The sequence below is a fragment of the Methylosinus sp. H3A genome, from assembly GCF_015709455.1.
In the GTDB taxonomy this organism is placed as follows: Bacteria; Pseudomonadota; Alphaproteobacteria; order Rhizobiales; family Beijerinckiaceae; genus Methylosinus.
The window spans coordinates 2029394-2084442 of the sequence record NZ_JADNQW010000005.1 but is presented as its reverse complement, the minus strand read 5'-3'; the positions used below and the strand labels follow the sequence as shown (position 1 = coordinate 2084442).

Here is a 55049-nt window from a genome sequence, read left to right as displayed (position 1 = left end):
CGCGTCGATCGCCTCGAGTTGCTCCGTCGCGATCGGCATTTTTAGTCTCCACTCACTTTTTTTGCTTCGACTGTGATCGGAAGCGAAGTCTCCGCAGCCATTTCCGGCAGCTGAAGTATCCAACCATTGGCGAGGGTCACCGTGCCGCCCCACAATTGGGGGCTTTGCTGTTCGACGATCGGCTCTTCGAGATCCTTCTTCGGCACATAGGCCGAAAGAATGCCGTCGGAGCCTCTGCGGATCATGACTTTCACATTGCGCCTCGCTGTTAGGTTGACCCTTGTGGTTTAGCAATGTTCATACCGCGAGTCGTGTGAAAAATCGCCGCGTCAGACCGGCTCGATCTCCTCCTGAAGGCAACCGATCACCACCTTTTCGCCGAACTCCACGATATAGACCGGCGTATCACTCTCGACATGCTCGCCGATCTGAACGATCTCGCCCGGATCGCCAGCCTTGACGAGCAGCGCATCCGGTTCGTGCCCCGGATGCGAGCCGTCATTGAAGAGATCGACGGTCGCGCGCACCCGCATGCCCCAATCATATCGGATGCTCATCGCGCGGCCTCGTCGGTCACGGTCTCGACGGCCTCGAGCTCCTTTTTGCGCATGCCGACTTTATAGCCGGTATCCACGAATTCGACGCCATAGATGTAGAATTGCTGCAAAAATGTGCCGATGCTCGAGACGTAGCCGATCTCGCCCTTTTTGACGAGAACTTCGCCGACGTCCTTGCCGGCGAAGGTTCCGTCGTTTCGCACCACCTTTTTCGACTTGACCTTTTCGCCATAGTTGAAGACCGGCGGGTCGTTGAGCTCGACGGAGCCGTCGTCACGGTTGATGTTGCTCATATCCGTTCCTCGATGTGACTGTGGTTGCGCTCGAAAACCTTCTTGCCGGAAGGATCCGGCGTCTTGCCGAGCCGCGCTTCGGCAGTTTCCCGCACGATCGGATCCACGTCCGAGAGCAGCGGCTGTATGTCCCCGAGAGCGGCGCGGCGCGCCACTTCATAGCGGACACGCCAATCCGGATCGCCGATGAGATCGGGGAGCTGGGTCGCATCGAGCCTCTGCGCCGCCTCGAAGCGCACGCCAGCGTCGATGTCGGTCGTAATTCGCTTCAGCGCCTGAGGCGAGATGCGCTCCGCCACGACGCGCCGGACTTCGACGTCGTCGTCGTCGATCATCAGAACGAGAAGATCGGGCGATATGCGTCGCGCGACAACTTGGCGCACGTAATAATCGCGATCCTCGATCATCGGCAGAAGATCGACCGGATCGAGGCGATGCGCGACTCTTATCCTCACCTCGCGATGTGGATCATTGCGAAGCTTGAGAAGATAGCGGTCCGGCAGCCGCCGCGCCGCGCTCCAGCGAACCGCCTCCTCGGGGTCGTCGAGCAGCGCGGGCAGAAGAAATATCTCTGCCGCCTTTGCGGCGCAGGAGCGCACTTCAAAATAGGGATGTGCGAGATAGTGGCGCGCGATCTCGGGATTCCAGTCGAAGAACCGATCGATTCGGCGCGCATAGCGATCGAACAAGCAGGCTCGGAGCGGTATGCAGCGGCCCTCGGCCAGCAGCTCATTGTGCGGACATGCGCCGCAGTCGACGGGAGCGCCCAGCCAATCGATGGCTTCATCGATTTCGTCAGTCGACATCTTCGGCCTCCATTCCAGCGAGGACGGAGAGGAGAAGCGTCGCACCCACTTTGTCGGTCGGATCGAGCTCGAGAAGCTTTTGCGCCGCCTCGCGCCCTTCTTCATATTCGCCGAGGCGCAGCTGCAGATAGGCGTAGCCTTTGAGCACGAACATGAAAAAACGCGGCAGCACGGCCTCGTAATTCGCGAAGTCGGCGTCCCCCTTGCGCACCTCGCGCCAGTCGAGCGGCAAGGAATTGTCGATCGCGGCCCGGGTCAGGCAGGTCTTTGCGATCTCGAGCGTGTCCTCGAGACGATTCTTGTAGAAGTAAAACCGATAGAGGCTGATCAGCACCGCCACATGGGTCGGCGCCAGTCGACGCGCCTCGAACAGATGCTGTTCTGCGACATCGCTGAGCTGATAGGCGAGGCCCGCTTCGCGGAGATGGCGCTCGGCTTCCGCCGGCAACCCGGCCCCGAACACGGGAGAAGAGAGGATTTCGTCTCCCGTATCGAAGGCTTCGCTGCGAAGAGCGCCATCTCCGTTCAACATGAAGCGTTCCTATCCACTCACGCCACGGGGAGCTCCGGCAACTCGACGACGCTCTGCGTCGAAGAGCACCCGCAGGCTTTCGCTTTGGGATCGATGAAGGAGAAGCCAGTGGAGGTGGCCGTCTCCTTGAAGTCGATCGTCACGCCGTCGAGAAGCAAGCGGCTCTGCGCAGGCAGAAACAGCTTGAAGCTCGGGAAGTCGAACGCCTGCTCGCCTTCCCGCGGCGCCGGATGGACGGAGAATTCTGCGCTCATCCCCGAGCAACCGCCCGGAGAGACGAGAAGGCTCAAGCCATAGCCGGGGCCTCCGTCGAACATGACGAGGCGACGGATGAACTTTTCCGCGGCAGGAGTGAACTGGATATTCATGCCGCGCCCCCGGCCGCCTGATACCGCGGGAGAGAGTTGTCGATGACGCAAGTGTCATCGACAGGGCAAACCGCGACGCATTGAGGAACATCGAAATAGCCGATGCACTCGGTGCATTTCTTCGGATTGATGACGAAGGTTCCGTTCTTCTCGGAAATCGCCACATTGGGGCACTCTGCTTCGCACGCCGAGCAGGACGTGCATTGCGAAGCAACGATCTTATAGGTCATTTGCTTGCTCCTCCATCGAGCCGTCACTGAGTTCGAGAATTGTTGACCCTCGATAACTCGAATTCTCTGCTCATTCGGCGTTTCGACCGAAGCACGGGCCGCTGGGCGGCTCGTGCTTCGACGTTGGCGAATGTCTATCGCTTTGGTGTCAGGCCGTGATGAAGGCGCCCTGACGAAGGGTCGCGTCACCGCGCTCCTTATGCTCGATCTCGCCGCTTTTCACACGATCGAGATAGCGCTTGAAGTAGGTGATCGCCGACTGCTCGATGAACTCGAAAGCGAATTCATCGACCGGGTCGATGCCGGCCTTGAGCAGATCATTCTTCGGGCAACCGCCGATCTTGGCCACGAACACCGCCGTGCAATCATTGATCGCGCGGATGATCGTGTCGAGGCTGTCCTCTTCGCCATAACCGCCCTGGCAATACAGGTCGACGCGGCGATGACCGACGAACTTCGCGCCATTGGTGCTGAGCTCGTAGATCTGGAACTCCTTGGCGTGGCCAAAGTGCTCGTTGACGCGGCCGCTGCCCTTGGTCGCCACGGCGATCAGGATCTTGACGTCGACATTGTCTTCGCCGGCGAGCGTCGCCAGCTCAGCGTTCTTGGCCGCCGCGACCTTCAGGCGCTCTTCCTCGACCTTCGTCTGATAAGCCTTGCGGCTCTCGAGATCATAGGTCACTTCCATGGCCATGATCTTGTCGGTCGTGAATTCGGCGCTGCGATCCTCGCCGAGCAGCCCGACCGCGTCGGCGCGGCACTGGCGGCAATGGCGCATCATATTCATCTCGCCTTCACAGCTGTCCTGCAGCGCCTTCAGCTCTTGAGCCGTCGGGCCGCGCTGGCCGTTGAGGCCGAACACGGTGCCGTGCTCGGGGGACGAGATGAGCGGCATGATGTTGTGCAGGAACGCCCCGCGCGACTTCACGGCCCTGTTCACCTCGACGAGATGCTTGTCGTTGATGCCCGGGATCATGACCGAGTTGACCTTGCACAGAATGCCGCGCTCGGTCAGCATCTCGAGGCCGCGCATCTGGTGCTGCGTCAGGATCTCGGCGGCCTCGCGGCCATAGATGCGCTTATGCTCCCAGTAGATCCAGGGATAGATCTGCGCGCCGACGTCCGGATCGACCATGTTGATGGTGATCGTGACGTGATCGACATTATATTTGGCGATCGTGTCGACATGCTCGGGCAGAGCCAGACCATTCGTCGACAGGCAGAGCTTGATGTCGGGAGCGGTCGCGGCGATCAGCTCGAAGGTCTTGAAGGTCTTCTCTGGATTGGCGAGCGGGTCGCCCGGGCCGGCGATGCCGAGAACGGTCATCTGCGGGATCGTCGACGCGACGGCCAGAACCTTCTTGGAGGCCTGCTCGGGCGTCAGCTTCTCGGAGACGACGCCGGGGCGCGACTCGTTGGCGCAATCATATTTGCGATTGCAGTAGTTGCACTGGATATTGCAAGCCGGCGCGACGGCGACATGCATGCGCGCATAGTGGTGATGCGCTTCCTCGCTGTAGCAAGGATGGTTCTTGACCTTGTCCCAGATTTCTTGCGGCAGGTCGTTTTCGCCAGCCGCCGTGCCGCAGCTCGCTTTGCCGCTGCCGCCGGAGGTGCCGCAGCCCTTATGCTCGGCGACCTTCTGCATCACTTCGTCGATCGATTCAGCCCCGCCGACGTCGACGGTTTCAGTAGAAAGAGATTCCATGTTCGGTTCCTCACGAGTTGAAGAGTTTCAAACCCTTGCGGAACGCAGTCGCGACATATCCGTCTGCCATTGCACCGGCGCTGTCGCGGAAGCGGTGTCCGGGCACGAGGTTCGCAACAAGCATGCCATGCCGAAATAAACTTCTAAGAACTTGAAATTATGAGATAAGTTTCATTTGTTTGGAACCTGTCCAAATCCCGACACATGTCGGAAAGCAGCGGATTCGGCTGTCGCTAACGCGACACTTTGACGCGAAGCGCAGAGCCCCGCGGAGGAAGGCCCTTCCGCCTTCGAATATCCGCGGCGCGCGCGGGGTTTTCAGGGCCGATTACGCCTTTGGGCGTGGGGTCGCGGCGCGCTGGCGCGACAATTGCCTGCCGGCGCGGCATGAGCGACCTCACCCCTGAAAACGATCTCGTGGACTTCGGCGAGCTTTCGCCAGCCGTCAACGAACTGTTGCAAAAAGGCGTCCTGGCCTATCGGAGCGACCGCGCCCGCGCGGACGAATTGTTCCGGGAGGCGCTCGATCTGTCTCCCCATGAACTGCCAGCCTATTACTGCCTTTATAAGATTCATACTTATATGGGAAACTTGGAGGTCGCTTGGGCGGTCGCCAATCAGGGGCTCGCCGAGGCGACCCGCCAGGCCGGCTGGTCGCTCGATCCACGGCTCTGGCCGCCGAAAGAAACGGCGCCGGGCTCGGCTGAACGCTTCGCATTGTACACTTTGAAGGCGCTGAGCTTCATTCAGCTCAAACGCGGCAATAAAGCAGAGGCGATGCAGAATCTTGGGATTTTGGAGATTTTGGATCCCTGCGGATATGTCGGCTGGACAGTGATCTATGAGCTCGCGCAAGGCGTTGCCTGACGGGATCGGCGCGCGCGCGGGCGCCCCGCGGCCATCGGCATGTAGAATTTGTCACGGTAACGGCACGTTAGTTGCTAAACATTCCAGGGTGAACTATCGATTCCCGCGGAACGTCAGGCACGTCTATGGGATACGAAGCTGGAAGCAGCATGAACACGGCTCAGGCTCGCGCGTTCGACCCGAGCGAATCTGCTCTCGTCGGAATCTACGAAATCTCGAAGCTGTTGGCGTCGCCCAACCGGCTCGAAAAGACGCTGGCGGGGGTGTTGGCGCTTCTGTCGAGCTTTCTCGACATGCGGCACGGCCTCATCGCTCTGCTCGACACGCATGGCGACCCGGAAGTGGTCGTCGGCTCTGGTTGGAGCGAGGTGAACGCCAAAAAATTCTTCGAACATCTCCCGGAGCGGGCGGTCGGCCAGATCGTGGCCACGAAAATGCCGCTGGTGGTCGAGAACGTCGCCGCCTCTCCTTTGTTCGAGGGAACCGATCTCTCCGAATGGGGTCCGACCGATGGTCAGCCTTTCTCGCTGATCGGCGTGCCGATCAAGGAAGGTGACGCGGTCGTCGGCACTTTGACGGTCGATCGCGTTTATAGCGACCGATCCTCGGTTCGCTTCGATCATGATGTCCGATTCCTGACAATGATCGCCAATCTGGTGGGGCAGACTCTGCGCCTCCATAAGCTGATCGGTCGCGATCGCGATCGGCTGATGCAGGAGAAAGCCCGTCTCGAAAAGGGCGAGCGGCCCGCGCATATCGAGGCGAGGCTGGACGGCATCAAGGGAATCGTCGGCGAAAGTCCGGCGGTACGCGCTGTCGTCGACAAGATTCGCATCGTCGCCAAGGCGAAGTCGACCGTGCTGTTGCGCGGCGAGTCCGGCACCGGCAAGGAGCTGTTCGCGGCCGCGATCCACAATCTCTCGCCGCGGCAGAGCAAGCCTTTCGTCAAGCTGAACTGCGCCGCCCTGCCGGAGAGCGTGCTCGAATCCGAATTATTCGGCCATGAGCGCGGAGCCTTCACCGGCGCGGCCGCCTTACGCAAAGGGCGGTTCGAGCTGGCGGACGGAGGCACGCTGTTTCTGGACGAGATCGGCGACATCACGCCCGCTTTCCAGGCCAAGCTGCTGCGCGTGCTTCAGGAAGGCGAGTTCGAGCGCGTCGGCGGCACGCGGACGATGAAGGTCGACGTGCGTTTCGTCTGCGCCACTAACCGCAATCTGGAAGAGGCGGTGCAGAAGGGCGAGTTCCGCGCCGATCTCTACTATCGCATCAGCGTGGTGCCGATTTTTCTGCCGCCCCTGCGCGAGCGCAAAGGCGATCTTGCGCCGCTGGCCAATGAATTCCTGCGGCGCTTCAACAGCGAGCAGAATGTCCATCTGACCCTGTCCGACTCGGCGATGGAAGTGCTCAACGAATGCAACTTCCCGGGCAATATTCGCGAGCTCGAGAACTGCGTCTATCGCACCGCGACTCTGGCGCGCAACGAGGGGATCGTCGACAAGGACTTCTCCTGCCGCAATGACGGCTGCTTGTCCTCGGTTCTGTGGAACGGCTCGCGGGAATCGACGATCGGCGGACTCCATTCGGCGAGCTTCACGCCTTTGCCGATCGTTTCCAAGGCTCCGCCGCCGCCCCCGCCGCCGGCGCGGCCTCCGGTGGTTCGGCCGCCGGTCGAGGAACCTGCTCCGGTCGTCGCCGCGCAACCCGCCGCAGCCTGTCCGGGCGCCGAAAACTGCACGGTCATCGAGACCGATCACCGATCGGATCGCGACAAGCTCATCGAGGCGATGGAGCAGGCTGGATGGGTGAAGGCCAAAGCGGCCCGCCTGCTCGGCTTGACGCCCCGGCAGATCGGCTATGCGTTGCAAAAATACGATATCCCTGTAAAGAAGTTCTGATACGAGGAAAGAAGACGGCTCGCCAATGGCCGCAGAACCAGAAAGAATAAGCGACGATCCGCTGGACTGGCGTGGTCGCCCCATCCGCTGCAGGGAATGCTCCCATGTGGCGCTCAATCTCGAGGGGCTGTGCCGCAAGGGAACAGCCTGCGTGCGCGACCGGCGAGCCAAACGCGTCGATCTCTTCTTCCGCGGACATCCGCATCTCGCGGACGCCTATCTCGATCACGTCTATTTCGAAGTGCGCGCGCGCGCGGCGCGCTATGCTTCGGTCCTGCGGCTCCCGCCTTTGCTCGACGATCCAGAGCCCGAGGTGCGCGCCACAGCGGCCTCGCGCCTGCCGGCGTCGCGCATCGCCCGTCTCGCGCATGATCCAGAGCCGCGGGTTCGTATCGTCATCGCCAATCGGCTCGAGGGCGCGGCGCTGCTCGCAATGTATTCCGACCAGGATTATCTGGTCCGCATCCACGTCGTCCGCCGAATCTCGCCGGATTTGCTTCCGATCGCCGTCCATGACGAGGATCCGGAAGTGCGGCGTTGGGTGGCGCGTCGCATTCCTTTGGATAGGCTGCATCTTCTCGTCAAAGACCCGGAGCCGCTGGTGCGGCTCGTCGTCGCCGAGCGCCTTCCTGAGGATCGTCTCGACGCGATGAGCAAAGACGAGGATTTGCGCATTCGCTTCACCATCGCGGAACGATGCCCACGCGAGATGCTGCGCTCCTTCCTCGATGACGAGGACGAATTGGTGCGCGCCTGCGCGCAAACCCGACTGGAAAGCGACTGACCAGCCATGGTCGGATGGCTTCCGTCCCTGCCGGCCGGCTCTCTATAAAAAAAAGCAATCCAGAGCCGGAGCGCCCCTGGATTGCGTGGTCGAAAACGAGATTTTCGGGCCGCTTCAGACCGGCCGATTCTCGTTGCGATTGCGCACCGGGCCCATCACAGCCAGCCCCTGCTCATAGGTGATCTTCTCGAACGTCTGATCGAAGGCGATGCCGGCATTGGCGACGGCGTCGATCTTGCCGCCGATCGACAGCTTCTTCAGATCGTTCTTCTCGATGTAGAAGAGCTCGAGCAGCTCGTTATAGACCGTCGATTCGTCGATCGGCAGGACATAGAAATTAATGCCGTCGATCTCGACCTGATATTTGCTGAGCAAGTCGATGTTGTTGGCGAAGATGAAATATTTGCCGGTCGGGCTGAGCAGGCCCTTCAGCACTTCGGCGACATTCGCGAGATGCTCGAAGGAGAGAAGCCACTGCGCGAAGAAGTCGAAAGTCGGTTTGCCGGCGTCCGCCACCGCGATCACCTGATCGGAGCACAGTTCCGGCGGACGCGCCTCGTCGGCGAACTGCTGGGCGAATTTCAACGCCAGCTTGCCGCGGAAACCAAAACGCCCCGCCTTTTCGGTCGGGCCCTTATGGACCGGGCTGAGCAGCCGCTTCTGCTGGTCCAAAGTCGAAAACGCCGTATCAGTGATGCTTGTCATGTTGGTTACCCGGATCGTTACGTAGCCAATCCGCCAGTTTGGCGAAGTTCTGCTTCAATGTGTCTCGCACTCTCACATCATCGACCACCTCTTCGAGCGCGCCCGTCATGCAGGTCATCCACGCGTCGCGCTCGGCGGGTCCGATCGCGAAGCCCATGTGACGCATGCGCAGCCGGGGGTGTCCCCGCTGCTCCGAATAGCTCTTGGGTCCGCCCAGCCATTCGGCCAGATAGAGCTTCAGAACCGCCTTGGTGGGGCCGAGATCCACCGCATGCATCGCGCGAATGTCACGCGCCTGCGGCAGAACGTCCATATTGCGATAGAACGCCTCGACGAGGCGATCGACCGCTTCCTGGCCGCCGATGACGTCGAATGCGGTCTTTGTCGTTTGCACGGCGTCCATTGTCATGCCTCGCGAGCTAGCAATTCATATGCCGACGCCTGGGCCTAGCGCGCTGCACGCGATTGCGCAACGACGCCCCGCGGAATGGGCCGCCGGAATCGGCGCAGATGGAAGCGCCGCCCGAATCCTGCCGCGACATGAGAATAATAAGGCAGAGCAAGACACAATTTTATGCATTTACGGCTCGGGCGCCCGAATTCGGCGCTGCTCGCCCTTGACAGGGCGGGGCGCCGCTTCCTATTTCATCGCTAGCCTGTTGGCACTCGTCACCCCTGAGTGCTAATAGGCATTTTACGCAATCTTTCGCCCGTGCGCTCCGGCCGGGCTCTGCAACGCAAGGAAGACGACATGGCGTTCCGTCCCCTCCACGACCGGGTCGTGGTCAAGCGCCTCGAAGGCGAAGACAAGACCAAAGGCGGCATCATCATTCCCGACACCGCGAAAGAGAAGCCCGCCGAGGGCAAGATCATCGCCGTCGGCCCCGGCTCCCGCGACGAGAGCGGCAAGCTCGTCGCCCTCGACGTCAAGGAAGGCGACCGCGTGCTGTTCGGCAAATGGTCCGGCACCGAGGTCAAGATCGACGGGGAAGATCTCCTCATCATGAAAGAAAGCGACATTCTGGGCGTCATCGCCTGATCCGGCCGACCCTCGCCCAATCCTTCTTCCAACGGAGCTGAACGACAATGGCAGCCAAGGACATTCGCTTTTCCTCCGACGCGCGCGACCGTATTCTGCGCGGCGTCGACATCCTCGCCAATGCGGTGAAGGTCACGCTCGGCCCCAAGGGCCGCAACGTCGTCATCGAGAAGAGCTTCGGCGCTCCGCGCATCACCAAGGACGGCGTCACCGTCGCCAAGGAGATCGAGCTCGCCGACAAATTCGAGAATCTCGGCGCCCAGCTCGTTCGTGAGGTGGCCTCCAAGCAGAACGACACCGCCGGCGACGGCACCACGACGGCGACCGTCCTCGCCGCCGCCATCGCCCGTGAAGGCGCCAAGGCCGTCGCGGCCGGCCTCAACCCGCAGGATCTCAAGCGCGGCATCGACCTCGCGGTCGAGGCGGTGGTCGCCGATCTGAAGAAGAACTCCAAGAAGGTCACCTCCAACGACGAGATCGCCCAGGTCGGCACCATCTCGGCCAATGGCGACAGCTACATCGGCCAGGAGATCGCCAAGGCGGTGCAGAAGGTCGGCAATGAGGGCGTGATCACGGTGGAGGAGGCCAAGAGCCTCGACTCCGAGACGGTCATCGTCGAGGGCCTGCAGTTCGACCGCGGCTATCTCTCGCCTTACTTCATCACCAACGCCGAGCGTCTCGTCGCGGAGCTCGAGGATCCCTACATCCTCATCCACGAGAAGAAGCTGTCGACTCTGCAGCCGCTGCTGCCGATCCTCGAGGCCGTTGTGCAGACCGGCAAGCCGCTGCTCATCATCGCCGAGGACGTCGAGGGCGAGGCTCTGGCCACGCTCGTCGTCAACAAGCTGCGCGGCGGCCTGAAGATCGCGGCCGTGAAGGCCCCGGGCTTCGGCGATCGTCGCAAGGCTCAGCTCGAGGACATCGCCATTCTGACGGGCGGTCAGGTCGTCTCCGAGGATCTCGGCATCAAGCTCGAGAGCGTCACGCTGCCCCTGCTCGGCAAGGCCAAGCGCATTCGCATCGACAAAGAGAACACGACGATCATCGACGGCGCCGGCGAGAAGAAGGACATCGAGGCCCGCGTCGCCCAGATCAAGGCGCAGGTCGAGGAGACCACCTCGGACTATGACCGCGAGAAGATGCAGGAGCGTCTCGCCAAGCTCGCGGGCGGCGTCGCGGTGATCCGCGTCGGCGGCGCGACCGAGGTCGAGGTCAAGGAGAAGAAGGACCGCGTCGACGACGCGCTGAACGCCACCCGCGCCGCGGTGCAGGAAGGCATTTCGCCCGGCGGCGGCGTCGCGCTGCTGCGCGCTATCGCCGCTCTCGCCGATGTCAAGGTCGCCAATTCCGACCAGCAGACCGGCGTCGCGATCGTCCGCAAGGCGATCCAGGCTCCGGCCCGTCAGATCGTCGACAACGCCGGCGGAGACGGCGCGGTCGTGGTCGGCAAGCTGCTCGAGTCCACGGACTATAATTACGGCTATGACGCCCAGACCGGCGAATATGGCGATCTGGTGAAGCTCGGCATCATCGACCCGACCAAGGTCGTGCGCACGGCGCTGCAGGACGCGTCCTCGATCGCCGGCCTCATCGTCACCACCGAGGCGACGATCACCGAGCAGCCGAAGAAGGACAGCGGTCCGGCTCTGCCGCCCGGCGGCGGCATGGGCGGCATGGATTTCTGATTTTCCATCCCCGACCAGTCGAAGAAGGCCCCGGAGCAATCCGGGGCCTTTTTTGTCGCGTCCACGAGCATGTGCGTCGCCGCACGGCCAAGCGCGCCGAAACGCCCGAAAAGAGAGATGTTCCCGATCGAAGCGCCTCCGGGCGTCGAGATCGGGCGGCACAGAAAGCGGCGACATATCGCCGCCCTCGCTCACAAGGGTCTCACGAAAATGTTCAAGCGCTCGATTTTCGCACTCGGCCTCGTCGTCGCCGCCAGCGGCTCCGCCTCCGCCGTGATCTCGCCCAATGGCGTTTCTCTGAATGGCTTCTCGACGAACGGCCTGCACCTCAACGCCCTCACCTCGAATGCGTTGACCGAAAATGCGCTCACCGCCAACGGATTGCATGTGAACGCGCTCACGGCCAATGCGCTGACGTCGAACGCCCTGGTGGAGAATTCGCTCGTGCAGAACGCTCTGACCCAGAACGCTCTGGTCGACAATGGCGTGAAATTCAATGGCGTGGCCACCAGCCCGCTCTCCAATGACGGATTGCGCGTCATCGCGATCGAATTGCCGGCTCCCGCGCAGACCGACAAGTAATCTTTACAGGCGCAGGAGGGCCGGTCCGCGCCGGCTTTCCTGCGGCTCTTCGAAAGCGTCGCATCATGCAGAACAGACTCTTCGCCGCGCTATCGGTCGCCTTCGTGGCGGCGACGTCCCCCCTTGCGGCTGCGGAGCTCGAGCTTCTGGACGTGCAGGGAACGCAGTTCGAGGCGCGGCTCTCCGACGGGCGGGTGCTCCATTCGCCCGATCTCGTCGGCGCGACGCTCACTGTCGCCAAAGGCGCCGGAGCGATGAAGATTCGCATCGACGCCGTCGAACGTGATCCCGGCGACCTCCAGCGGGCCGTCCCGCCGTCGGAGGCGGTCATGCTGCACAGCCTCTCCTTCCAGGGACCGGACGGCGAATGGAAGAATCTCTGCGATCCCGGCCCGGACGGGCGCCGCCAGGGCTTTCCCATTCCCGGCCGCGCCAAGGGCGACGGGACCATAGGCGCCGCCGAGCCCGGCGTCTTCGAGCTCACCTGCACAGGCGGGGCTCAGGGAAAGTGCGTGCGCTTCGGCTATCGCCCCTGGGAGAAGCGCGAGGATGGAACCTCCATGCGCGACGTCTACAACGCCTGCGTCCGGCTGGTGCGCGCCGATTATTCCGGCGACGGCAAGGGCACGACGCGCAACGGCCAGCCGATCGACCTTTATGATTTTCTCGGCGTGCAGACGCCCGGCAATGATCCTGGGCATGATTTCGAGGCCGGCTTCTCGCCCGCTGGCGCCGTCTGCGTTCGCCATGTCCGCGTCAAGGAGAATACGAGCCTCGAGGCGCTCGAGGCGCAAACGCCGCGCCTGAAAGGCCGCACCGGAGACATATGCACAGAGGAATTCGCGCGCGCCAATGGCGCCGTCCTTTTCGTCCGCTCTCCGCCCTGAGACGTAGCGGGCGCGACAATTGCGACATTGCAGGATCGCGCCGCCTCGTCTAGCATTATTCAGCTTCGCCCCTCGACGGGCGGAGCCGCAACGCGAGAACACGAAGGGGAGAGGCATGGCCGACCATCATCACGAGACTTCGAGCGATATGGCGGAGCACCTCGCCACCTATCACGGCTTTCTGACGATGTTGAAAGTGGGAACCGCCGCCTCAGTCGTCAGCCTGCTGCTTATGTATTTCTTCCTCGCACGCTGACAGCTCGGCGCGCTGATCGATCGGCGCGCTGATCGACCGGTTTTTCTCTACAGTTTCTGACCGAATGCGAACCGCGCGGCCATCCGGCCGCGGGGAACCGAATCTCCTCCCAACGGAGTTTCGTCAATGCGCATTGCTGTTCAATCCGAGACTGACAAGAATGAGACGCGCGTCGCCGCGACGCCGGAAACTGTCAAGAAGTTCAAAAGCCTCGGCGCGGAAGTCGTGATCCAGTCGGGGGCCGGAGCCATATCCGGCTTTTCCGACGCCGATTACGCCGCCACCGGCGCGGCGATCGCGCCGAGCGCAGCGGCCGCCTCCGACAATGCCGAAGTGGTGCTGCGCGTGCGCCGACCGGCGCCGGGCGAGCTGTCCGGCATAGCGCGCGGCGCCGCCGTCGTCGCCATCGCCGATCCTTTCGGACATGAGAAAGAGCTGGCCGCGCTCGCGCAAACCGGCGCGACGCTCTTCGCCATGGAATTCATGCCGCGCATCACCCGCGCGCAGGTCATGGATGTTCTATCCTCCCAGGCGAATATCGCCGGCTATCGCGCCGTCATCGACGCCGCCGCCGAATATAGCCGCGCCATCCCAATGATGATGACCGCGGCGGGCACGGTCCCGGCCGCCAAAATTTTCATCATGGGCGTCGGCGTCGCCGGCCTGCAGGCGATCGCCACGGCGCGCCGGCTCGGCGGCATCGGCTCGGCGACCGATGTCCGGCCCGCCACCAAGGAGCAGGTGGAATCGCTCGGCGCGAAATTCATCGCGGTCGAGAATGACGAATTCCGCCAGGCAGAGACTTCCGGCGGCTACGCCAAGGAAATGTCGCCGGAATACCAAGCCGCGCAGGCGGAGCTGGTCGCGGCGCATATCGCCAAGCAAGACATTGTGATCACCACGGCGCTGATTCCCGGCCGGCCGGCTCCGCGTCTCATTTCGGCGGCGGCGGCGCGCTCCATGCGCGCGGGCTCGGTCATCATCGATCTCGCGGCCGAGCGTGGCGGCAATTGCGAGCTGACCAAGCCCGGCGAAACGATCATCGACAATGGCGTGAAGATCGTCGGCGCGGTCAATCTCGCCGGCCGCCTGCCGGCGACGGCCTCCAGCCTCTACGCAAAAAACCTGCTCGCCTTCGTCGAGACTCTCATCTCCAAAGAGACGAAGACTCTGGCCATCGATTGGAACGACGAATTGGTGAAGGCGACGGCCCTCACCCGCGACGGCGCCGTCATCGATTCGCGATTTGCGGCTTGATCACGCCGGCCCCGCGAGGGCCGCGCGAAGAAAGGGCGTTGGCACATGGCATCCGACACGACACAGCAAATGCTCGAAACGGCCCGCCGCGCAGCCGAAGCGACGCGGCAGCTGGCCGATCAGGCGCAATCCTATTCCGATCAGCTGGCGCAAGTGGCGGCGGCGGCCTCCTCCCACGGCCTGACGGGCGGCGTCGATCCGGTCGTCTTCCGCCTCGCGATTTTCGCGCTGGCGGTTTTCGTCGGCTATTACGTCGTCTGGTCGGTGACGCCGGCGCTGCACACGCCGCTGATGTCCGTCACCAACGCCATCTCTTCCGTCATCGTCGTCGGCGCGCTGCTCTCTGTCGGCGTCGACTCTTCCGTCGACACATCGGGCGGCTCCTCGGTCGCGCGCTGGCTCGGCTTCATCGCGCTCGCCCTCGTCAGCGTCAACATATTCGGCGGCTTCCTCGTCACCGAGCGAATGCTGTCCATGTATAAGAAGAAGGGCTGAGCCATGAGCGGCAATCTCGCGGTCCTTCTCTATCTCGCCGCCGGCATATTGTTCATTCTGGCGCTACGCGGCCTCTCCTCGCCGGCGACATCGCGGCGAGGCAATCTCTACGGCATGATCGGCATGGGCGTCGCCATCGGCACGACTCTGCTGCTGCGCCTGCCGCCTCTCGGCGCGCTGGTCCTGATATTGATCGGCGCGGGAGCGGGCGGCGGCGTCGGCACCTATGTGGCGAAGCATGTCGAAATGACGAAGATGCCGCAGCTCGTGGCCTTCTTCCATTCTCTCGTCGGCCTCGCCGCCGTGCTGGTCGCGGGCAGCGCCTTCTTCGCGCCGCAAGCTTTCGGCATTGGCGCGCCCGGCCATATAGAAGGCGGCAGCCTGTTCGAAATGTCGCTCGGCGCGGCGATCGGCGCCATCACCTTCACCGGCTCGGTGATCGCCTTTTTGAAGCTCGACGAGCGCATGAGCGGCAAGCCGATCCTGCTGCCCGAGCGTCACACGATCAATATTCTGCTCGGCCTCGCTCTGCTCGGCTTCATCGTCCTGTTCGCGACGACCGAGAGCGGCTTCTGGCTGTTTCTCATCATTCTCGTCTCGCTCGCGCTCGGCGTGACGCTCATCATCCCCATCGGCGGCGCCGATATGCCGGTCGTCGTGTCGATGCTCAATTCCTATTCTGGATGGGCGGCGGCGGGCATAGGCTTCACGCTCGGCAATCTCGCGCTCATCATCACCGGCGCGCTGGTCGGCTCCTCGGGCGCCATCCTCTCCTACATAATGTGCAAAGGCATGAACCGCTCCTTCGTCTCCGTCATTCTCGGCGGCTTCGGCGGCGAGACGGCGGCGGCGACAGGCGTGGTGGAGAAGCGCCCGGTCAAGCAGGGCTCGGCGGAGGACGCCGCTTACATCATGCAGAACGCCGGCAAGATCATCATCGTGCCGGGCTATGGCATGGCGGTGGCGCAGGCGCAGCACGCGCTGCGCGAGATGGCGGACCTTCTGAAAAAGGAAGGCGTCGAGGTGAAATACGCCATTCATCCCGTCGCCGGCCGCATGCCCGGCCATATGAATGTTCTGCTCGCCGAGGCCAATGTGCCCTATGACGAGGTCTTCGAGCTCGAGGACATAAATTCCGAATTCGCCCAGGCGGATGTCGCCTTCGTCATCGGCGCCAATGACGTGACCAATCCTTCCGCCAAGACCGATCCGCAATCGCCGATCTATGGCATGCCGATTCTCGACGTCGAGAAGGCGAAGACGGTTCTGTTCCTGAAGCGCGGCATGGGCTCCGGCTATGCCGGCGTCGAGAATGAGCTGTTCTTTCGGCCCAATACGATGATGCTGTTCGGCGACGCGAAGAAGACCGTGGAGCAGATCGTCAAAGCGCTCGCGCATTGATCGAAGGGTTGCCGCCTCTCACCTCCCCCGCGACGTCATGGCCGGGCTTGTCCCGGCCATCCACGCCAACGCGCCGAGGCGTCTCGGAAGTTTGGCGTGACGCCGATATTCCGGCGGGCGCCCACCATGGGAGGCAATCCGTCGATGGCGAGCGCTTTCCTTCGGTTTCTCAGCTGCTTGGCGTGGATGGCCGGGACAAGCCCGGCCATGACGGCCGCAGCGTCTCGGGATGGGTGAATCCGATAGCGCGAAGCGGGAAGGGTCGAGGGGGCGCTCAGCGCCGCGCAGCCTGACTCGCTATGCGCAACAGCGCGCGTCCCGCTTCCATCTCCGCCAGCGCGGCATTTGCGCGGGCGCGATGATTGGCGTCGCGCAAGGCCGGCAGCAGCGCCGCCACTTTCGCCACAGACCAGATGCGCAAATGCTGCTCGAGCTGCGGCCGCTGCGAAAAGCCGAAGCCGCTGCGCATCAAAATCGTGATGCCGAAATCCGGCCGCCCCTCGCGATCCACAGTGAGCCGCGCGCGATGCAGCGCCATGGCGTAGCGCAGCGCGCCATTCAAGAGCTGCCCGGCGTCGCCGCCGCCGGCGACTGCTCTGTCGAAGGCTTCGCCCGCGGCGTCGGCCTGCCCCGAGAAGGCGTCGAGCACCAGGCGATCGGAGGCGATATTGGAGGCGTGCGCGACAATATCCTCGACATCGCCGGCCTCGATCGCGCTCGCGCCATGCTTATAGAGCATCAGCTTGGCGAGCTCGGAACGGCTCATGCGGCGATCTTCGCCGAGCGCCGCCTGCAGCAGCAGCCGCGCTTCCGGCGTGACGGAAAAGCCCGCCTCGCGCAGGCTGTTGTCGATCAGCGCATGCAGATCCTGCTCATCGTCTGGATTGCATTCGACAGCGGCGGCGATCTTTGACGGCTCGATCAGCTTGCGCAGCGGCGCATCGCGCTTCAGCGCGCCGGCGGTGAGCACGACGGCGCAATCCACCGGCGGCGCGGCGAGCAATTGCTCGAGCGGCGAGAGAATGGATTTGCCGCCCGTCTCGACGATGATCGCACGCCTGCCGCCGAACAGCGGAATCGTATTGGCCTCGTCGAGTAGCGACAGCGGATCGGCCGCCACGGCGTCGCCGCTCATCTCCACGCATTGGAACGGATCATGCCGATCGTCGACGCGCTGCGCGACAATGGCGAGCGCACGTTCGCGCACGAGGCCGGCGTCGGCGCCGTGGAGCAGGAACAGGAAGACCGACGCGGGCGGCGCTTTCACGAAGCGCTCGGCGTCGCGGTTCTTGATTGCGACCATGTCTCGGCTAGCGCGTGGTGAGTAGTCAGTAGTGAGAAGTGGCTCCACTCACTACTCACTACTCACAATCTCACCCTCATTTCGCCAAGGCCGTCGCCACCCTCGTGCGGATCATATCCGCTATGACCTTGGCGTCGCGAATCTCGCCGTCGCGCGCGGCGCGCACATTGGCGAGACGATTGCTGAAACGGTCGTAGCTGGCGACGCCGAAAGCGACGCCTTTGGTGATCACAGTCTCGTCGGCGATGTTGATGAGCCTATATTCGGCGTCGACGATCACCGTCGCCGATGTCGCGCGGCCGGTGACGGTGTCGAGAATCGGCGTCTGCACGCGCTCCTTCAACGAGACCATGAGCCGATAGCGCGGCGGCACGTCCGAGCCCGTGCCGTTCAAGGCGAAGATCAGCTCGTTGCGCACATAATGGCCGACGCGGTCGGGAATGGGATCGACCGCGACCGCCTGCAGCTCCGCCGTCAGCGGCGCGTCGGTTCCGATGGGGCCATAGAGCGGCTGCACCGTGCAGGCCGAAAGCGCCAGAGCAGCGAAAACGCCAAAGGCAGCCGGGCCAACGCCGGAAAGGGCGTAGCTCACCCTCCCCTTCAGGGGGAGGGTCGGACCGCGAAGCGGTCCGGGGTGGGGTCGCTCCCGAGACTCGGGCGTCACCCCCTCCCGAGCGCCTGCGGCGCTCGACCTCCCCCCTCTAGGGGGAGGTGGAAGCGCCTCTTCACCCGAGGCCCCGGACAGGAGAGCGCGTCGCCGTTCAAACGACCACATTGACGATCCTCTTGGGAACGAGAATGAATTTCTTCAACGGCTTGCCTTCCATGACGCGCAGCACGGCCTCCTGCGTCAGCGCCTCCTCGCGGATCGTCGCCTCATCGGCGTCATGGGCCACGAGAATCTCCGCGCGCTTCTTGCCGTTCACCTGCACCGGCAAGCTTATCATGTCCTGCGCGACGAGAGTAGGATCGGCCTCCGGCCAGGGCGCCAGCGAAACGATCTCGGAATGGCCGAGATCGCTCCAGCACTCCTCCGCGACATGCGGCGTCATCGGCGCGATCAGCTGCACGAAAACGTCCGCCGCCTCGCGGAAGGCGAAGGCGAGATCGGCGGAGACCGGGACCGTCTCCACCTTGTCGAGCGCGGCGGTCAGCTCATTGGCGTATTCGCGAATGCGGGCGATCGCCGTGTTGAAGCGCAGACGCTCGATATTGTCGCCGACGGCGGCGATGGTGCGATGCGTCGCCTTGCGCACATCGAGCGCCGCCGCGCCGAACTCGGCGGGCGCGCTGGCGCCGACGGGCGCCGCGACATTGGCCAGCTCGCCGACCAGACGATAGACGCGCTGCACGAAGCGCCAAGCGCCCTGCACGCCCTCCTCCGTCCACACGACATCGCGGTCGGGCGGCGAATCGGAGAGCACGAAGAGCCGCGCCGTATCGGCGCCATAGCTGGCGATAATGTCGTCCGGGTCGACCGTATTGCGCTTCGACTTGGACATTTTCTCGATCGCGCCGATCGCGACCTCCTCGCCCCCCTCGATGAGGAAAGCGCGGCGGCCCTTGTCGCCGGTCTCGAAACGCAGCTCGCTGGGCGCGATCCATTTGCCGGAGGCGGCGCGATAGGTCTCATGCACCACCATGCCCTGGGTGAAGAGGCCGGCGAAGGGCTCGGCGACGCCGCCATGGCCGGTGTCGCGAATGGCGCGCGAGAAGAAGCGCGAATAGAGCAGATGCAGAATCGCGTGCTCGATCCCGCCTATGTACTGATCCACCGGCAGCCAGCGCGCGAGCTGCTCCGGCGCGGCGGGCGCCGACTCATTGTGCGGATCGGTGAAGCGCGCGTAATACCAGGACGAATCGACGAAAGTGTCCATCGTGTCGGTTTCGCGCCGCGCGGCGGCCCCGCATTTCGGACAGGCGACGTTCTTCCATGTCGGATGATGGTCGAGCGGATTGCCCGGCCTGTCGAAGGTCACGTCTTCCGGCAGCTTCACGGGAAGATCGGCGTCCGGCACGGGCACGACGCCGCAATCCGGGCAATGGATGATGGGGATCGGACAGCCCCAATAGCGCTGCCGCGAAATGCCCCAATCGCGCAGCTTGTAATTGACCTTGCGCTCGCCCTGCGGACGGCCGTGCAGCTGCGCGGCCTCGAGGCGCTTGGCGACCTCCTCCTTCGCTTCCGCGACGGTGAGCCCGTCGAGAAAGCGCGAATTGACGAGCCGTCCCTCGCCGTCGAAGGCGGTCTCACTGACGATGAGAGTCGCAGGATCGACGCCCTCCGGGCAGACGACCGGCGTCGCGCCGAGGCCATAAGCATTGGCGAAATCGAGATCGCGCTGGTCATGCGCCGGGCAGCCGAAGATCGCGCCCGTGCCGTAATCCATCAGAATGAAATTGGCGACATAGACGGGCAGCACCCAAGAGGGATCGAAGGGATGCACGACGCGCAGGCCCGTGTCATAGCCCTTCTTCTCGGCGGTCTCGATCGCCGCCACCGACGTGCCGATGTGGCGGCACTCTTCCGCAAAGGCGGCGAGCGCCGGGTCGCTCGAAGCCGCCGCGCGCGCGACCGGATGATCGGGCGCCAGAGCGACGAATTTCGCGCCGAACAAAGTGTCCGGCCGCGTGGTGAAGACCTCGATCTCGCCCGTCGGATCGCCGGCTATGGCGAAGCGCGCCAGCAGCCCTTCCGAGCGGCCGATCCAATTGCGCTGCATCAGCCGCACCTTCTCCGGCCAGCGGTCGAGCGTGTCCAGCGAGGTGAGAAGATCGTCGGCGTATTTGCCGATGCGCAGGAACCATTGCGTCAGCTCGCGCTGCTCCACCAGCGCGCCGGAGCGCCAGCCGCGGCCGTCGACGACCTGCTCATTGGCGAGCACCGTATGGTCCACCGGATCCCAATTCACCTTGGACTGCTTGCGATCGACGAGGCCGCCGGCCAAGAAATCCAGAAACAGCTTCTGCTGATGCTTGTAATAGGCGGGATCGCAGGTGGCGATCTCGCGCGACCAGTCGAGCGAGAGCCCCATGGATTTGAGCTGCGTCCGCATGCTGGCGATATTGGCATAGGTCCAGACCGCCGGGTGCGAGCCGCTCTGCTGGGCGGCGTTCTCCGCCGGCAGGCCGAAAGCGTCCCAGCCCATGGGATGCAGCACGTCGAAGCCCTTGGCGCGCTTATAGCGGGCGATGACGTCGCCCATGGAATAATTGCGCACATGGCCGACATGGATGCGCCCCGACGGATAGGGGAACATTTCGAGCACGTAATATTTCGGCTTCTTCGCGTCGCCGGAGGTGAAAACCTGCCGCTCGTCCCAAATCTTTCGCCATTTGGGCTCGGCCGCGGCGAAGTCGTAGCGTTCTGGTCTCATGGGTCCGAGCGGTCCTGATCGAATTGTAGAGTTTCGCCTGTAATGCCGGGCGGGGCGGGGCTTGTCAAAGGCGCCTCTCGCCGGGAAGCAGGGCGCGTGCTATATCCGGGCCATGTCGGCGCAAGTGCTCTTCAACCCCCTCGCCTATATCGATCGCCTCACCCGCGGCGGCTTCTCGCCCGAGCAGGCGCGCGCCTCCGCCGAGGCGTTGGAGACAGCGTTCTCCGAGAGCGTGGCCACAAAGGCGGACGTCGGCGAGGTTCGGCACGACATGGAATTGCTGAAGCGCGACCTCGCCGAAGTCGAGGGGCGGCTGAAGCGAGAGCTCATCGAGGTGGAAGGACGCCTGAAGCTGGAAGTCTCTCAATCCAAGACGGATATTCTCCGCTGGGTGTTCGGCTTCAATCTGGTTCTTATCGGCGCCATTTTCACTATTTTGAAATTCGTCCGCTGAGGCCGCATCTTCCATGACCGTCGTCGATCGGCTGAACGCCGCCAAGGACGCCATCTCCTCACGCGCCCGCGATTGCGGCCGCGATCCGGCCGAGATCACCCTCGTCTGCGTCACCAAGACCTTTCCGGCCGAGGCCGCGGTTCCGCTGCTCGAGGCCGGCCACCGCGTCTATGGTGAGAACAAAGTGCAGGAGGCGCGCGCCAAATGGGGCGAGCTGCGCCAGCGCTTCTCCGGCGTCGAGCTGCATCTCATCGGCCCGCTGCAATCCAACAAGACGCGCGAGGCGGTCGAGACCTTCGACGTCATAGAGAGCGTCGACCGGCCCAAGATCGCCGAGGCCCTCGCCGAGGAGATGCGCCGCCAGGGCAAGCGCCTGCGCCTGCTGGTGCAAGTCAACACCGGCGCCGAGCCGCAAAAGGCCGGCGTATTGCCGCAGGAGGCCGACGCCTTCCTCGCCGAGTGCCGCGAGAAGCACGGGCTCGAGATCGCCGGGTTGATGTGCGTGCCGCCGGTCGGCGAGCAGGCCTCGCCGCATTTCGCCCTGCTCGCCGAGATCGCCGCCCGCAACGGGCTGAAAGAACTCTCCATGGGCATGAGCTCGGATTACGAGCTCGCCATTCAGCTCGGCGCCACGCATGTCCGCATCGGCTCGGCCATTATGGGCGAGCGCGACTATTCGAAGCCTTAGCCGACCACCAAGCGCACGTCTTTCGCCAAACGCGGCAGCAGCCGCGCCATATCGCGCGCCCGCAACGCCACGCAGCCCGCCGTCGGACCCAGCGTCTCCGTCGCTATATGGAAGAAAATGGCGCTGCCGAGTCCCAGCACGCGCGGGCGGATGTTGTAGTCGAGCACGCCCACGACATCATAGAGCCGATCGGAGCGCCAGAGCCGCTCATGGCCGAGCGGCGTCTCGCCCCGCAGCGGCCGGTTATAGAGAAAGGACCGCGCATCGTCGCACCAGAGATCGTCCGGGCGGACGAAACGCGCCGCGACGGAGCGCGGCTTTTCCGCCCGGCCGCGCCGCAGATAGACATAGAGCAACTCATGGCTCCCCGCCGGCGTCGCGCCATCGCCCTCGCGCTTGCGACGCGTGATCCCCGAGCGGCCGAGCGCGCAGGGCAGCACGAGATCGCCCGCGGTCAGCCGGCCCTCATGCGCGCGCCCGCCGACCCGCCGAGCGACCCTCAGCACCGCGACCCCGCCACGATGGCGCGAAAAACCCTGACTCATCCGTCGCCTCTCTCCACCTCGCCCTGCGCCTTGAACGGCGCCCGCCCTTCGTCGATCATGGCGGTCATGACGCAACCGCATAAGCGCAACATATTGCTCCTCGCCGCGGCGGGATTGCGCGCCTCTCTCGCCGAGCAGCTCGCCCATTATCCCGAATTCGCGGTCTCGCCCGCCACCTCCGCCGAAGAGGCGACACGCCTGCTCGACAGGGGCGGCTGCGATATTCTGCTCGTCGACGCGACGATCGGCGAGGCCTTCGCCTGCCAGGCCCGCGAAGGCTTCCGCGGACCCGTCCTCCTCATCGGCGCGCCGAGCGACCCCATGGCGGCGCAGGCTCCCGAATATATCGCGCGGCCGTTTCGTTTCGCCCATCTTCTCGCGCGCTTGCGGGCGGGCGCCGAGGAGCCCGAGCGCCCGATCGTCGTCATCGGCGCCTATCGCTACCGGCCGGGCGCCTTCGAGCTCACCGACGCCGCCGATCGGCGCCGGTCGCTCACCGAGAAGGAAGCCGAAATCCTGACGCGGCTCGTGGCGGCGCGCGGCGCGGCAGTCACGAAAGACATGTTGCTGCGCGAGGTTTGGGGCTATCATCCCACCGTGACGACGCGCACGCTGGAGACTCACGTCAGCCGTCTGCGACGCAAGATCGAAACCGACCCGACCGAAGCCCGCCTTCTTCTCACCGAAAAGAACGGCTATCGGTTGGTCTTCTCCCCCGCGCGCTGACCGCCGGCCGGGAGACCGCCCCGAAGAGAAAGCATCCGAGACATGGCTCTCGACGACGACATCGCCAATCTCCGGAGCATTCCTCTGTTCGAGGATTTCGAGATCGAGGCGCTGCGCCTCCTGGCCTTCAGCGCCGAGACGAAATTGCTGCGCGCCGGCGACGCGCTGTTTCGCCGCGGCGAGGCCTCCGACGGCGGCTTCATTCTGACCAATGGCTCGATCGCTCTGGAGAAGCACGACGACGGACGCCCCGCCGAGAAAGTGCTGCGGCCCTTCGCGCTGATCGGCGAGACCGCTCTCATCACCGAGACGACGCGCCCGGTCACGGCCTTAGCGCGCGAGCCGGCGACGATCCTCAAAATCACCCGCGCGCTTTTCCTGCGCATATTGGAAGAGTTTCCGACGACGGCGACGCGCGTGCGCGCCCGCGTCGCCACCCGCCTGACGCAATTGGCGCAGGAGCTGAAATTCGAGGCCTGAACAGGCTCGGCGTCGCCAGCCGTCGGCTTTCTTTGGACTGCAATGGTCTCTTTTGCGTGTCGTCGTATGGAGGAGAAAATGGGTAATCCGTTCAAATCCGGCCTTTTCGCCGCGATCGGCGTGACAATCGCCTTCGCTTTGTCCCCGGCGGAGGCGCTCGCCGGCGTCACCAGCGTCGCGAGCAAATCGGTCGTCTCGCCGCCGACCGCGATCGAGCAGGCGCATTACAGCCGCTACCCGCATCGTCATTATGTGCGCTACACGAATCATCGTCGGCCGCTTCGCCGACATCATGCGCTGCGCTATTATCGCTATGGCTATGATCCCACGGCCGCGGTCGTCACCTCGGCGGCGACCGGCCTCATCGCCGCCGGAGCCTATGCGCCCTATTACGCCTATCCCTATGATTACGGATATGGCTATGGCTACGGCTATCCCTCTTACGGCTATGGATGGGGCGGCGGGCCGGTCGTCTATGGCGGAGGCTGGGGCTATCGCCCGCGTTTCGGCGGATGGGGCGGAGGCGTCCACCACGTCGGCGGGTGGGGCGGAGGCTTTCACCACGGCGGCGGGTGGGGCGGCGGCGTTCACCGGGTCGGCGGCTTCGGCGGTGGGTTCCATCACGGCGGATTCGGCGGTGGCGGCCACCATGGCGGCGGATTCGGCGGTGGGTTCCATGGCGGATTCCACGGCGGCGGATTCCATGGCGGCGGATTCCACCACGGGCGCTGACCGGCGCCGCTGACGGCGAGGCGGCGACGCCTCGCCTTTTCGTTCGTTTTGTCGCATTCCCGGAACAGCCTGCGTCGCTATTCTCACGGCGATTCGGCAGGACCAGAGCGCGCGCCCCGCGCGGGAGCGCAAAACGAGACGAATGAAATGGCATCTGACCAGGAGAGCGGAGCGCCGATCGTCGGACGCTTCGCCGAACACGAGGCGCGCGCCGCCGTTCTCGCCGAGCTGCACGCAAGGCCTTTCCTGCCGATCGCGCTGCCGCAGCGCGTCTATCATTTCGCCTTCGCGACCAATGAGGAGGAGGCGCGCGTCGACCGCGCGGCGCTCGCCGATCTCTGCCGAGCCAATATGCTGGTTCCCCGACCCGGAGACGCCAAATTCCAGCGCCTCTCGATCGGCGACTGGAGGCTGCGCTGGGAGCAGCATACGGAATTCACCACCTACACCTGGTCGACGGAAAAGGACGCCGACGCGCCCTTCACCCATCCCGATCCGATCGGGACCGGCGAGATCGCCTTTCGCCCTCCGGGCCGGCTGATCGTCGCCACGCATCTCTGCGCGATCGAGAGCGGCCATTCGCACGAGCCCTTCGTCAATTTGTTCAATTCGCAAAGCCTTTGCATCATCCGCGCGGCCAAGGGCGCGGCGCATGTGATGACCGATTTCGCACCCGACGCCTTCGGCTTCACGCGCCTGCTGGTCAAGGCCAACGCCGTCGGCGCGCTCGAGGTCGGGCGGCTCATTCAGCGCGTGCTGGAGATCGAGACCTATCGCACAATGGCGCTGCTCGGCCTGCCGGAGGCGCGCGGCTCCGGGCCCGAGCTACGCGCCATGGAGCGCGAAATCTCCGACATCACCCAGGCGTTGAGCCAGACGCAGGACATGCGCACCAGTCGCGACTTGCTGAAGCGCCTCAGCGATCTTTTGGCGCAGAGCGAGGCGCTGTCGACGCGCACCGCCTTTCGCTTCGGCGCGAGCCGCGCCTATCACGCCATAGTGAAGAACCGGCTGACGCTCATCCAGGAGGCGAAGGAGAGCCAATATACGACGATCTCGGCCTTCTTCAGCGCGCGGCTCGATCCGGCGATCGAGACCTGCAACGCCTTCGAGACGCGGCAGGGACGGCTCGCCCGTCAGGTGGAGCGCGCCACTGACCTCATGCGAACCGGCATAACCTTCGAGATGGAGCAGCAAAATCGCGATCTGCTCGACGATATGAACCGCAGAGCGCGCCTGCAGATGCGCCTGCAAAAACTCGTCGGCGGCCTCTCCATCGCGGCGCTCAGCTATTATGTCGCCGGCCTCTCGCTCTATTTTTTCAAGGGCATGAAGGACGCCGGCGCCCTGCCCTTCGGCTTCACCGGCGAGGAGGCGGCCGCTGCGGCCATGCCCTTCGTCATCTTCGGCGCCTGGGCCTTCTGGCAGCGCGTGAAGCGCCTCTCCGCCAAGGCTCAAGAGGAGGAGAAGGTGAGCTGAGTCACGGCGCCGCGCTCAGAGCGAGCGCGTGAAGCGCAGCACGCCGCCCTTGGGGCCTTTGAGGATCAGATCCGAGCCCTGCGTGTCCCAGAAGGGGCCGGAGAGCATCACCTGCCAGAAGTCGCGCTCGATCGCCTGAAGGGCGGGATCGCATTTGGCGTCGGCGACGGCGGGCATGGCCTTGGGGCCGAGGCGATTGCCGCCGACGACGAAGACGCCGGACCAGGATTTGCAGCCCGAGAAACCCGTGCCGCGCATCGTCGAATCGATGCGGATCCAAATGTCGGCGGTCGGGGACTTGCCGTTTATGTCCTTGAGATTAAAAATATAATTGTGCGGGAAGGGCTTATAGTTCGGCGGCGGCTCCTGCGCCGTCGCCTCCTGCTGGTCCTTCTCCTTTTGCGCCGGTTTCCCCTTGGCCAGCACGGGGCCGCAGGCGGCGAGGCCGACCAGGAGCGCCGTCAAAATTCGGAGCGCGGTCAGAATTCGTCTCATCCTTCGATCCTTTTAGCGAACGATCCATTTGCGAATCGCTTTTCGGAGAATTGCGCGCGCCTTGTGGTTTTTTTCCGAACGGACACGCGCGCGAGCGCCGGTCGCGCGCGCAATGGGCGCGCGCGAACCATGGCGAGGACGCGCCGCTACAACATGCTGGGCAGAACGCGATCAGGCGGGCGGTGCCCGTCCATGAAAGTCTTGATGTTGATGATGACTTTCTCGCCCATGTCGACGCGGCCCTCATTGGTGGCCGAGCCCATATGCGGCAGCAGCGTGACCTTGCCGGCCTTGGCGAGCTTGATCAGCTTGGGCGAGACGGCCGGCTCATGCTCGAAGACGTCGAGGCCGGCGCCGGAAATCTCATCGGACTCGAGCATGCGGATCAGCGCATTCTCGTCGACGATCTCGCCGCGGGCGGTGTTCACGATGATGGCGTGCGGGCGCAGCTGCTTCAGCCTGCGGGCCGAGAGCAGATGATAGGTCGCCGGCGTATGCGGGCAGTGGACCGACAAAATATCGATGCGGGCGAGCATCTGGTCGAGCGATTCCCAATAGGTCGCCTCGAGCTGGTCCTCGATCTCCGCCGGCAGGCGGCGGCGGTTGTGATAGTGGATGGAGAGGCCGAAGGCGCTGGCGCGGCGCGCGAGCGCCTGGCCGATGCGGCCCATGCCGACAATGCCGAGACGCTTGCCGGTGATACGATGGCCGAGCATCCAAGTGGGCGACCAGCCGCCCCAGGCGCCGTCCGGAATGGTGCGCGCGCCCTCGACGAGGCGGCGCGCCACGGCCAGGATCAGGCCCATTGTGAGATCGGCCGTGTCCTCGGTGAGGACACCCGGCGTATTGGTGACGGTGATCGAGCGGCGCAGCGCCGAGGCGACGTCTATGTGGTCGACGCCATTGCCGAAATTGGCGATCAGCTTCAACTGGTCGCCGGCCTGGCCGATGAGGCCGGAATCGATGCGGTCGGTGATCGTCGGCACCAGAACATCCGCGGTGCGGACAGCCTCGACGAGCTCCTCATGGGTCGCCGGCCGGTCGCTCACATTGAGGCGCGTGTCGAAAAGCTCGCACATGCGGGTTTCGATCACCTCGGGGAGCCGACGTGTCACCACGACGAGCGGCTTCTTTTTCGCCATCTTCCCCTTCGTCCTCCCGCCTCGCTCGACTAAGCTCTCCGGCCGCCCGAGGGCGAGTCGTTCCGCCGATCGAGCCTCGGGGGCGCTTCGGTCTCTTCAACCAGGTCTTAACGACGATGGATGAAAAGAGCGTTTCGCCGCCCGCGCCCCTTTCCCATCGAACTTCCTAGCAGATGGCGGGACAAAGACAAGACGAGGCGTCGTTCGCGACTGCGAGGGCCGTCTCAGGGAGAAGTGTAGAAATGGACGAATCGCCCTTTCCGAGCCGAAGACGCGCGACCGCAGCACTCCGTTTCGCCGTCGCCGTTCTCCTCGCCGCCGCGCTCCTGGCCGCCGCGCCGATGCGCGCCGGCGCGCAGCAGCAGACCGGCTCGGCCTCGGGACTGCCCCTGCCGCGTTATGTCAGCCTCAAATCGGACCGCGTCAATCTGCACGAGGGGCCGAGCAAGGAGCATCCGACGCTCTGGGTGTTCGAGCGGGCCGGCCTTCCGGTGGAAATCACGGCCGAATTCGAGACCTGGCGGAAAATCCGCGATTCCGAGGGAACGGAAGGCTGGGTGCTGCATTCGCTGCTGTCGGGGCGTCGCACGGCCCTCGTCGCGCCCTGGAAGAAGGAGCCGATTCTCGCCTTCGCCAGCGATAGAGCGACGCCGGTGGCGAAACTCTCGCCCGGCGTGGTCGCCAGCCTGCGCCGCTGCGACGGCTCCTGGTGCCGCGTCTCCGGCGAGGGCTTCGACGCCTATGTGAAACAGGAAGGCCTTTGGGGCGTCTATCCGGGGGAAAAGATCGAGTGAGGGCCAGGACGGCTCGCGAGCGCCGCTCAGCCCTCGTCCTTGCAGAGGCGCACCACCACATCGACGCGGGCGATCTTCATGCCGGGCGGCGGCGGCGGCAGATTGGCGACGTCGACGTGAGCGCCGGGAATGTCGACCAGCCCCTCGCTGTCCACCAGAAAATGGTGATGCTCCGAGACATTGGTGTCGAAATAGACGCGCGCGCCATCCACAGCGATCTCGCGCAGCAGGCCGACGTCGGTGAATTGATGCAAAGTGTTGTAGACGGTGGCGAGCGACACCAGCAGATCGGCGGCCAGCGCCTCCTCGAACAGCTTTTCGGCCGTCACATGGCGATCGCCCTTGCCGAACAGCAGCCCGCCGAGCGCGACGCGCTGGCGGGTCGGCCGCATTCCGGCGGCCATCAGCCGGCCGCGCAGCCGCCGAATGGCGTCGACCGGTGCGCGTTCCTTAAATTCGACCGTGACTTGCTCAGCCGTCATCGGCGTATGCCGCCCCTCTTTCCGTCTCTTTGGCTAGAATAGGGAAGCTCGCGCAGCGAGACAACTTTTTCCTCATTGGCCCGCTGTGGGCGGCTCGCCCCCTTTGACCCGGCCGGCGCCTATGTTAACGAATGCGGCTTCCGGCCGGCGGCGCGACCGGAAATCGTCACGTCTAAGACGCAAAAAGGAACATCATGAGCGAACGGCGCTCGTCTTTCGGATATGAGGATCTGCTCGCCTGCGCGCGGGAGGAGCTTTTCGGCCCGGGCAACGCCCAGCTTCCGCTGCCGCCCATGCTCATGTTCGACCGAATCACCGAGATTTTCGAGGAGGGCGGCGAGCACGGCAAAGGCTATGTGCGCGCCGAGCTCGACATCAACCCGAGCCTCTGGTTCTTCGATTGCCATTTCAAAGGCAATCCGGTCATGCCGGGCTGCCTGGGCGTCGATTCGCTGTGGCAGCTCACGGGGTTTTTCCTCGGATGGCTGGATTTGCCGGGCCGCGGCATGGCGCTCGGCGTCGGCGAGGTGAAGTTCAGCGGCCAGGTGCGGCCGCACAACAAGCTCGTCCGCTACGGCGTCGATTTCAAGCGCGTGTTCAAGTCCAAGCTGGTGCTCGGCATCGCCGACGGCTGGGTGGAAGTGGACGGGCAGCGCATTTATGAAGCAAAAGACCTGAAGGTCGGACTCGCCAAGCCCGAAGCCACCTCTTGACGGCCTGACGGGACGCCAATCGGGCGCGCGCGAGACGCCGCCAAATCCAGAGACGGGACGACAGAGCCCGCCGGCGCGAGGGAGCTTAGACATGAGACGAGTGGTCGTGACCGGCATGGGCATCGTGTCGTCCATCGGCAATAATACACAGGAAGTGGTCTCCTCGCTGCATGAGGCGAAGTCCGGCGTCGTCAAGGCGGACAAATACGCCGAGCTCGGCTTCCGCTGCCAGGTGCATGGCGCGCCGACGCTCGACCCCTCGACGCTCGTCGACCGCAGAGCCATGCGCTTCCACGCCATGGGCACGGCTTGGAATCATGTCGCCATGGATCAGGCGATCCTCGACTCCGGCCTCGCGCCGGATGAAATCTCCAATGAGCGCACCGGCATCATCATGGGCTCGGGCGGCCCGTCGACCAAGGTCGTCGTCGAATCGGCCGATATCGCCCGCACCAAAGGGCCCAAGCGCGTCGGCCCCTTCGCCGTGCCCAAGGCCATGTCCTCCACCGCCTCCGCGACGCTGGCCACCTGGTTCAAGATCAAGGGCGTGAACTATTCGATCTCCTCGGCCTGCGCGACCTCCAATCATTGCATCGGCGCAGCCTATGAGCAGATTCAATGGGGCAAGCAGGATGTGATGTTCGCCGGCGGCTGCGAGGAGCTCGAATGGGAGCTCTCCGTGCTGTTCGACGCCATGGGCGCCATGTCCTCCTCCTATAACGACCGGCCGACGACCGCCTCGCGCGCCTATGACAAGAACCGCGACGGCTTCGTCATCGGCGGCGGCGCCGGCGTGCTGGTGCTGGAGGAATATGAGCGGGCCAAGGCGCGCGGCGCGAAAATCTACGCCGAGCTCGCCGGCTATGGCGCGACCTCGGACGGCTACGACATGGTGCAGCCCTCCGGCGAGGGCGCCATTCGTTGCATGCGCCAGGCGCTCGCCGGCGTGAAGGCGCCGATCGACTATATCAATCCGCACGCCACCTCGACTCCGGTCGGCGATCTCAAGGAGATCGAGGCGATTCGCGAAGTGTTCGGCCGCGGCGACAAATGCCCGCCGATCTCGGCGACGAAATCGCTCACCGGCCATTCGCTCGGCGCGACCGGCGTGCAGGAGGCGATCTATTCGCTGCTCATGATGCAGAACGGCTTCATCTGCGAGAGCGCGAACATAGAAGAGCTGGATCCGGAATTCGCCGATATGCCGATCCTGCGCCAGCGGCGCGACAATGTCGCTCTGCGCGCCGTGCTCTCCAATTCCTTCGGTTTCGGCGGCACCAATGCGTCGCTGGTGTTCAAGCACCCCGACGCCTGACGAGATAGGACCATCACGACATGACGGTTTCAACGGGCCTCATGCAGGGCAAACGCGGCCTTGTCATGGGAGTCGCGAATGATCATTCCATCGCCTATGGCATAGCCAGAACGCTGGCGCAGCACGGCGCCTCGCTCGCCTTCACCTATCAGGGCGAGGCGCTCGGCAAACGAGTCCGGCCGATCGCCCAGGAGCTCGGCTCCGATCTGGTGATTCCCTGCGACGTGGAAGACATCGCTTCCGTCGACGCCGTCTTCGCGCGCCTCGCCGAGCAATGGGGCGAGCTCGATTTTGTCGTCCATTCCGTCGGCTATTCGGACAAGAGCGAACTCAAGGGGCTCTACGCCGACACCTCGCGCGAGAATTTCATCCGCACGCTCGTCATCTCCTGCTTCTCCTTCACCGAGGTGGCCAAGCGCGCCGCGGCGCTGATGAAGAACGGCGGGACGATGCTCACCGTCTCCTTCGGCGGCGGCACGCATGTGATGCCGAACTATAATGTGATGGGCGTGGCCAAAGCGGCGCTCGATTCCTCAGTGCGCTATCTGGCGGCCGATTATGGCGCACGCGGCATTCGCGTGAACGCCATCTCGCCCGGGCCCGTTCGCACCATGGCCGGCGCCGGCATCACCGGCGCGCGGGCGATGGGCGCATTCCAAAAGGCGCATGCGCCTTTGCGCCGCATGATCACTCTGGACGAGATCGGCGGCTCGGCGCTCTATTTCCTGTCGGAGCTGTCGGGCGGCGTGACTGGCGAGATTCATCTCGTCGACGCCGGCTACAACATCATGCTGCAGCCGCGCCCCGAAGATTTGAACGGCGGCGCCGCAGCGGCGGATTAGGCTCGCGCGTCACCTCGCCCGCCTTGGCGCTGGCGGCGATCACCGAGAGCCGCGCCAGCTCGACCAGCGTGCCGATATTGGCCTTGGCCATGATATTGGCGCGATGCAGCTCCACGGCGCGCAATTCGAGGCCGAGCCCTTGCGCGATATCGCGGCTCGGGCGGCCCTTGGCGACGCCCGCCAGCACGCGCCTCTCCTCTTCGCTCAGCGCGCCGAAACGCGCGAGGATGGCGTGCGTTTCGGCGTCGATCTCCGCCTCGCCGCGCCGTGCGGCGAGCGCGCGCCGCACGGAAGCGAGCAGCGCCTCGTCGTCGAAAGGCTTTTCCAGAAGATCACTGGCGCCGGCCGCCATCGCCTCCACTGCGAGAGTGGCGCCCGCGGAAGCGGTGATGATCACCACGGGCGGCGTCGCCCCCGAGGCGCGCAGGCGCCGCGTGAGCTCGACGCCGGTCATGTCCGGCAGCCGCATGTCGGCGACGACGCATCCCGTCGTGTCCGGCCCGGCCTCGGCGAGACAATCCTCCGCCGCGCGATAGGCGCGCGGACGAAAGCCGCGCGAGCGGAACATCAGAGTCAGGGCGTCGCGAATCGCCGGATCATCGTCGACGAGATGCACGAACGGCGCTGGTCTCATAGAATGGCCCTTTCCGCGAGAGGGAGTGTGAAGCTGAAGATCGCGCCGCCTTGCGGATTGGGCTCGGCCCATATGCGTCCGCCATGCGCTTCGACGATCGAGCGCGAGATCGACAGGCCTATGCCCATTCCCGTCGCCTTGGTGCTGCGGAAGGGCTCGAACAACGCGCCCGCGCCGTCCTTCAGCCCATGGCCGGTGTCGGCGACATCGAGACGCGCATAGCCGTCGGCGGAGGAGGTGGAGAGCGAGAGCTCCCGCCGCGTCGCGCCATCCATGGCCTCGACGGCGTTGCGCATCAGATTGACGATGACCTGCTGAATCTGCACGCGATCGGCGAGGACGTGGTCGTTCTCGCCCCGGGCCGCGACAACGACCCGCGCGCCCACTTGACGCGCGCCGGCCACGCCGAGCGATTGCGCCTCTTCGACGAGCGTCGCGAGGCTCTGCACCGTCTTCACCGATTCGCCGCGGGTGACGAATTCGCGCAAGCGGCGGACAATGTCGCCGGCCCGCATCGCCTGCGCGCCGGCTTTGGCGAGAATATCCTCGACCTCGGCGCTCTGCTTGGGCTTGCGCTGCAACAGCCAGCGCGCGGTGCGAACATAGGTGGCGATGGCCGAGAAGGGCTGGTTGATCTCATGCGCCAGCGCCCCGGCCAGCTCTCCCATGGCGGCGAGCCGCCCCGCATAGGCGAGTTCCGAGCGCAATTCGCAGAGCAGCGCCTCGGCGGCGCGCTCCTCGGTGAGATCGCGAATGACGGCGATGCGCAGGCGGGCGCCGCGCGTCTCGGTGACCGTCAGCGCGGCCGGAAATGTCGAGTCGTCGGGACGCCGCGCGAGACCGTTTTGCCGCCGCTCCCCGGCCGCGAGGCGGCACTCCGGTAGCAGCAGCGCGGCCCCGACGCCGAGCAGCGCCTCGCTCGCGCAGCGGAACAACGTTCCCGCCGCCGCATTGGCGGCGACCACGACGCCCTTTTCGTCGATCGACAAGATTGCGTCGGTGACGCACTCGAGAATCGCCTCGAGCCGCGCCTCGGCGAGACGCGCCGCATCCTCGGCCGCCATCGCCGTCCGCCGCGATGGCCGTATCGACGCGGGAGCCCGGAGCTCGGCGCGCGAATCGCTCGACGATTGGTCCATCGGCGAGTTCCCTCGAAACCTATGCGCTCTCGAAAAAGCCGGCTGGCCGTCAAACCATCGCCACGGTCGCCGCCTCGGAGTATTCTCCGTTGCTGGCGGGTTTCAATTCGCAATCACGCGCAATGCACAGAATTCGGATGTGAATTGCTCCGCTTCTGCTTTCTTTTCTCCCGCCGAGGAAGAAATGACGCCGCGCAACGTTTTTTCCATTGCCCCCGGCGCCTCCTTTCTGGGCGCCTTCACACGATCTCTGCTGGACGGCGCGATCATTCCGGGCCTTTCCCGCGACAGCGGACCGCTCGCCCTCGCCGCGACGACGATCTATGTGCCGACGCAGCGCGCCGCGCGGGCGTTGGCTGCGCAATTTTCCACGGCGATCGAGGCGCCGGCGGCGCTGCTGCCGCGCATATTGCCGCTGGGCGATCTCGACGAGCAGGAGGCCTCGGCGCTGTTCCACGCCGATCTCGACTCCGGCGACGAAGCTCTGGCTCCGGCGATCGAGGAGCTCGACCGACGGCTGATCCTGGCCGAGCTGGTGCTGCAATGGGCGCGCGCGCTGCGCCATGCGATCGTCGCCATCGATCCGACCGGCGCCGTCGAGCACGACCCGCGCGAGATGCTGCTGATCGCCCCCTCGCCCGCCAGCGCCTATGCGCTCTCCGGCGAGCTGGCGCGGCTCATCGACGAATTCGCGATCGAGAAGCTGGGCGCCGGCGCGCTCGCCGGCCTCGCGGAGGAGGCCTATGATCGATTTTTCGCGATCACCGCCAATTTCCTGCGCATCGCCCTCGACGACTGGCCGAATATTCTCGGCGCCCGCGGCCTCATCGACCGCGCGGCGCGGCAGACCGCGCTGATCGAGGCGCAGATCGCGCATCTCGAGCGCGGCGGCGCGCGCGGCCCGGTGATCGCGCTCGGCTCCACCGGCGCGCATCCGGCGACGGCGCGCCTGCTGGCGGCAATCGCGCGAATGGAGCGCGGCGCGGTGATCCTGCCCGGCCTCGACGCGGCGCTCGACGAGGACGCCTGGCGCAGGGTCGGCGATGATGGCGACGGCGAGCGCGAGGAGCCGAGCTTCACCCATCCGCAGAGTTTGTTGAAGCGTCTCCTTTCCACCCTCGGGGTCACGCGCGAGGAGGTGCGCCCGATCGGCTCGGCGCCCCCCGCGCTGCGGGCGCGGACGCTGCTGCTCGCCGAGGCGCTGCGCCCCGCCGATTGCACCGACCATTGGCGCGACTTCCGCGCCGCCGAGGCGGCTGGTTTTCCGGCCGCGCTCGCCGGCGTCTCCTTCGTCGAGGCGGCGGACGAGCGCGAGGAGGCGCTGGCCCTCGCCCTTTCCATGCGCGAGGCGCTGGAAACGCCGGGCCGCACAGCGGCGCTCATCACGCCGGATCGCGACATCGCCCGACGCGTCTGCGCCGAGCTCGCGCGCTGGGGGATAGAGGTCGACGATTCGGCCGGCCGCCCGCTGGGCGCGACGCCGATCGGCGCTCTGGCGCGGCTCGTCGCCGCCACGGCGGAGGACGGCGCCTCGGCGATCGACGCCGCGGCGCTGCTCGCGCATCCGCTGACGCGCTTCGGCCTCGAGCGCGCCGAGATCGGCCGCCTCGCCCCGCTCGTCGAGATCGCCGTGCTGCGCAATGTCGAGAGCGGCGGCTCCTTCGCCGCAATGGCCGCGCCCGCGCGCCGCCTCGCCGAGGAAACACACGCCCATCCGGCGCTGAAACGGATTTCGCGAGAGGATTGGGACGCCATCGACGATCTCCTCGCCCGGCTCGACGCCGCCCTTTCGCCCCTCGCCACGCTTTCGCCCGAGGCGCGCCTCGGCGAGCGCACGCGCGCCCATGCGCAGGCGCTGGAGAGAATCGCCGGCGAAGAGCCGGCGGGCGACGGAGTCGAGCAGCTTCTCCAGCTCTTCGACGCTCTGGAGGCCTCCGGCAGCGCGCTCGTCTTCGACGCCGCCGGCTACGCTTCTTTCTTCGATCGCCTCACCTTCGAGGCGAGCGCGCCCAGCCCGCGCCGCGCGCATCCGCGTCTCAAAATTCTCGGCCTGCTCGAAGCGCGCCTGCTCGACGCCGATCTCGTGCTGCTCGCCGGGCTCGACGAGACGATCTGGCCGCCTCAGGCCGAATCCGGCGCTTTTCTCAATCGCGCCATGCGCCGGCAATTGGGCCTCTCGCCGCCGGAGCGCCGCATCGGCCAGACCGCGCATGATTTCGCCATGGCCTTCGGCGCGGCGGAGGTGGTGGTGAGCCGCGCGAAAAAACGCGATGGCGCGCCGACCGTGGTCTCGCGCCTCATCGCGCGATTGGCCGCGCTCGCCGGCGACGCCTTCGACGCCTGCAAGGCGCGCGGCGATGAAAAATGCGCGCTCGCGACCGCGCTGGATCGCCCGCAGGAGATTCGCGCCATATCGCGCCCGCTGCCGCGCCCGCCCGTGGAGCTGCGGCCGGCGCGGCTCAGCGTCACGCGCGTCGAAAAATTGCGCCGCGATCCTTACGCCGTCTTCGCCGAGCATATTCTTCGCTTGCCGCCTCTGCCGGCGCTCGGCGCGCCTAAGGGCGCGCGCGAGATCGGCGTCGCCGTTCATGCGGCGCTGGCGAAATTCCAGGAGGCGCATCCGAAAGGTGCGCTGCCCGAGGATGCGCGCGCGCTGCTCCTCGATATCGCGCGCGAGGAGCTCGGCGAATTTTTGGACGATCCCTCCTTCCTCGCCTTCGACTGGCCGCGCATAGAGGCCGGGCTCGATCATGCGCTCGCCTTCGAGCGCGAGCGCCGCGCGGAAGCCCGCGACATCTTCGTCGAGAAAGGCGCCGCCTGGCGTCTGACGCTCGCCGACGGCAGCGTGTTCACCCTCTCCTGCGTCGCCGACCGCATAGAAGTGGACGCCTCCGGCGCGGCTCATGTCTTCGATTACAAGACCGGCAATCCGCCGACGGCGTCGCAGGTCGGCGCGGGCTTCTCGCCGCAGCTCACCTTGGAGGCGGCGATGATCGAGGCCGGCGCTTTCAGCGAGATCGGCGCGCCGCGCGTCGACGGCGCCGCCTATGTGCGCCTGGGCGGCAAGACCGGCGGCGAGACGCTATGGCTGAAATTCAAGGACAAGAGCTTCGCCGAAGTCGTCGCCGAGCATCGCGCCAATCTCTTCGTGCTGCTGAATCAGTTTCGTGATCCGCAAACGCCCTATCCCTCGCGGCCCTGGGTGGAATTCGCCTCGCGCTATGGGGATTACGACCATCTCGCGCGGGTGAAGGAATGGTCCCGCGACGGCGGCGGCGGGGAGGAGTGACGCTTCGCCATGAAGTTACGAAGCGTTCACCAAATTTCTCGAGGCTTCGGCAAGGAATCGGCCGCCGATTTTCGGCGCTCCCGATTCGGACGGTGTTTGTGCGCCTCTCGTGCCAGAATTCCACTTTCGGGACGGCGCGAAGAGGCCGGCCGTTCACCCCTCGCTAAGCCTATGAAGGCGGTGACGCGCCGAGCCGCGAAGACACGGCGTTTACGAAGCGTTCACCATGATGATTGACGCTTCGGCAAGGAATCGACGGCCCATTTTCGGCGCCCCCGATTCGGACGGGGTTTGTGCGCGTCTCGTGCCAGAATTCCACTTTCGGGACGGCGCGAAGAGGCCGGTCATTCACCCCTCGCTAAGCCTATGAAGGCGGTGACGCGCCGAGCCGCGAAGACACGGCGTTTACGAAGCGTTCACCATGATGATTGACGCTTCGGCAAGGAATCGACGGCCCATTTTCGGCGCTCCCGATTCGGACGGGGTTTGTGCGCGTCTCGTGCCAAAATTCCACTTTCGGGACGGCGCGAAGAGGGCGACGGTTCACAATTCGCTAAGCCTATGAAGGCGGTGACGAGCCGAGCCCCGAAAACACGGCGTTTACGTAGCGTTCACCATGATGATTGACGCTTCGGCAAGGAATCGACGGCCCATTTTCATCGCTCCCGATTCGGACGCTGTTTGTCCACATCTCGTACCGCCGCTCCCACTTCGGGACGGCGGAAACGGGCAGCGGATTCACTTTCCGCTAAGCCTATCGACGCGGCTTCCTGCGCTTTGCGCTCAGCGACGAATGAACATCGAAGACGCGAAGCCTTCACCACGCTTTTTGACGTTTCGGCAAGGAATCGGCGGCCGATTTTCGGCGCCCCCGATTCGGACAGGCTTTGTCCACCTCTCGTGCCATTCTTCCCGCTTCGGGACGACGTCGCGCCGCCGAGGATTCACATCTCGCTAAGCAAAAAATCGGAGCCGGGGACGGCGACCGCCTTCGATAGCGGTCAAACTACATTTCTTGTATGGTTTCCGAAACGGCCTTCGATCCTCGTAAATGCCGGATCGACGCACCGCATTCGGACAGGGGCGAGGAATTTGAAATGGCTCTCGAAGGGTCGGATAAAAGCTACAGAAATCGCATCATCTTCGCGAGCCTCGTCGGCACGACGATCGAATTCTTCGACTTCTACATCTACGCCACCGCCGCCGTATCGGTGTTTCCGCTCTTGTTCTTCCCCGCCGGCGCAGGCAGCGCGGCGCTGCTCGCCTCAATGGCGACATTCGGCGTCGCCTTTGTCGCGCGGCCGATCGGCTCCGTGATCTTCGGCCATTTCGGCGATCGCGTCGGGAGAAAAGCGACGCTGGTCGGCTCGCTGCTGCTGATGGGCCTCGCCACTTTCGCCATCGGGCTTCTGCCGACCTATCATCAGATCGGCCTGTTCGCGCCGGTCCTGCTCACCATTTTCCGCTTCAGCCAGGGCGTCGGCCTCGGCGGCGAATGGTCGGGCGCCGCTCTGCTCGCCACAGAGACCGCCGATAAGGGCAAGCGCGCCTGGGCGGCCATGTGGCCACAGCTCGGCGCGCCATTCGGCTTCATTCTCGCCAATGGATTCTTTCTGACGCTCACCATTCTCTTCGCCTTCGATTCGACGCGCGCGACGCCCGACGAGCATTTCCTCGCCTGGGGCTGGCGCCTGCCCTTCCTGCTCTCCATTCTGCTGGTCACGCTCGGCCTCTATGTGCGCTTGAAGCTGCATGAGACGCCGGTGTTCGCGCGCGCATTGGAGCGCGGCGAGAAATTGAAATCGCCGCTCGCCCATGTGTTTCGCAACAATGCGAAAGAGCTTTTGCTCGGCACATTCATCATGGTCGCGACCTATGGTCTCTTCTATCTGATGACGACGTGGATTCTGTCCTATGGCATAGGCAAGGTCGCGCTCGGCAATCTCGGCATAGGCTATCGCGATTTTCTCGTGCTGCAGCTCATTTCGGTGCTGTTCTTTGCCGGCTTCATCCCGGTCTCAGGGCATCTCGCCGACAGCATCGGACGCCGCAAGCTGCTGCTGATCGTGACGGCGGCAATCGTGCTGTTCGGCCTCTCCTTCCGCTTCTTCCTCTCCAAGGATATCATCGGAACCGGCGAGAGCGCCAATCGCGGGCTCATTCTCGTTTTCCTCAGCCTAGGCATGTCGCTGATGGGGCTCACCTTCGGGCCCATGTCGGCTATATTGCCGGAGCTCTTTCCCACCAACACGCGCTATACGGGCTCGGGCGTCTCCTATAATCTCGCCTCCATACTCGGCGCGGCGCTGACGCCCTTCGTGGCGACATGGATCGCGCAAAATTACGGAGCGGAATCGGTCGGCCTCTATCTCGCTGCGCTCGGCGCCTCGACGATCACCGCGCTGATCTTCACCAAGGAGACGAAGGCGACCGATCTCGACAGCATGATCGACGAGGTGGTCGCCGAGAATATCGAGAAGACATCGCCGTAGAGCGCTTTCCGATCGAACGGAATTCGCTCCGAATGGAAGCTGGATGAGCGACAGACGCCCCATCGCCAAGGACACGCGGGAGCGGCAACGCGCCGCTTCCGATCCTGCGCAATCGGCCTGGGTCGCGGCGCATGCGGGCTCGGGCAAGACGCATGTTCTCTCGCAGCGCGTGGTGCGGCTGCTGCTCGCCGGCGCGCCGCCCTCGCGCATTTTGTGCCTCACTTACACAAAGGCGGCGGCCGCCAATATGGCGGCGCGCATTTTCGATATTCTCGCCGGCTGGGCGCTGCTCGACGATGAAGCGCTGACCGCCGCCATTCTCGCCACCGGCGCGCCACAGCCGTCTCGCACGGAACTCGTCTTCGCGCGGCGTCTGTTCGCGCGCACGGTGGAGACGCCCGGCGGGCTGAAGATTCAGACCATCCACGCCTTTTGTGAAAGGATTCTGCATCTCTTTCCCTTCGAGGCCAATGTCGCTGCGTCGTTCCGCGTGCTCGACGATCTCGAGCGCGCCGAATTGCTGGAGCGCGCGCGGCGGCAGACGCTCGCCCGCGCCGTGCTGGACGAAGGCGAGTTGCGCGCGGCGCTGGAGACGGTGTCGCGTCTTTGTTCCGGCGGCGGCTTCGACGAGCTGATCGCGGAATTGCTCGGCCATCGCGCGGCGCATCGCAATTTGTCGTCGGGCGATTATGCGGAATTGCTGCGCGAGCGCTTGGGGCTGCGCGAGGGAGAGACGCTCGAGAATGTGGAGCGGGAGATCGTCGAGGGCGGGATCGGCCCCCGTGACTGGAATGGAATTGCGCAGGCGCTGCGCGGCGGCGGGGCGAATGATGGGAAGCTCGCGACGCAATTGATGATCGCGGCAGGGTTGGCGGGCCCCCTCCCCGGCCCTCCCCCGCTGTGCGGGAGAGGGGGCGCTAGCGATCGGCTCAGCGCATGTGTCGAAGAATTTCTCGCCGTCTTCTTCAAGAAGGACGGCGAGCCGCGCGGACTCGGCAAGCAGAAGATAATTTCCGCCGCTCTGCAAAAGCAGCAGCCCGCATTGCTGGCTCGGCTCGAGGAGGAGCGCGATCGTCTCGTTCCGCTGGCGGAAAAACGCAAGGCGGCGGCGGCGCTGGATCGCTCCATGGCGCTGGCGCGGATCGGCGACGCCATTCTCTCCGCCTATGAGCGGATGAAGAGCAATCGCGGCCTCTTCGATTTCGACGATCTCATCGAGCGCACGCGCCGGCTGTTTCGGAGCTCGAGCCCGTCCTGGGTGCTCTACAAGCTCGATTCGCGCATCGATCATATTCTCGTCGACGAGGCGCAGGATACGAGCGCCGCGCAATGGGACATATTGGCCGCGCTCGCCGATGAATTTTGCGCCGGCGCCGGCGCCACACGGCGCATCCGCACCTTTTTCGCCGTGGGCGACGAGAAACAGTCGATCTTCTCCTTCCAGGGCGCGGCGCCGGAGAAATTCGACGCCATGCGCCGCGATTTCGCGCGCCGTTTTCGCGACGCCGAGCTCGGCTTCGAGACGGTGCGGCTGACGCGCTCCTTCCGCTCCTCGCCGCAAGTGCTCGGCGCGGTGGATATCGTCTTCTCCGTGGAGGAGAATCGCCGAGGCCTCGCGGCGGATCGCGACGAGCCCGCGCCATTGCACGAGGCCTGGAAGACCGATGTGCCGGGCCTCGTCGAAATTTGGGAGCCGGAGGCGTCCGCGGGCGCAGAGGCGCCGCAGGATTGGCGGCTGCCGCTCGACTATGTGAACGAGGCCGGCCCGCCGGCGCGGCTCGCGCGCAAGATCGCGCGCAAGGTGAAGGCGCTGCTCGCGCCGCAAAATGGCGAAAGCGTCGAGGACAAAGGCGTGATGCGCGCCGTGCGGCCCGGCGATGTGATGATCCTCGTGCGCAAGCGCGACGCTTTTTTCGAAGGCGTCATTCGCGCGCTGAAGGCGGAGGGAATTCCGGTCGCCGGCGCCGATCGTCTCGATCTCTCCGGCCACATCGCGGTGATGGACCTAGTCGCGCTCGGCCGCGTCGCGCTGCTGCGCGAGGATGATCTCACCCTCGCGACATTGCTGAAATCGCCGCTCCTCGGCTTCACCGACGACGACCTCATCGCCCTCGCGCCCAAGCGCGAAGGCGCGCTCATCGCGGCGCTCGTCGCTTCTCCGCAGGCGCCGCACCGAGAGGCGGCGACGCTGATCGAGCATTGGTCGGAAGAAGCGCGCAGCCGCGCGCCCTTCGACTTCTACAGCCATATACTGAGCGCCGGCGGCGGGCGGGAGAAGCTGGTCGGGCGGCTCGGCCAGGAGGCCAATGACGCGATCGACGAATTCCTGCGCCTCGCCCTCTCCTTCGAGCGCGAGCAGGCGCAGGGCCTCGTCGGATTTCTCGCCGGCGTCGAGAGCTTGCAGCTCTCCGTCAAGCGCGACATGGAGGCCGCAGGCGACGCGGTGCGCGTGATGACGGTGCATGCCTCCAAAGGGCTGGAGGCGAAGATCGTCTTTTTGCCGGACACTTGCGGCGGCCCCTCCGGCCGGCACGATCCCAAAATCTTCCGGCTCGGCGAGGAGGATGGCGCGACGCTGGTCTGGTCGACCACGATGGCCGCCGATCCGCCCGCTGTGGCCAGCGCGCGCGAGGCGCTGCGCGAGGCGGCGCGGGAGGAGCATCGCCGGCTGCTCTATGTGGCGCTGACGCGCGCCGAGGAGCGGCTCTATGTCGGCGGCTTCCACGGGCCGGCGGGTCGCGGCGCCGGCTGCTGGCACGACGCCATTCGTAATGCGCTCGAGCCCGCCTGCGAGCGAGCGCCCGACCCGCTCGACGAGACGAAAGAGATTTTGCGCTATGGCGCGCCTGCGCGCGGCGCGACGACGGCCGGGGAAGTCGGCGGAACCGCGGCTGTCGTCGTCCCGGCCTATGCGAGCGAGCCCGCCCCGGCCGAGCGCGCGCCGACGCCGCCATTGCGGCCGGCGACAGCGCTGGCGGCGGCCGATCCCTTCGCCGCCGAGGAGGAGCCCGCGGCGCCGACGCGGCGCGACCGCGAGCGGCTGCTCGTCGGACGGCTCACCCATGCGCTGCTGCAACGCCTGCCGGACACGCCGCCGGAGCGGCGCGTCGAGGCGGCGCTGCGCTTTCTGGAGCTGCGCGGCGCGCCGCTCGATGCGGCGGAGCGCCAGCGGCTCGTCTCCGCCGTGCTCGGCGTCATCGGCCACGCCTCGCTCGCGCCTTTGTTCGGGCCGGGCTCGGCGCCGGAGGTGGAGATCGTCGCAAGGCTCGAGGGGCCGCGCGGCGAGATCGCCATTTGCGGTCGCATCGACCGGCTCGCCGAGACGGAAACAGACGTCATCGTCGCCGATTTCAAGACCGGCGCGCCGCGCCATCCGGCGACGCCGGCGCAATTGCGTCAGCTCGCCGTCTATCGCGCCGCGGCGCTGCGGCTCTATCCCGACAAGCGGGTCCGCTGCGCGCTGATCTTCACCCAGAGCGCGACGATAGAGGAGCCGGAGCCCGAAGCGCTGGACGCCGCGCTGGAGGAGATTTTGCGGGAGGTGTGAGCCACGGGAAAAGCCCGACGCGCTTCGTCGAGCGGAACCGGATTGAAAAACTGCGCGCGATCGGCCGATGATAGAGTCATAATCATTTCGAGGAGGTCGATCCGATGCGCTTCCCGCCCCTGATCGCCATTTGCGCAATCCTGTTTTTTGCGGTCGCGAGCGCGGCTTCCGGCGGCGTCGCAGAGGGCGAGGCGGCGCTGGAAGCGGGCGACTTTCCCCGCGCGATCAGTGAGCTGACGCCTGTCGCCGAGAGCGGAAACGCCGCCGCTCAGTCGCGCCTCGGTCTCGTCTATGAGATGTCAGGCGTCTCGAGAATGAGAGACGAAGCAAGGGCGGCGCGATATTGGACCTCGGCTTTCACCTGGTATTCCCGCGCCGCGGAGCAGAACATCGTGAGAGCGCAAAGGCGCGTCGCGGAACTGCTTCGTGTGGGACTGGGCGCGCCCGTGGATGCGACGAAAGCCGATGAATGGGATCGCCGGGCCAATGCGATTCTGCGCGAACGCGCGGAAAATGGCGATGCGGACGCGCAAGCGGCCCTGGCGACGGCCTTCGACCTCGGCCAAGGAGTCGTCAAAGACGCGAAGGAGGCCGCAAAATGGCGGCGCACGGCGGCCCGCCGAGGACATGCGGTGGCGATCAACGCTCTCGGCGTCCAATACGCCCGCGGCAATGGAGTCGAGAAGGATCCGGTTCTCGCCCATGCGCTATTCGCGATAGCGGGCCGCATCGCGCGCGCCAAAGGGGAAGACGACATCGCCTATCGCCAAAATCAGGACGGATCGGGCGCACGGCTTTCTGCGGACCAAAGAAACAAAGCACTCGCAATTGCGGACCAATGGCGCACCGGCCTCGATTTGCCTGAAAGCTCCGACAAAATTTGAAACGGCCGGGCGCGCCGGAACCGGCGCGATTTCGATTCGACGAGAGGAATGGGATCATGCAGATCGATCGCGGGGACCGCATCGCCCCGCTGCCTTCGCCGGAGAGAAGCCGCGTCTGGATCGGCGCTGTCGTGGCGGTCGCGGCCGCTTTCGGGCTGGCCTTCGTCACCGTTCCAGAGCTCGTCGACTTCATGCGCCGCGAGGCCTATATGGCGGCGAGCGCGATCGGCGCGCCGACCCCGGCCGACGAATATGCGCCCGTCTATGACCGGCTGGAGATGGAGCCGCTGCGGGCCGGCCTCGTCGCCTCGCCCAAAATTTCCGCCCCGCTCGCCAAGCTGCTGCGCGAGCCCTGCGACAAGCGCGCCATCGCCGCTTTGGCCGAGGCGCTGACTGTCGAGGCGGAGGAGCGCGCCGCCGCCCGCGCCTATCGCGGCTTTGCCGCCGCTTGCCCCGACAGCGCGATGGAGAAGGGCCGCGCGAGCGAGCTGTTCCTGCGCCTCGGCGACGCCGACAGCGCCTTGAAGATCGCCGATGCGCTGATCTCCGAGCAGCCGATTTTTCCGGATTTTCATTATCTGCGCGCGCGGGCGCTTTTTGCCGCCAAGCGCTATGACGCGGCGATCAGCGAATATAAAACGACGATCGAGCTGTTCCACGATCGCGCCAAGGTCAATGAGAAGCTGTTCATCGATCTCGCCAACGCCTATGTCGCGGTCGGCAAGCCCTGCGATGCGGCTTTTACGCTGTATTCCTGGATCGCGCTCGACCCGCCTCGTCGCGGCACCTCCGGAGCGCGCAAGCGCGTCGAGGAATATGGCGCGATCGGCTGCCGCAATCTCCCCACCTTCGACGAGCCGAAGAAATTATAAGGGATTTTCGACGATCGAAATGAAGTTTCCTTCACGTCGAGGAGCAGCCGAAGGCCGCCTCTCGAAGCATTAGGGGATTTCATGCGCGGGCTTCTGGAGTTCCCCCTCGCGCTTTTAAGACGGCTCCCGTGGAGCCTCCTCTGCAAGAGCGGGAGGTCGCCGCCTCTGCTGGAAGACGGCGTTCGCGCGGAAAGCGCTCACAGCTTGGAGACGACGACGAGGCGCTTGACCTCGCCGCGCTCGAAGGCGCGCAGGAAGGCGGCGTAGTTCCTGAACGAGATGCAGCCGTTGGAGTCGCCGCGCGGGCCGAGCATATAAGTATGGGCCAGCAGGCCGGCGCGGCCGAAGATCGCGCCCTCGCCGCCGACCGGCGTCAGCCTTATCGCGCGCACGCCGTGGAAGAGGCTCTCGCGGAAGGTGAGATCATAGGTATGCGGCGGCGTCGCGCCATGCATGCGCACATGCACGAAGCGCGGATCGTCGAATTTGTCGCCGAGTCCCGAATGCGCCTCGAGACGCGTGCCGTCCGGCAGATAGACCGTATGCGCGCTGATGTCGTAGACGGCCGTTTGATTGTCATAGGCGGAAGTCGGATTGCGCGTCACGGAGCGCAGGCCGTCGAACAGCCCCGTCTCCGGCGCCGCATAGGCGAGCGCCTTGCCGGTCGGCTGCAGCGGGCCGAAGACTTTCTCGAAGAAGGAGCGGCTGTCCTCCTCCGGCGCCGGCGCGGAGGCCGTTTTGCGCGCGCCGCGCGTGGCGGGGACGATGGGCGCATGGACCCGCAGGCCGAATTCGGACGGACGCGGCGGCGGCAGCGGCGCGCTCTCGTCCTCCTCCTCGGCGATTTGTCGCGCAGCGGTCGCCGGCTCGAGCCCGACGTCCTTGCGGGCCGGGGGCGGCGGCGCCACGACGGGCGCAGGCTGCGGCGTCTCGAGCGAGGCGACGACGGCTTTCGGCGCCGCATGCGCGCGCAGATCGCCGACGAGCACGCCGAAGGGAATGGCGAAGGACGGGGACGCCGTCGACGCCGTGGTCTCGGCCGGAGAATCGATCTCGATCGCAGCGACGGGCGGAGACGGCGCCTCGGCGGCGCGCTCGGCGTTCCGCATCGCCAGACCCGCGAGGCCGCCCACGGTGAGGGCGCCGGCGAGGAAGAGTGTCGTGGTCAGGATACGGCGAGAAATTTCACGGCGCAGCAATGAATTGAGCAAGCATCGTTCACCGGGACTCTTTCTCATCCACCCCCACTTTCGGAATGACTTCCGTTACTCACTCTGTCGAAGCGCTTCTATCGAAGCCTCTCGACTACGCCACACGCGCCCGGACCGAGGTTTGATCTCTCCGATCCCGGGCATTTTCGAGAAACTGAAGTTACAATTTGGCGGTTTTTTGTCCGCTCTAAGTAGCTTTAGCGCAAGTATTGGCGAGCTCGACAAGTCGAACGCTTTCGTTCGACTCCAAGGCGATCAACGTGAGCTTCACCGACCTCGGGAGGGAATTACGCCCGAATATAGTAAACATTTCCGTAAAACCTTCGCATAATCTCGCCGGCGCGAATGTGCGGCCACGCGACGCGAAGACGCGTGCGCCAAAAGCGCTTTCCTTCTATATTCACTGCTTCCGAAGGAGCTTCGCATGAGCGGAGAGATCGCCAATTCGCACATGAACCGCGTGCGCTCGGTCGTCGCGGACGAGGCCGCGCCGGCGCGATCGGCTGTCGCCGCCTCCTGGCGGCGCTGTGTCGAGCTGCATGGGCTCGACCCTGAGGCGGCCCGCGCGCCCGACATTCTCACCGAGACGCAATTGCGGGCGGCGCGCGAGCGGCTGGAGCCGCTGGCCCGCGTCGCGCAAGGCGTCATGGAGCGACTCGCCGCCGCGATCGGCGATCTGGGCTGCTGCGTGCTGCTCGCCGACGCGCAGGGCGTGCCGCTGGAGCGGCGCGGCTCGGCCTCGGACGCCTCCGTCTTCGACACACGGGGGCTGCGGCCCGGCGCGCTCTGGAGCGAGGCGCATCAAGGCACCAACGCCATAGGCGCCGCGCTCGTCGAGGAGCGCGCTCTGACGATCCATCGCGACCAGCATTTTCACACGCGCAACACTGGGCTGAGCTGCACGGCCGCGCCGATCTACGACCATCTCGGCCGGCTCGCGGCCGCGCTCGACGTGTCCTCCTGCCGCGAGACTCTCGCCGAAGGCCTGACCAATCTGCTCTCCGTCGCGGTCGTCGACGCCGCGCGGACGATCGAGGCGCTGAACTTCCGCCGCGCCTTCGCCGAGGCGCGAATTCTGCTCTCGCCCCAGGCGGATCGAAACGCCGCCTCGCTGATCGCTGTCGATCGCCACGATCTCGTCATCGGCGCGACGCGGGCGGCGCGGCTCGAACTCGGCGTCACCGACTCCCGCATCGCCGCGCAGCTGGCGGCGGCCGATCTGCTCTCCGGCCCCGCCGAGGCGGAGGCCGAGCAGCAAAAGACGGCGCTCGAAGACGCCGAGCGCGGCGCCATCCGCCGCGCGCTCGCCCACGCCAATGGCAATGTGACGGCGGCGGCGCGGCTCTTGGGCGTGAGCCGCGCCACGCTGCACCGTAAGCTCGGCCGACTCGGATTGTCGTAATCCGAGTCGAAATTCTATTTTATATCGAATACATAAAGCGCGCAGAGTCGGACGAGCACATAAAAGAAAATAAAGACAGGCAAGAACAGCACAAAAAGCGATATGTCGGTAAACACGGACAGAAGCACCCATGAGATAAAATTCAACGCCGTTGCGCACAGATAGAACGTGCTATGGCTGACTTCTAATTTTTTCAAATCACATCTCCCAGTATTTTTTGACGCTATTCGGATCTATTTCAGTGAACGCCTTCGCAAAAATCTCATTGCTGATTTGTCCATTCTGAAATTTGTCCAATATTATAATCTTTATCTTGCGCATCTCCTCCTGCAGCGAAAGATACAATGCCGTAGCTGCGGTGATGATCAGGAGCAGCGCTATGCCGCCTCCCACGGGAAGCTTACCGTAGCGAGCCTCGACGCCCTCGAATATCGCGCCTTTTCCAGACAGGCGACTCAAGGTCGTCTTGGCCCCGGCTTTGGCCATCTCGGTTGCTCCTTTGGCCTTGAGCGCCTCTTTCATTCCGGCGGCGATCGCGCCCGACCCCGCGCCGACCCCGATGAACTTCAGCGCCGTGACGACGCGTTGCATGTTCTGATACAGGCGAATGAGTTCTTCGGGGGATCGCGCCATTTCCGCATACCAGGAACGGAACTCTTGAATTTCGATCACTCGGCCGGATATGCGCGCGAGAAACTGGGACGACTTCGGCCCATCCGACGGCGCAAAGTGAGCGTGGGCGCTCTGTAAAATCTGATTGCCGAAGCGGCGGCGCTCGAAATGGTCATCGATGACGGGCATGGAATAAAGGCATGTCATCACGGACAATGCGGCCGGAGGATTGTCCTCCGTGAAAGCTGCGTCGATCAAAAACAAATTGCACAGATTCCGCAACCTTGCGGCTTCGCCTGGATTTAACGGCATGGTCGGCTCCTCATGAATTTCGTCGATGAAATCTCATTCGGCATTTTCCAGAATGACTCGCAGACGAGGTTCGGCCGTTTCGGGAAATTCCCGGCTCGATGTGGGAGTTTTTCGAAGACGCCTCCGCCAGCAGCCTCGTCGAGAGACGAAGAGCTAACCAAAACAATGTGAATTTTTGTGGGGTGACGGCGCGGCTTCGCGCTCGGCGGCGCGCCATTCGCACCAGAGTTGTCGCTGGGACATCAGGTCCGCCGCCGAGTGTCGCAAATCTGCGACACCTTGCGCTCGCTCATGCGTTCCCCCTCTGGCGCGGCCCGGCGCGCGGGCGGATGATCTCCCCCGACGCCGCAAAGGCGCGTTTCGACAAGACAAGGGGAAACGTCATGACGAGGCCCGAATTCCTCCGTTCCGCCACACCGAAGTTCAAGGTGCGCTATGAGAATTTCATCGGCGGCCGCTGGATCGCCCCGCGCGCCGGCCGCTATTTCGAGAATGCGACGCCGGTCAATGGACAAATTCTCTGCGAGGTTCCGCGCTCCGACGAATCCGACATCGAGATCGCGCTCGACGCGGCCCACGCCGCCAAGGACGCCTGGGGCCGCATGAGCGTCGGCGAACGCTCGCGCATTCTCAACGCCGTCGCCGATCGCATGGAGCAAAATCTCGACGCGCTCGCGGAAGCCGAGAGCTGGGACAATGGCAAGCCGATCCGCGAGACGCTCGCCGCCGACATTCCGCTCGCCATCGATCATTTCCGCTATTTCGCTTCGGTGATCCGCGCGCAGGAGGGCGGCATATCGGAGCTCGATCACGACACGGTCGCCTATCATTTTCACGAGCCGCTCGGCGTGGTCGGCCAGATCATCCCGTGGAATTTTCCATTGCTGATGGCGGCATGGAAGCTCGCCCCCGCGCTCGCCGCCGGCAATTGCGTCGTGCTGAAGCCCGCCGAGCAGACGCCCGCCTCCATTCTCGTATGGGCGGAGATCGTCGGCGATGTCTTGCCGGCCGGCGTCGTCAATATCGTCAACGGCTTCGGCCTCGAGGCCGGCAAGCCGCTCGCCTCCTCGACGCGCATCGCCAAAATCGCCTTCACCGGCGAGACCAGCACGGGACGGCTCATCGGCGAATATGCCGCGCGCAATCTCATCCCCGTGACATTGGAGCTCGGCGGCAAATCGCCCAACATATTCTTCGCCGATGTGGCGGCCGAGGACGACGCTTTCCTCGACAAAGCGCTCGAAGGTTTTGCGATGTTCGCGCTCAATCAGGGCGAGGTCTGCACCTGCCCGAGCCGCGCGCTGGTGCAGCGGAGCATCTATGACAAATTCATCGAGAAAGCGGTGAAACGCGTCGGCGCCATCGTGCAGGGCGATCCGCTCGACAAGCGCACGATGATCGGCGCGCAGGCCTCCAAGGAGCAGATGGAGAAGATCCTCGGCTATTTCGACATCGGCCAGAAGGAGGGCGCGGAAATTTTGATCGGCGGCGGACGCGCCGAGCTCGGCGGCGATCTCTCAGGCGGCTATTATGTGAAGCCCACAGTGCTCACCGGCAATAATAAGATGCGCGTGTTCCAGGAGGAAATCTTCGGGCCCGTCGTATCGGTGACCGTCTTCGACACGGATGAAGAGGCGGTCGCGATCGCCAATGACACGATCTTCGGCCTCGGCGCCGGCGTGTGGACGCGCGACATCAACCGCGCCTATCGCGTCGGCCGCGCAGTGCAGGCGGGACGCGTGTGGACCAATTGCTATCACGCCTATCCGGCCCATGCCGCCTTCGGCGGCTACAAGCAATCGGGCGTCGGCCGCGAGAATCATCGCATGATGTTGGATCACTATCAGCAGACGAAGAATCTGCTGGTCAGCTATAGCCCGGACAAGCTCGGCTTCTTCTGAGCGTCCGGCCGGGGCGGCCGTCTCCTCCCTGCGGCCGCCCCGCTCCCTTCAAATTAATCGCTCTGGCGCCCAGAGACTGAACGAGTTCGATGAACCATTACATCGCCATTGTCGAAGAGGAAGAGGGAAAGGCGGTCGGCGTCTGGTTTCCCGATCTGCCCGGCTGCGTCTCCGCGGGCGATAGTCTCGACGAGGCGATGGCCAACGCCGCCGAGGCGCTGACGCTCTGGGTGGATGTGGCGCTCGAGCACGGCCAGCCGATCCCCGCGCCGCGCAGCCTCGTCGATCTGAAGCGCGATCCGGAAATTTCCACGGAACTGTCGCAGTTCATGGTGGCGCTGATCCCGCTGCGGCCGCAGCTCGACGCTGCGCAATAACTCCCCTCGCCGACCATCCCCTTGCGACAGCTCGCCCCAGAGCAGGGTCTTGACCGCGTCACCGGCGCGACTTAACAGCCTGACCTCGGGGGAAGTTCGGATCGAGCGTATCGGGCGCGCCGGCCCGCTCCGTCCGCTGTTGCGAGGACGGAAATGCGACGCTGGCTCCTGCTCGTCTTGCTGATCCCCCTCGCGCTCGGCCTCTGGCGCCTGCGCAGCGACGCCTACGGCTCCGGCGCCTTCCTCGGCTATGTCGAGGGCGAGCTTCTCTATATCGGCCCCGTGGAAGGCGAGCGTCTCGCCCGGCTCGACGTCGAGGCCGGCAGAGCGGTGGCGGAGGGCGAGCCGCTCTTCTCCATGGCCACTCCCGTGCTCGATCGTCAGCGCGCCGAGGCCGCCGCGCGGCTCGCGCAAATGCAGGCGCAGCTCGAAAACCTGCGCGCCTCCATGAACCGTCCGCAGCAGATCGCCGTGCTGCAGGCCGGCGTCGAGCGCGCCCGCGCCGCGCTCGCGCTCTCGGCCGCCGAATATGAGCGCAAGCGCATTCTCACTTCGCATGGCAATGCGCCGAGATCGGCGCTCGATCAGGCGGTGATGGCGCGGGACCGCGACAAGGCCACGCTCGCCGAGGCGGAGCGCCAGATCGAGGTCGCGCGCATGCCGAGCCGCAATCAGGAGATCGAGGCCGCGCAATCGGCGATCGTCATGGCGCGTACGCAGATCGAGCAGCTCGACACGCGCATCGCGCGACAAAAGGTCGTCGCGCCGGCGGCGGGCGTGGTGCAGGATATTTTCTTCCGCGCCGGCGAGATGGTCGTCGCCGGCCAGCCGGCGCTCTCCCTGTTGCCCCCGGAGAATCGCAAAGTGCGCTTCTATGTTCCGCAGGCGCGGCTCGTCGAGGCGCGGCTCGGCGCGCGCGTCGCCGTCGAATGCGACGGCTGCGACAAGGGGCTCTGGGGCCGCATCAGCTTCATCGCGCAACGCGAGGAATATACGCCGCCGGTGATCTTCAGCGATCAGGAGCGCGCCAAGCTCGTCTTCAAAGTGGAGGCGCGGCTCGAGGAGAAGGCGCGGCTGCTGCCGCTCGGTCTACCGGTCCGTGTGCGCCTTGCGGTCGAGAGCGCGGGGCCGTGAGCGCCGCTCACGAGATCGCCATAGAGGCCGAAGGACTGACCAAATCCTTCGGCGGCCGCAAGGTCGTCGACAATCTCACCATGCGCGTCGAGCGCGGCCGCATTCACGGCTTCCTCGGCCCCAATGGCAGCGGCAAGACGACGACGATCCGCATGCTCTGCGGCCTGCTGACGCCCGATTCCGGCCGCGGCTCCTGTCTCGGCTACGACATTCGCACGCAGCAGAACGAGATCAAGCGCCAAGTCGGATATATGACGCAGCGTTTCTCTCTCTATGGCGATCTCTCGATCCGCGAGAATCTGGAATTCGTCGCGCGCATCTATGGCCTCGCGCGGCCCGTCGAGGCGGCTCGCGAGGCGATCATTCGCTTAGGGTTGGAGAAGCGCGCCGAGCAGCTCGCCGGAGAGCTCTCCGGCGGCTGGAAGCAGCGGCTCGCTCTCGCGGCCTGCATATTGCCCGGCCCTGCTCTGCTGCTGCTCGACGAGCCGACCGCGGGCGTCGATCCGAAAGCGCGGCGCGACTTTTGGGACGAGATTCATTCACTCGCGGCGCAAGGTCTCACCGTGCTCGTCTCCACCCATTACATGGACGAGGCCGAGCGCTGCCACGAGATCGCCTATATCGCCGACGGACGCCTTTTGGCGCAGGGGACGATCGCCGAGATCGTCGCCCGCTCGGGCCTCTCCACTTACGTCGTCACCGGCCCCGATCTCGGCGCGCTCGCCGCGCAGCTGAAAGCGACGAAGGGCGTCGATATGGTCGCGCCCTTCGGCATGGCGCTGCACGTCGCCGGCCGCGACGCGGCGCGCCTCGCCGAGATCGTGCGCGAGTTCGGCGAGAGCGCGCCGCAGCAGTGGACGCGCGGCGAGCCCTCGCTCGAGGATGTGTTCATCGATCTCATGACGCATATAGAGGCGCGACGATGATGTGGACGCCGCAGGCGCGCGCCTCGCTCGGGCGTCTCTATGCGATGTTCGTGAAGGAGCTGATCCAGCTGCGCCGCGATCGCGTGACGCTGGCGATGATCGTCGGCATTCCGCTCATTCAGCTTTTGCTCTTCGGCTACGCCATCAACGCCGATCCCAAGCATCTCGCCACGGCGCTGCTGGTGCAGGACGACGGGCCGCTGGCGCGCTCTTTCATCGCCGCGCTGCGCGCGACCGATTATTTCGACATCATCGCCGCCGCCACGGATGAAACGGATGCGGAGAAGCTGATCCTTTCGAATCGCGTGCAATTCGTCATCGAGATTCCGCCCGACTTCGGCCGGCGCGTGATCCGCGGCGAGAAGCCGCCGCTGCTGCTGGTCGCCGACGCCACCGATCCGACCGCGACCGGCGGCGCCGTCTCGGCGGTGACGGCGGCGGCGTCGAGCGCGCTCGACCGTGAGCTGACGGGTCCGCTCGCGCGGCTCGCGCAAGGGCCGGCGCCCTTCGAGGTGCGCGTGCATCGGCGCTATAACGCCGCAGGCGAGACGCGGCGCAATATCGTGCCCGGCCTCGTCGGCACGATTCTCACAATGACCATGCTGATCTACACCGCGCTGTCGGTGACGCGCGAGATCGAGCGCGGCACGATGGAGTCGCTGCTCGCCATGCCGGTGCGGCCGACCGAGATCATGCTCGGCAAGATCGCGCCTTATGTCGTCGTCGGCGGCGTGCAGATGGGCATCATCCTCGTCGTCGCGACAATGCTGTTCGGCGTGCCGATCGTCGGCTCGCTTTTCGTGCTCGGCCCGCTGACGCTTTTGTTCATCACCGCCAATCTCTCGGTCGGCTACACATTCTCGACGATCGCCATCAATCAATTGCAGGCGATCCAGATGACCTTCTTCTTCTTCCTGCCCAATATGCTGCTCTCGGGCTTCTTCTTCCCCTTCCGCGGCATGCCGCAATGGGCGCAATATGTCGGCGAGGCGCTGCCGCTCACCCATTATCTGCGCATCGTGCGCTCGATCATGCTGAAAGGCTCGAGCTTCAGTGATTTGACCGCCGACACTCTGGCGCTCGGCGTCTTCACCCTGGTGGCGATGAGCGTCGCGGTGATGCGCTTCCGCCAGACTTTGGACTGAGGCGTGGCGCGCTTGACCCGGACATGGGCCCGCGCGAGGATGAGCGAGCGGCCGGCGTCACGCCGCATCAGCGCGGAAGGCCGCCCATGAACACTTATGGTCGCAATATTCTGCTCGCACTGGGCGTCGCCGGGCTCGGATATTTCCTGTGGTCGCTATTCGTGGCCAGCCGATATCAAGCGCTGTGCGAGATTTCCTACTGGTCCGCGACCGAGGCGCAGCTGCGCGCCTGCGACGAAATACGCGCCTCCCTGCCGAGAAATTGACGAAACCGCTCACCCGTCCCATCCGCGCGCATTTCGGAATGATCGAATGAACGCCAGATTTTGCGCCTTCGCGGCCGCCTCGCTCTTTCTCGCAGCGCGCGCGCCGGCGGCGGGCGCTACGGAAATTCATCTCGATTGCGGGCGGACCCGTCAGACGGTCGCGCTCGACATCGACACCGGCCGGCGCTTCGTGCAGCTCATTTGGGGAGACGGGGTCGCCGAGGAATATCGCGACGGCGATTCCTATGTCTCCGGCGCGAGCGGCTCCAGCGAGACGCAAAAGGTCACTTATGCGGTCAACGTCGACAAGGATGCGGTGAGCTTCGGACAGGACCGCGTCTGCGTCGCCGCGAGCGGCAAATGCCGCGACCAGCATATTCGCAACCTGCTCGACATAGCCGCGGGCACGCTGAAATATGACGATGCCGGCGTCATCGCCGTGCTGAAATGCGCTCCCGCGCCGCCGGGCCGCAAATTCTAGAGTCATTCCGGTTCAGATCGAACCGGAATGACTCTAGATTTCCTTGTTCGGTCGTGTTTTCTCGCCGCTGGCGCCCGTCGAACCTTCGGGCCGCCGAAAACGCATCGCATAGCTCCACCTTGCGCCGAGGCGGCGCGGTCGCCTAAGAGAGCGCATCCGTTGCGCCGGCTCTCCTGCGCTTCGGCGTTCCAATGAAAGAGGTTCGCGTGGCCGACGACGAAGATTATGTCTATGACGAAGCGAGCGGCGAATGGGTTCCGGCGTCGCAGCTCGCCGCCGCCGCGGCGCAGGCGAAGGTCGTGAAGGACTCGGCCGGCAATGTGCTCGCCGACGGCGACTCCGTCATCCTCATCAAGGATCTGAAGGTGAAGGGCGCCAATCAGACATTGAAGCAGGGCACGGTGATCCGCTCGATCCGCCTCACCGACGATCCGGAGGAGATCGACTGCCGCCACGACACCATCAAAGGATTGGTGCTGCGGACGGAGTTCGTGAAGAAACGCTGAGC

Annotated in this window: 57 protein-coding genes (1 of these 57 cut by a window edge); 35 read left to right on the top strand and 22 right to left on the bottom strand. The window is 65.0% G+C overall.

Translation table 11 applies throughout. The features are described 5' to 3' along the window. The 9 genes from IY145_RS12795 to nifB form a co-directional block, all read right to left on the bottom strand. On the bottom strand, positions 1-39 hold the 5' end (the start) of the coding sequence (locus tag IY145_RS12795) for a hypothetical protein (protein WP_196408568.1). 225 nt of this gene lie to the left of the window's left edge; the window shows 39 of its 264 coding nt (coding positions 1-39); it begins with the start codon at positions 37-39; its stop codon lies beyond the left edge, outside the window. Between the two features lie 2 nt (positions 40-41). Then, complete coding sequence (gene nifT, locus IY145_RS12790; protein ID WP_312030585.1) at positions 42-254, bottom strand: putative nitrogen fixation protein NifT; 213 nt, start codon at positions 252-254, stop codon at positions 42-44. A gap of 75 nt (positions 255-329) precedes the next feature. After that, positions 330-557 carry a nitrogen fixation protein NifZ gene (locus IY145_RS12785; protein ID WP_196408567.1) on the bottom strand — a complete coding sequence of 76 codons (228 nt, stop codon included), beginning with the start codon at positions 555-557 and terminating at the stop codon, positions 330-332. After that, complete coding sequence (locus IY145_RS12780) at positions 554-850, bottom strand: nitrogen fixation protein NifZ (protein ID WP_196408566.1); 297 nt, start codon at positions 848-850, stop codon at positions 554-556. Before IY145_RS12780 ends, IY145_RS12785 begins: the two co-directional genes overlap by 4 nt. Beyond that, positions 847-1656: a 4Fe4S-binding leucine-rich repeat protein gene (locus tag IY145_RS12775; protein ID WP_196408565.1), complete on the bottom strand. Its 810-nt coding sequence runs from the start codon at positions 1654-1656 to the stop codon at positions 847-849. Before IY145_RS12775 ends, IY145_RS12780 begins: the two co-directional genes overlap by 4 nt. Continuing rightward, positions 1646-2188 carry a hypothetical protein gene (locus IY145_RS12770; RefSeq protein ID WP_196408564.1) on the bottom strand — a complete coding sequence of 181 codons (543 nt, stop codon included), beginning with the start codon at positions 2186-2188 and terminating at the stop codon, positions 1646-1648. Before IY145_RS12770 ends, IY145_RS12775 begins: the two co-directional genes overlap by 11 nt. Positions 2189-2205: 17 nt before the next feature. Next, entirely contained in the window at positions 2206-2556 is a 351-nt protein-coding gene (locus IY145_RS12765; protein WP_196408563.1) for an iron-sulfur cluster assembly accessory protein, read from the bottom strand. Continuing rightward, entirely contained in the window at positions 2553-2786 is a 234-nt protein-coding gene (locus IY145_RS12760) for a 4Fe-4S dicluster domain-containing protein (RefSeq protein WP_018267906.1), read from the bottom strand. Before IY145_RS12760 ends, IY145_RS12765 begins: the two co-directional genes overlap by 4 nt. A 148-nt stretch (positions 2787-2934) precedes the next feature. Next, complete coding sequence (gene nifB, locus IY145_RS12755; RefSeq protein WP_196408562.1) at positions 2935-4494, bottom strand: nitrogenase cofactor biosynthesis protein NifB; 1560 nt, start codon at positions 4492-4494, stop codon at positions 2935-2937. Positions 4495-4881: 387 nt separating this feature from the next. Here nifB and IY145_RS12750 point away from each other — a divergent pair, with 387 nt between their 5' ends. The 3 genes from IY145_RS12750 to IY145_RS12740 all read left to right on the top strand — a co-directional run bounded on the left by IY145_RS12750 (position 4882) and on the right by IY145_RS12740 (position 8043). Next, positions 4882-5361 (top strand): hypothetical protein, encoded by a 480-nt coding sequence (locus IY145_RS12750; protein WP_196408561.1) that lies wholly within the window; start codon positions 4882-4884, stop codon positions 5359-5361. 125 nt (positions 5362-5486) lie between these two features. Then, a complete protein-coding gene (gene nifA, locus IY145_RS12745; protein WP_196408560.1) occupies positions 5487-7259 on the top strand; it encodes a nif-specific transcriptional activator NifA in 1773 nt (590 codons plus the stop codon). A 25-nt stretch (positions 7260-7284) separates the two neighbouring features. Next, positions 7285-8043, top strand: a complete 759-nt coding sequence (locus IY145_RS12740; protein WP_246721999.1) for a 4Fe4S-binding leucine-rich repeat protein — start codon at positions 7285-7287, stop codon at positions 8041-8043. Positions 8044-8157: 114 nt separating this feature from the next. Here IY145_RS12740 and IY145_RS12735 read toward each other — a convergent pair whose 3' ends face one another. Both IY145_RS12735 and IY145_RS12730 read right to left on the bottom strand, forming a co-directional pair. Further along, the gene (locus IY145_RS12735; protein WP_196408559.1) at positions 8158-8748 is read right to left on the bottom strand and encodes a hypothetical protein; all 591 of its coding nucleotides are present in this window, start codon (positions 8746-8748) and stop codon (positions 8158-8160) included. After that, entirely contained in the window at positions 8732-9151 is a 420-nt protein-coding gene (locus IY145_RS12730) for a group II truncated hemoglobin (protein WP_196408558.1), read from the bottom strand. Before IY145_RS12730 ends, IY145_RS12735 begins: the two co-directional genes overlap by 17 nt. A 348-nt stretch (positions 9152-9499) precedes the next feature. On the opposite strand from IY145_RS12730, the gene groES reads away from it, so the two are divergent. From groES to IY145_RS12690, 8 genes are all read left to right on the top strand, one after another. Beyond that, positions 9500-9787, top strand: coding sequence for a co-chaperone GroES (gene groES / locus IY145_RS12725; protein ID WP_196408557.1), 288 nt, complete (start codon positions 9500-9502; stop codon positions 9785-9787). Between the two features lie 47 nt (positions 9788-9834). Further along, the gene (gene groL, locus IY145_RS12720) at positions 9835-11472 is read left to right on the top strand and encodes a chaperonin GroEL (protein WP_196408556.1); all 1638 of its coding nucleotides are present in this window, start codon (positions 9835-9837) and stop codon (positions 11470-11472) included. A 117-nt stretch (positions 11473-11589) separates the two neighbouring features. Further along, a complete protein-coding gene (locus IY145_RS12715; protein ID WP_196408555.1) occupies positions 11590-12054 on the top strand; it encodes a hypothetical protein in 465 nt (154 codons plus the stop codon). A 65-nt stretch (positions 12055-12119) separates the two neighbouring features. Next, positions 12120-12941, top strand: coding sequence for an ADYC domain-containing protein (locus IY145_RS12710; protein ID WP_196408554.1), 822 nt, complete (start codon positions 12120-12122; stop codon positions 12939-12941). Positions 12942-13056: 115 nt separating this feature from the next. Further along, positions 13057-13197, top strand: coding sequence for an aa3-type cytochrome c oxidase subunit IV (locus tag IY145_RS12705; RefSeq protein ID WP_196408553.1), 141 nt, complete (start codon positions 13057-13059; stop codon positions 13195-13197). Positions 13198-13323: 126 nt separating this feature from the next. After that, positions 13324-14454, top strand: a complete 1131-nt coding sequence (locus IY145_RS12700) for a Re/Si-specific NAD(P)(+) transhydrogenase subunit alpha (RefSeq protein WP_196408552.1) — start codon at positions 13324-13326, stop codon at positions 14452-14454. Positions 14455-14499: 45 nt separating this feature from the next. Beyond that, on the top strand, positions 14500-14949 hold the full coding sequence (locus IY145_RS12695; RefSeq protein WP_196408551.1) for an NAD(P) transhydrogenase subunit alpha: 450 nt from the start codon (positions 14500-14502) through the stop codon (positions 14947-14949). Between the two features lie 3 nt (positions 14950-14952). Continuing rightward, positions 14953-16350: an NAD(P)(+) transhydrogenase (Re/Si-specific) subunit beta gene (locus IY145_RS12690; RefSeq protein WP_196408550.1), complete on the top strand. Its 1398-nt coding sequence runs from the start codon at positions 14953-14955 to the stop codon at positions 16348-16350. Positions 16351-16624: 274 nt separating this feature from the next. On the opposite strand, the gene holA is transcribed toward IY145_RS12690, so the two are convergent. From holA to leuS, 3 genes are all read right to left on the bottom strand, one after another. After that, positions 16625-17653 carry a DNA polymerase III subunit delta gene (gene holA / locus IY145_RS12685; protein WP_196408549.1) on the bottom strand — a complete coding sequence of 343 codons (1029 nt, stop codon included), beginning with the start codon at positions 17651-17653 and terminating at the stop codon, positions 16625-16627. A 76-nt stretch (positions 17654-17729) separates the two neighbouring features. Further along, positions 17730-18245, bottom strand: a complete 516-nt coding sequence (gene lptE / locus IY145_RS12680) for an LPS assembly lipoprotein LptE (RefSeq protein WP_196408548.1) — start codon at positions 18243-18245, stop codon at positions 17730-17732. A gap of 169 nt (positions 18246-18414) precedes the next feature. Then, the gene (leuS, locus tag IY145_RS12675) at positions 18415-21030 is read right to left on the bottom strand and encodes a leucine--tRNA ligase (protein WP_196408547.1); all 2616 of its coding nucleotides are present in this window, start codon (positions 21028-21030) and stop codon (positions 18415-18417) included. 61 nt (positions 21031-21091) lie between these two features. Here leuS and IY145_RS12670 point away from each other — a divergent pair, with 61 nt between their 5' ends. Both IY145_RS12670 and IY145_RS12665 read left to right on the top strand, forming a co-directional pair. After that, entirely contained in the window at positions 21092-21484 is a 393-nt protein-coding gene (locus IY145_RS12670; RefSeq protein ID WP_196408546.1) for a hypothetical protein, read from the top strand. Positions 21485-21497: 13 nt separating this feature from the next. Next, positions 21498-22172 carry a YggS family pyridoxal phosphate-dependent enzyme gene (locus IY145_RS12665; RefSeq protein ID WP_196408545.1) on the top strand — a complete coding sequence of 225 codons (675 nt, stop codon included), beginning with the start codon at positions 21498-21500 and terminating at the stop codon, positions 22170-22172. Here the strand turns inward: IY145_RS12665 and IY145_RS12660 are convergent. Continuing rightward, entirely contained in the window at positions 22169-22717 is a 549-nt protein-coding gene (locus IY145_RS12660) for a L,D-transpeptidase (RefSeq protein WP_196408544.1), read from the bottom strand. The genes IY145_RS12665 and IY145_RS12660 overlap by 4 nt on opposite strands. Before the next feature lie 66 nt (positions 22718-22783). Between IY145_RS12660 and IY145_RS12655 the strand changes: the two genes are divergently transcribed. The 4 genes from IY145_RS12655 (at position 22784) to IY145_RS12640 (ending at position 26134) form a co-directional block, all read left to right on the top strand. Next, positions 22784-23443, top strand: coding sequence for a response regulator transcription factor (locus IY145_RS12655; RefSeq protein ID WP_196408543.1), 660 nt, complete (start codon positions 22784-22786; stop codon positions 23441-23443). Positions 23444-23485: 42 nt separating this feature from the next. After that, entirely contained in the window at positions 23486-23923 is a 438-nt protein-coding gene (locus IY145_RS12650; RefSeq protein ID WP_196408542.1) for a cyclic nucleotide-binding domain-containing protein, read from the top strand. A gap of 78 nt (positions 23924-24001) precedes the next feature. After that, positions 24002-24655, top strand: coding sequence for a hypothetical protein (locus IY145_RS12645; protein ID WP_196408541.1), 654 nt, complete (start codon positions 24002-24004; stop codon positions 24653-24655). 147 nt (positions 24656-24802) lie between these two features. After that, positions 24803-26134, top strand: a complete 1332-nt coding sequence (locus tag IY145_RS12640) for a DUF3422 family protein (RefSeq protein WP_196408540.1) — start codon at positions 24803-24805, stop codon at positions 26132-26134. A gap of 15 nt (positions 26135-26149) precedes the next feature. Here IY145_RS12640 and IY145_RS12635 read toward each other — a convergent pair whose 3' ends face one another. Next, a complete protein-coding gene (locus IY145_RS12635) occupies positions 26150-26629 on the bottom strand; it encodes an META domain-containing protein (protein WP_196408539.1) in 480 nt (159 codons plus the stop codon). A gap of 146 nt (positions 26630-26775) precedes the next feature. Further along, entirely contained in the window at positions 26776-27771 is a 996-nt protein-coding gene (locus IY145_RS12630; RefSeq protein WP_196408538.1) for a 2-hydroxyacid dehydrogenase, read from the bottom strand. 242 nt (positions 27772-28013) lie between these two features. On the opposite strand from IY145_RS12630, the gene IY145_RS12625 reads away from it, so the two are divergent. Then, complete coding sequence (locus IY145_RS12625; protein ID WP_196408537.1) at positions 28014-28565, top strand: SH3 domain-containing protein; 552 nt, start codon at positions 28014-28016, stop codon at positions 28563-28565. A gap of 26 nt (positions 28566-28591) precedes the next feature. On the opposite strand, the gene irrA is transcribed toward IY145_RS12625, so the two are convergent. After that, on the bottom strand, positions 28592-29047 hold the full coding sequence (irrA, locus tag IY145_RS12620) for an iron response transcriptional regulator IrrA (RefSeq protein WP_409455302.1): 456 nt from the start codon (positions 29045-29047) through the stop codon (positions 28592-28594). Between the two features lie 194 nt (positions 29048-29241). On the opposite strand from irrA, the gene fabA reads away from it, so the two are divergent. The 3 genes from fabA to fabI all read left to right on the top strand — a co-directional run bounded on the left by fabA (position 29242) and on the right by fabI (position 31917). Beyond that, positions 29242-29760 (top strand): 3-hydroxyacyl-[acyl-carrier-protein] dehydratase FabA, encoded by a 519-nt coding sequence (fabA, locus tag IY145_RS12615; RefSeq protein ID WP_196408536.1) that lies wholly within the window; start codon positions 29242-29244, stop codon positions 29758-29760. Positions 29761-29851: 91 nt separating this feature from the next. Next, on the top strand, positions 29852-31075 hold the full coding sequence (gene fabB / locus IY145_RS12610) for a beta-ketoacyl-ACP synthase I (protein ID WP_196408535.1): 1224 nt from the start codon (positions 29852-29854) through the stop codon (positions 31073-31075). A 20-nt stretch (positions 31076-31095) separates the two neighbouring features. After that, the gene (gene fabI / locus IY145_RS12605) at positions 31096-31917 is read left to right on the top strand and encodes an enoyl-ACP reductase FabI (RefSeq protein ID WP_196408534.1); all 822 of its coding nucleotides are present in this window, start codon (positions 31096-31098) and stop codon (positions 31915-31917) included. On the opposite strand, the gene IY145_RS12600 is transcribed toward fabI, so the two are convergent. Next, positions 31862-32551, bottom strand: a complete 690-nt coding sequence (locus IY145_RS12600; RefSeq protein ID WP_196408533.1) for a response regulator transcription factor — start codon at positions 32549-32551, stop codon at positions 31862-31864. The genes fabI and IY145_RS12600 overlap by 56 nt on opposite strands. Next, positions 32548-33615 (bottom strand): sensor histidine kinase, encoded by a 1068-nt coding sequence (locus IY145_RS12595; protein WP_246721996.1) that lies wholly within the window; start codon positions 33613-33615, stop codon positions 32548-32550. Before IY145_RS12595 ends, IY145_RS12600 begins: the two co-directional genes overlap by 4 nt. Before the next feature lie 259 nt (positions 33616-33874). Between IY145_RS12595 and addB the strand changes: the two genes are divergently transcribed. From addB to IY145_RS12570, 5 genes are all read left to right on the top strand, one after another. Continuing rightward, positions 33875-36979 carry a double-strand break repair protein AddB gene (gene addB, locus IY145_RS12590; protein ID WP_196408531.1) on the top strand — a complete coding sequence of 1035 codons (3105 nt, stop codon included), beginning with the start codon at positions 33875-33877 and terminating at the stop codon, positions 36977-36979. Positions 36980-38076: 1097 nt separating this feature from the next. Next, entirely contained in the window at positions 38077-39471 is a 1395-nt protein-coding gene (locus tag IY145_RS12585) for an MFS transporter (protein ID WP_196408530.1), read from the top strand. A gap of 43 nt (positions 39472-39514) precedes the next feature. After that, positions 39515-43018, top strand: a complete 3504-nt coding sequence (addA, locus tag IY145_RS12580) for a double-strand break repair helicase AddA (RefSeq protein ID WP_196408529.1) — start codon at positions 39515-39517, stop codon at positions 43016-43018. 104 nt (positions 43019-43122) lie between these two features. Next, positions 43123-43902 (top strand): tetratricopeptide repeat protein, encoded by a 780-nt coding sequence (locus tag IY145_RS12575; RefSeq protein ID WP_196408528.1) that lies wholly within the window; start codon positions 43123-43125, stop codon positions 43900-43902. 56 nt (positions 43903-43958) lie between these two features. Beyond that, positions 43959-44774, top strand: coding sequence for a lipopolysaccharide assembly protein LapB (locus tag IY145_RS12570; RefSeq protein WP_196408527.1), 816 nt, complete (start codon positions 43959-43961; stop codon positions 44772-44774). A 197-nt stretch (positions 44775-44971) separates the two neighbouring features. On the opposite strand, the gene IY145_RS12565 is transcribed toward IY145_RS12570, so the two are convergent. Then, positions 44972-45985, bottom strand: a complete 1014-nt coding sequence (locus IY145_RS12565; RefSeq protein ID WP_246721995.1) for a DUF2778 domain-containing protein — start codon at positions 45983-45985, stop codon at positions 44972-44974. 424 nt (positions 45986-46409) lie between these two features. Here IY145_RS12565 and IY145_RS12560 point away from each other — a divergent pair, with 424 nt between their 5' ends. After that, positions 46410-47387 (top strand): helix-turn-helix domain-containing protein, encoded by a 978-nt coding sequence (locus IY145_RS12560; protein WP_196408525.1) that lies wholly within the window; start codon positions 46410-46412, stop codon positions 47385-47387. A gap of 198 nt (positions 47388-47585) precedes the next feature. Here the strand turns inward: IY145_RS12560 and IY145_RS12555 are convergent, their stop codons facing one another. Further along, complete coding sequence (locus IY145_RS12555) at positions 47586-48263, bottom strand: hypothetical protein (protein WP_196408524.1); 678 nt, start codon at positions 48261-48263, stop codon at positions 47586-47588. A 431-nt stretch (positions 48264-48694) separates the two neighbouring features. Between IY145_RS12555 and adh the strand changes: the two genes are divergently transcribed. The 8 genes from adh to IY145_RS12515 all read left to right on the top strand — a co-directional run bounded on the left by adh (position 48695) and on the right by IY145_RS12515 (position 55047). Continuing rightward, the gene (gene adh, locus IY145_RS12550; protein WP_196408523.1) at positions 48695-50212 is read left to right on the top strand and encodes an aldehyde dehydrogenase; all 1518 of its coding nucleotides are present in this window, start codon (positions 48695-48697) and stop codon (positions 50210-50212) included. Between the two features lie 89 nt (positions 50213-50301). Further along, positions 50302-50589 (top strand): type II toxin-antitoxin system HicB family antitoxin, encoded by a 288-nt coding sequence (locus tag IY145_RS12545; protein WP_196408522.1) that lies wholly within the window; start codon positions 50302-50304, stop codon positions 50587-50589. A 153-nt stretch (positions 50590-50742) separates the two neighbouring features. Further along, the gene (locus tag IY145_RS12540; RefSeq protein ID WP_196408521.1) at positions 50743-51723 is read left to right on the top strand and encodes an HlyD family secretion protein; all 981 of its coding nucleotides are present in this window, start codon (positions 50743-50745) and stop codon (positions 51721-51723) included. Continuing rightward, the gene (locus tag IY145_RS12535; RefSeq protein WP_196408520.1) at positions 51720-52649 is read left to right on the top strand and encodes an ABC transporter ATP-binding protein; all 930 of its coding nucleotides are present in this window, start codon (positions 51720-51722) and stop codon (positions 52647-52649) included. Before IY145_RS12540 ends, IY145_RS12535 begins: the two co-directional genes overlap by 4 nt. Continuing rightward, complete coding sequence (locus IY145_RS12530; protein ID WP_196408519.1) at positions 52646-53794, top strand: ABC transporter permease; 1149 nt, start codon at positions 52646-52648, stop codon at positions 53792-53794. Before IY145_RS12535 ends, IY145_RS12530 begins: the two co-directional genes overlap by 4 nt. A gap of 86 nt (positions 53795-53880) precedes the next feature. After that, entirely contained in the window at positions 53881-54060 is a 180-nt protein-coding gene (locus tag IY145_RS12525; RefSeq protein ID WP_196410696.1) for a hypothetical protein, read from the top strand. 46 nt (positions 54061-54106) lie between these two features. Then, positions 54107-54541, top strand: a complete 435-nt coding sequence (locus tag IY145_RS12520) for a hypothetical protein (protein ID WP_196408518.1) — start codon at positions 54107-54109, stop codon at positions 54539-54541. Between the two features lie 191 nt (positions 54542-54732). After that, positions 54733-55047 carry a zinc ribbon domain-containing protein YjdM gene (locus IY145_RS12515; RefSeq protein WP_196408517.1) on the top strand — a complete coding sequence of 105 codons (315 nt, stop codon included), beginning with the start codon at positions 54733-54735 and terminating at the stop codon, positions 55045-55047. Positions 55048-55049 lie beyond the last annotated feature (2 nt).

Bases quoted from the DNA above. Each gene is read 5' to 3' on its own strand.
- IY145_RS12785 (WP_196408567.1), bottom strand. From the start codon at position 557: ATGAGCATCCGATATGATTGGGGCATGCGGGTGCGCGCGACCGTCGAT.
- IY145_RS12780 (WP_196408566.1), bottom strand. From the start codon at position 850: ATGAGCAACATCAACCGTGACGACGGCTCCGTCGAGCTCAACGACCCG.
- IY145_RS12775 (WP_196408565.1), bottom strand. From the start codon at position 1,656: ATGTCGACTGACGAAATCGATGAAGCCATCGATTGGCTGGGCGCTCCC.
- IY145_RS12770 (WP_196408564.1), bottom strand. From the start codon at position 2,188: ATGTTGAACGGAGATGGCGCTCTTCGCAGCGAAGCCTTCGATACGGGA.
- IY145_RS12765 (WP_196408563.1), bottom strand. From the start codon at position 2,556: ATGAATATCCAGTTCACTCCTGCCGCGGAAAAGTTCATCCGTCGCCTC.
- IY145_RS12760 (WP_018267906.1), bottom strand. From the start codon at position 2,786: ATGACCTATAAGATCGTTGCTTCGCAATGCACGTCCTGCTCGGCGTGC.
- nifB (WP_196408562.1), bottom strand. From the start codon at position 4,494: ATGGAATCTCTTTCTACTGAAACCGTCGACGTCGGCGGGGCTGAATCG.
- IY145_RS12750 (WP_196408561.1), top strand. From the start codon at position 4,882: ATGAGCGACCTCACCCCTGAAAACGATCTCGTGGACTTCGGCGAGCTT.
- nifA (WP_196408560.1), top strand. From the start codon at position 5,487: ATGGGATACGAAGCTGGAAGCAGCATGAACACGGCTCAGGCTCGCGCG.
- IY145_RS12740 (WP_246721999.1), top strand. From the start codon at position 7,285: ATGGCCGCAGAACCAGAAAGAATAAGCGACGATCCGCTGGACTGGCGT.
- IY145_RS12735 (WP_196408559.1), bottom strand. From the start codon at position 8,748: ATGACAAGCATCACTGATACGGCGTTTTCGACTTTGGACCAGCAGAAG.
- IY145_RS12730 (WP_196408558.1), bottom strand. From the start codon at position 9,151: ATGGACGCCGTGCAAACGACAAAGACCGCATTCGACGTCATCGGCGGC.
- groES (WP_196408557.1), top strand. From the start codon at position 9,500: ATGGCGTTCCGTCCCCTCCACGACCGGGTCGTGGTCAAGCGCCTCGAA.
- groL (WP_196408556.1), top strand. From the start codon at position 9,835: ATGGCAGCCAAGGACATTCGCTTTTCCTCCGACGCGCGCGACCGTATT.
- IY145_RS12715 (WP_196408555.1), top strand. From the start codon at position 11,590: ATGTTCCCGATCGAAGCGCCTCCGGGCGTCGAGATCGGGCGGCACAGA.
- IY145_RS12710 (WP_196408554.1), top strand. From the start codon at position 12,120: ATGCAGAACAGACTCTTCGCCGCGCTATCGGTCGCCTTCGTGGCGGCG.
- IY145_RS12705 (WP_196408553.1), top strand. From the start codon at position 13,057: ATGGCCGACCATCATCACGAGACTTCGAGCGATATGGCGGAGCACCTC.
- IY145_RS12700 (WP_196408552.1), top strand. From the start codon at position 13,324: ATGCGCATTGCTGTTCAATCCGAGACTGACAAGAATGAGACGCGCGTC.
- IY145_RS12695 (WP_196408551.1), top strand. From the start codon at position 14,500: ATGGCATCCGACACGACACAGCAAATGCTCGAAACGGCCCGCCGCGCA.
- IY145_RS12690 (WP_196408550.1), top strand. From the start codon at position 14,953: ATGAGCGGCAATCTCGCGGTCCTTCTCTATCTCGCCGCCGGCATATTG.
- holA (WP_196408549.1), bottom strand. From the start codon at position 17,653: ATGGTCGCAATCAAGAACCGCGACGCCGAGCGCTTCGTGAAAGCGCCG.
- leuS (WP_196408547.1), bottom strand. From the start codon at position 21,030: ATGAGACCAGAACGCTACGACTTCGCCGCGGCCGAGCCCAAATGGCGA.
- IY145_RS12665 (WP_196408545.1), top strand. From the start codon at position 21,498: ATGACCGTCGTCGATCGGCTGAACGCCGCCAAGGACGCCATCTCCTCA.
- IY145_RS12660 (WP_196408544.1), bottom strand. From the start codon at position 22,717: ATGAGTCAGGGTTTTTCGCGCCATCGTGGCGGGGTCGCGGTGCTGAGG.
- IY145_RS12655 (WP_196408543.1), top strand. From the start codon at position 22,784: ATGACGCAACCGCATAAGCGCAACATATTGCTCCTCGCCGCGGCGGGA.
- IY145_RS12650 (WP_196408542.1), top strand. From the start codon at position 23,486: ATGGCTCTCGACGACGACATCGCCAATCTCCGGAGCATTCCTCTGTTC.
- IY145_RS12645 (WP_196408541.1), top strand. From the start codon at position 24,002: ATGGGTAATCCGTTCAAATCCGGCCTTTTCGCCGCGATCGGCGTGACA.
- IY145_RS12640 (WP_196408540.1), top strand. From the start codon at position 24,803: ATGGCATCTGACCAGGAGAGCGGAGCGCCGATCGTCGGACGCTTCGCC.
- IY145_RS12635 (WP_196408539.1), bottom strand. From the start codon at position 26,629: ATGAGACGAATTCTGACCGCGCTCCGAATTTTGACGGCGCTCCTGGTC.
- IY145_RS12630 (WP_196408538.1), bottom strand. From the start codon at position 27,771: ATGGCGAAAAAGAAGCCGCTCGTCGTGGTGACACGTCGGCTCCCCGAG.
- IY145_RS12625 (WP_196408537.1), top strand. From the start codon at position 28,014: ATGGACGAATCGCCCTTTCCGAGCCGAAGACGCGCGACCGCAGCACTC.
- irrA (WP_409455302.1), bottom strand. From the start codon at position 29,047: ATGACGGCTGAGCAAGTCACGGTCGAATTTAAGGAACGCGCACCGGTC.
- fabA (WP_196408536.1), top strand. From the start codon at position 29,242: ATGAGCGAACGGCGCTCGTCTTTCGGATATGAGGATCTGCTCGCCTGC.
- fabB (WP_196408535.1), top strand. From the start codon at position 29,852: ATGAGACGAGTGGTCGTGACCGGCATGGGCATCGTGTCGTCCATCGGC.
- fabI (WP_196408534.1), top strand. From the start codon at position 31,096: ATGACGGTTTCAACGGGCCTCATGCAGGGCAAACGCGGCCTTGTCATG.
- IY145_RS12600 (WP_196408533.1), bottom strand. From the start codon at position 32,551: ATGAGACCAGCGCCGTTCGTGCATCTCGTCGACGATGATCCGGCGATT.
- IY145_RS12595 (WP_246721996.1), bottom strand. From the start codon at position 33,615: ATGGCGGCCGAGGATGCGGCGCGTCTCGCCGAGGCGCGGCTCGAGGCG.
- addB (WP_196408531.1), top strand. From the start codon at position 33,875: ATGACGCCGCGCAACGTTTTTTCCATTGCCCCCGGCGCCTCCTTTCTG.
- IY145_RS12585 (WP_196408530.1), top strand. From the start codon at position 38,077: ATGGCTCTCGAAGGGTCGGATAAAAGCTACAGAAATCGCATCATCTTC.
- addA (WP_196408529.1), top strand. From the start codon at position 39,515: ATGAGCGACAGACGCCCCATCGCCAAGGACACGCGGGAGCGGCAACGC.
- IY145_RS12575 (WP_196408528.1), top strand. From the start codon at position 43,123: ATGCGCTTCCCGCCCCTGATCGCCATTTGCGCAATCCTGTTTTTTGCG.
- IY145_RS12570 (WP_196408527.1), top strand. From the start codon at position 43,959: ATGCAGATCGATCGCGGGGACCGCATCGCCCCGCTGCCTTCGCCGGAG.
- IY145_RS12560 (WP_196408525.1), top strand. From the start codon at position 46,410: ATGAGCGGAGAGATCGCCAATTCGCACATGAACCGCGTGCGCTCGGTC.
- adh (WP_196408523.1), top strand. From the start codon at position 48,695: ATGACGAGGCCCGAATTCCTCCGTTCCGCCACACCGAAGTTCAAGGTG.
- IY145_RS12545 (WP_196408522.1), top strand. From the start codon at position 50,302: ATGAACCATTACATCGCCATTGTCGAAGAGGAAGAGGGAAAGGCGGTC.
- IY145_RS12540 (WP_196408521.1), top strand. From the start codon at position 50,743: ATGCGACGCTGGCTCCTGCTCGTCTTGCTGATCCCCCTCGCGCTCGGC.
- IY145_RS12530 (WP_196408519.1), top strand. From the start codon at position 52,646: ATGATGTGGACGCCGCAGGCGCGCGCCTCGCTCGGGCGTCTCTATGCG.
- IY145_RS12525 (WP_196410696.1), top strand. From the start codon at position 53,881: ATGAACACTTATGGTCGCAATATTCTGCTCGCACTGGGCGTCGCCGGG.
- IY145_RS12520 (WP_196408518.1), top strand. From the start codon at position 54,107: ATGAACGCCAGATTTTGCGCCTTCGCGGCCGCCTCGCTCTTTCTCGCA.
- IY145_RS12515 (WP_196408517.1), top strand. From the start codon at position 54,733: ATGAAAGAGGTTCGCGTGGCCGACGACGAAGATTATGTCTATGACGAA.